The sequence below is a fragment of the Micromonospora sp. LOL_025 genome, assembly GCF_048060285.1.
GTDB lineage: Bacteria > Actinomycetota > Actinomycetes > Mycobacteriales > Micromonosporaceae > Micromonospora.
Map to the genome: position 1 here is coordinate 168010 of NZ_JBHMIR010000008.1, position 55825 is coordinate 223834.

Here is a 55825-nt window from a genome sequence, read left to right on the forward strand (position 1 = left end):
GGTTGCCGCCCGCCTTCAGCAGCCCGCCGGGCTCCCGACTGGCCCGACCGGCCGCGACCGCGGCGGCCAGGGTGAGGGCGGTACGCAGCTTCCGCCGGCGGCCCAGCAGGTAGCCGAAGCCGACCGCAAGCCCGATTCGTGCTCCGCTCTTCATCAGTTCTCCTCCGCTCCCCGGAGCGCCGGACACCTGACGGCAATGGTCGAAAGAATGGCCGCCGGGGATCAGCACGCGCCGGACCGCACATCAGGTGTCCCGTTTAATCGGACCCGACGGGCAGTACCCGTTGACCTATCGGCGAAACACGTCGCCGCTTTGTCGACATCATTTACACGGACTGGAGCAGGCATCTCCCAGGCCGGGCGAACCGGACAGCAAGGCAGCGCCGAACAGGAAGAACGTCAGAGAGGAAAGAATCGTGGAATGGGCGTCACAGGGCCGGCAGCGTCGAATCGAGGCATATCTCTGCTTGCACCTTGCCGCCACTCTCGTGCAATTTGGCGCCGCACTTCTTCAGCACGGAAACGGCGCCATGGTTGTCGGCGGTGGTCTCCGCGACCACCAGTCGCATTCCGGCCGCCGCCGCCTCGTTCAACAGTTCACGCAGAGCGACCGCGCCGATTCCCTGACCCCGGGCGGAGCGGCCCAGCCACATCCCGGTCTCGACCGTGCCCGGCTCGTCGCGGCGGGTCATCCGGATCATGCCGACCACCTCGCCGCCGGCCAGGATCGCGTACATGCAGGTGCCGGTCGGGCCGTCCAGACCCCCGAAGCTCGCCCGGTGGAACTCCCGGAACGCCTCCCGCCGGGCGCACGACCACCCCGCAGGGGCCTCCACCGGCGGCATCACGTCGCCGGGCTCCGCTTCCGCAGCCGCTACGGAGAGCAGTGGTTCCAGATTCTGCTCGTCCACCGGCTCCAGCCGCACCGTTCCCGCCACGTGCCGCAGTCTGCCGGCCCCACCGGCCCAAGTCCACCCCATCGGGCCCCGACTGGCGGTCCGGCGGAAGGTACCGGCCGGTCGGCCCGCATCGTGTTCCGCCTCACGCTCCGCTGTCGACCGCCCGTCCGGCCGGGGCGACGGGCGGGCGGGAGGTGGGCGGGTGCAGCTCGTCGGTGGCCTCGACCCGGCGACCCCCCGCCGAGGCCGAGCAGCCGGCCTCGTACGGCGGACCGTCTGCCGGGGGGCGGTCAGGGCTCCTCGGCGTCGAACTCGCAGAGCACCACGGAGGCGTCGTCGGCCGCCTTGTGCCGGCGCAACCGGTCCGGATGGTCACGCTCGGCGGCGCGTACCCGGTCGATCAGCGCGCCCGGGCCCTCGACGGTCGCCACGTCCAGCAGCCCCGCCCAGTCGAGGACGCCGAACTGCTCCACCAGGGCCGACGCGCCGTCGCTGAGCAGCGCCGCCCGGCGTACCGCGCCCGGCCCCCGCAGCGGCAGGGTCCCGGTCACCGCGTGGAACGCCGCGTCCGGGTCGGCCGCCGCCACCCAGTAACCGTGGGTGCGGTTCATCCGCGCCCGCTGCATGTCGACCGCCTGCCGGAACCGGGCGACCCGGTCGACGCCTCCGGCCGGCAGGGCCGCGACCATGGCCCGCAGCTCCGCCGTCGCGGCGTCCAGCCGGTCGTCGGTGACCACGGCGACCCGGCCGCCGACGTCGAGCACCAGCGGGCTGTCGCAGAGCACCAGGTGGTCGACGTGGTCGCCGCCGTCGCGGAGCAGGCAGACCGTGCTCGACGGGGTGCCCGGATGGTCCAGGTCGCACTCGTCGCCGTGGTCGGCCCGCACCGCGAGGATCGCCGCCGCCAGGTTGCTCATCAGGGTCGCCGTCGGGCGGGCCGCCTCCGCCAGCCCGAGCCGGGCCGCGAGGTGCCGGACGTACCAGGCGGTGCCGTGCACGCAGCCCGTGTCGAAGCCCTCCGGCACGGTGGCGCCGTCCAGTACGCCGACCAGCGGCCCGAACCGGAAGACCAGGTCCTCGTTGACCGCCCGGCCGGGGGGCGGCGCGGACGCGGAGCGTACCCGCATCGTCCGCGCCGCCCCGACCACCCGGGTCGCCTCAGCGGCGACGGAGGTCGTCGGCGGCCTCATGCGCCTGCCCCTGCATCTGATGGCCGGCCGACCGGCCCTCATCCCGGACGGCGGAGGCGCCACTGACGGCCGTGGAACCGACCGCCCGGGCCGCCTCCTGCGCCGGCTCGCGCAGGTTGTGGCCCACCTCGCGGCCCATCTCGCGACCGACCTGGCCGGCCTGCTCCCGCAGGTGTCCGGCCTGCGCCCGCAGCTGGTCCGAGTGCTCGCCGACCATCTCCCTGGCCTGCCCGGCCCACTGCCGTTCGGGGCGGCTGGGCGGAATGAGCGACGAGACCAGCAGCCCGGCGCCGAAGGCGATCAGGCCGGCCGCGAGGGGGTTGCCCTGCGCCTGCTGGCGGGACTGCTGCCCGAGCGAGCGGGCCTCCTCCCGCACCGACCCGGCCATGTGCGACACCTGGTCCCGGGACTGCTCCCCGAACCCCCGCACCGACCCGGCCATGTGCGACATCTGGTCCCGGGACTGTTCCCCGAGCCCCCGCGCCGAATCGGCCGCGTGCGAGATCCGCTGACCTGTCGCGTGCGACATCCGCTGTGCGGTGCCGTGCCCGTCCGACTGCACGCCCATCACCTTCTCCCTGGCCCGGGTGAACGCGCCGCGGGCCTGCCCGACGCGCTCACCGGCGATCCGCCGCGGATTGACCCTGTCGGCCAGCGCGTCGACGTCGCTGCTCAGTTCGTTCCGGGTGTTCTCGATCTCCGACCGGATCCGGTCCGGATCGTTGGACATGATCTGCTCCCTCCCGGCTGGTTCACCGGCCTCGCATCGCGTCCGGTATCTCCCGCGCGGTCTGTTGCGTGCGGGGCAGCACCGAGCCGAGCTGCGCCATCTCCTTGCGCGCCCTGCTGAGCAGGCCACCCGTGACGGCGGCCCAGATGACGGCCACGATCAGCGCCGCCCAGCCCTGGTCCATCACGTTGGACAGCCCCCACCACAGCGCGTACGACACGAACAGCACCGTCAGGAAGCCGGCCAGCGCCGCCCCGCCGAACATGCCGCCGACCTTGCCGGCCCGGCCCGCCTCCTCGCGCAGCTCCGCCTTGGCCAGTTCGACCTCCTTGCGGACCAGCGTGGAGAAGTCCCGGGTCACCTCGACCAGCAGGTCGCCGACCGACTGCGTCCGTTCCTTCTCGGGGGCGCTCACGGCGCCACCCCGCCGGGGATGTCCGGCCCCTGCCGGTTGGGCGGTGAGGCGTTGCGCACCCGGGCCGTCCCGGTGTACGCCTCCTCCGGCAGGTACGGCGCCTCGACCGTCCGTTCGTACGGCTGCGGCCCGGCCGTGGTGGCCGCGGCGGCCGGCCCGGTGGGCGCGGTGCCCGGCCCGGTGGGCGCGGCGGTCGGCGGGGTCGACGGCCGGTCGGCGCCCCGCGCCCCGTCGCCGGAGGCGGTCAGGTTCCGGGTGAGCCGCCCGACCAGCATGCCGGCCAGGGCCGCGCCGGCCAGGAAGGTGCCCGGGTGCCGGCGCGCGTACGACCGCACGTCGTCGAGCATCGCCCCGGGTTCGCGCTCGTCGATCCAGCCGGCCGCCTGCTGGGCGGCGTCCGCCGCACGGCGGACCGCCTGGCCGGCCATCCCGGAGTCCTCGCTCCGCTCCGCCATCGAGCTGAGTTCGCGCCCGATGCCGCGCAGCCCTTCGGCGGCCCGGTGCTTCTGCGCCCGGGCCTGGTCACGCAACTGCGTGCCTGCCTCGCCGGTCAGGTGGTGCGCCTGCCGCCGGGCTTCCGACGCCACCTGTCCGCCCTGTTCGGCGGCCGTGTGCGCGACGTGTCCGCCCACCTGGGCCGTCTGGTGCCCGACCCGGGACGCCTCCTGCCGGGCCTGCTGTGCGGTGCCGGTCGCACCGTCCGGTGGCCGGCTCGGGTTGATCTGCGTCATCGCCCGCTCCCTCCGTCGGCCCCGGGCCGCAGGGTCACGGCCCGGAACGTGAACCGGCCGCGAGACGCGGCCCGGAACGACACCCGCGTACCCGCACGGATCGCCGACATTCCGTGCCGGTGGCGGGGGTAGGAGCGGTGGTCCGTCCGGGCGCAACGGCGCGCTGACGGCACCGGACCGGGCGGTCGTAACGGGGCCTGGGGGCCGGGACCGGTCGCGGGGTGCGACAGCGGTCAGCGGCGGCGGTTGCGGGCCCGGGAGGATCGCAACCGGCGCAGCCGCCCCACCAGCACCGGTTCGGCGGCGAGGGCGGCCGGGTTGTCGAGCAGCGCGTTGAGCAGCTGGTAGTAGCGGGTGGCCGAGAGGCCGAAGGTGTCCCGGATGGCCTGTTCCTTGGCGCCGGCGTGCCGCCACCACTGCTGCTCGAAGGCGAGGATGCCGCGCTCACGCTCGGTGAGGCCATCCTCCGGCCGGGCGTCCGCCGGGGCGGGGCGGGTGACCGGGTCCGGCTGGGCGTCGGCGCCGGCCTCGCGGGGCGCCGCCACGGCGACGTCCGGCGCCGGCGCCGAGCGGGGCTGCGGGACCGTCGGCGTCCCGGCGCCCGGACCGGTACGCGGCTGGGGAACGACGCTGCCGGCGTCCCGCGCCTCCCCGGTGGGGTCCGCCCCGACGGTCGCGCCGGTTTCGCCGGGCCGACCCGTCACGGACGGCTCGGTGGCGGCCGGGGCGGCGTCGGCGGGCTGCATGGCGCTCCTCGTGGGGCTGGCGGGCGGCACACCACGACGCCGACCGGTGGGGGACACCAGCCTAACCAGGGCCGACCCGGTTCGCATCGGACGACAGTGCCGGAACGTGACCGCTCCGGTTCACGTCGTGTCCGTCGCGCGGATCCACCGGATCCGCCCGGAGTGCGCCGGTTCGTCATCCCCACGAAGGTTTGCGCGGTGCGACCGGGGCCGGGGAGAGCCGCCGGTCGCACCGCCCGCGGTCAGGAGATGTCCCGCCGGCGCATCGCCCAGAGGGCCGCGCCGAGGATCACCACGAAGCCGACCGCCATCATCACCGAGGACTGCTGCCAGGTGATGTCGAGCGTGTCCGGTTTGCACTCACCGAAGTAGGTCGCCTGGCAGGTGTTCCAGTCCTCCAGCGTCACCTTCTTCTGCATCCACGCCACGGCGTAGGTGGGCAGCAGCCAGGCCTCGGCGAAGCGCACGCCGGCCATCGCCAGCAGGATGCCGAGGCCGAACTGGCCGACCACCATCAGGGCGATCACCCCGCCCAGGGCCATCGCGGTGTGCCGCCCCAACGAGGCGAGCGCGAAGCCGATGGTCGCGGTGACCAGGGCGAGGATCAGCCCGCGCAGCCCGGTCAGGGCGAAGGACTGCCACGCCCCGGAGGTCATCTTCGCCGTGCTGCCACGGAAGGTGGCGACCAGCCAGAAGCTGCCGAACCAGAGCGCCGTCGTGGGCACCGCCAGGGCGACCAGCCCGGTGAGCAGCGCCGCCAGCTTCGTCAGCAGTACGGTCAGCCGCTTCGGCCGCCACAGCAGCAGGTTCATCATGCCGCCGGTGTTCCACTCCGCCCCGACGAAGGAGGCGCCGACGACGAACCCGACCAGCGCCAGGATCGCCGCGAGCGGCAGCAGCGTGTCACCGAAGTTCTCCCGGAAGTCGAACGTGGAGGGCAGGAACCACTGCGTCTCGATCGCCTCCCGGGGCGGCGGCTGGATGCTCGCGCAGTCCTCCGGGAAGTCCTCGGCCCGGGCCGTTCCGGCGGCCTTCTCCTTCTCGCACTCCGCGCGGTACTGCGCGTTGTGGCGGACGTCCTGCTGCCACTGCTGTTCGGCGGCGCGCTCGGCCTTCGCCAGCGCGGCGGCGTCGATCTTCTCGTTGGTGAAGAAGACCCCGATCACCACCAACGCGAGCACCAGCAGGCCCAGCAGGCTCATCCAGCGGGTGAAGCGCCGCTTGGTGAGCCGGCGCAGCTCCGTACGGTAGAGGCTCACGCGCCCCACCCTCCTCCGGCGGCGCCGGGCTGCCCCGCGCCACCGACCTTCGTGGACTGGTCGACCTGCCGGTGCTGGCCGGGTACCGGCGCGGTGGCGGTCAGTTCGAGGAAGACGCTCTCCAGGTCGACGGCGACCGGCGCCAGCTCGCTGACGTAGAGGCCCTGGTCGGCGAGGAGCCGGGTCACCGTGGCCGGCTTGTCGACCCCGGCGAGCATCAGGTGGTCGGGCTGACCGGTCACCCGGATCCCGGCGCGGGTCAGCGCCTCGGCGGCGATCGGCAGGTCGGTGACCGCCTCCAACCGCACCCGGACCGCCCCCGAGGAGTGCTGGGCGAGCACCTGCTCCACCGGCCCGAAGGCCACCCGCCGGCCCAGCGAGATGATGGTGACGGAGTCGCAGATCAGCTGGATCTCGCCGAGGATGTGGCTGGACAGCACCACGGTCATCCCCGATTCGGCGAGGCTGCGCGTCAGGGTGCGCATCTCCCGGATGCCGCCCGGGTCGAGGCCGTTGGCCGGCTCGTCGAGGATCAGCAGCTTCGGGTTCTTCAGCAGGGCCGAGGCGACGGCGAGCCGCTGCTTCATGCCGAGCGAGTAGGTCTTGACCCGCTCGCCGGCACGGTCGCGTAGCCCGACCAGCTCCAGCACCTCGTCCACGCGCTGCTGCGGCACGTCGCCCGCGCCGGCGAGCAGGGACAGGGTGTCGCGCGCGGTGAAGTGCGGGAAGAACTGCGGGCTCTCGACGATCGCGCCGACCTGACCGGCGACGGCGGGCAGCGCCGCGGGCACCTCGTGGCCGAGGACCGTCATCCGGCCGCCGTCGGGCCGGATGAGGCCGAGCAGCGTACGCAGCGTGGTGGTCTTGCCCGACCCGTTGGGGCCGAGGAAGCCGTGCACCTGCCCTTCTTCGACCCGCATGTCGAAACCGTCGAGCGCGTTGCGGGTGCCGCGCCGACGGCTCTTGTACGTCTTGCGGAGACCGTCGATCTCCAGGACAGCTGGCAAGCTGCACCTCCCCCGATGGGTGTATGACAGGCGACACCATACGCGGTATGCAGCGGCCCGCAATACCCGGTATGCATCCGACGCGCCGAACGGGTGACCGGAACGGCCACTGCCGCGCCGGCCGCCGGAAGAGGCGTCCCCGGCCAGAAGGCGTCCCCGGCCCTTACCTCAGGCGCAGATGACCGTCACCCCGGCGGCGCGGAACGCCTCCACCACCTCCGGGTTGGCCCCGGAGTCGGTGACCAGCGTCTCCACCCGGTCCACCGGGCAGATCCGGGCGAAGGCGTGACCACCCAACTTGGACGAGTCGGCGATGATCACGACCCGCTTGGCCCGGGCCACCATCAGATTGTTCATCGCCGCCTCGCCCTCGTGGTGGGCGGCGGCGCCGAGCTGCGGGTCGATCGCGTCCACGCCGAGCAGGGCGACGTCCAGGGTCACCTCGCGCAGCAGCGCCCCACCCAGCGGGCCGACCAGCTCGAACGACTTCGGGCGCACCACGCCGCCGGCCACCACGACCTTCATCCGGGAACGGACCAGCAGCTCGTTGGCGATGTTCAGCGCGTTGGTGACCACGGTGAGCTGGGCACCCTCGGCGCTGGTGTTCAGGTCGGGCCGGACGGCGAGGGCCCGGGCGACCTCCGTGCTGGTCGTGCCGCCGTTGAGGCCCACCACGGTGCCCGGCGAGACCAGCGCCGCGGCGGCAGCGCCGATCCGCTGCTTCTCCGCCGAGTGCTTGGCGGTCTTGTAGCGCAGCGGCAGGTCGTACGAGACGCCGTTGGCGACCGCGCCGCCCCGGGTCCGGGTGATCATCTGCTGCTGGGCGAGCTGGTCGAAGTCGCGCCGGATGGTGGCCTGGGAGACGTCCAGCCGCTCGGCCGCCTCCTCGACGCTGACCCGGCCGTTGTCGGTCAGCATCTCGAGCAGGGCGTTCCATCTGGCGTACCGGTCCACCCGGGCCCTCCAGTTACTGCGCGGTCGGTGATTGATTGCGTGCACAGTAGTGCGCGAAACTACGAGGGCGCAAAACCCTGGCTTGCGCGATGCCGGGGCTGGTTGCCACAGCCAGCCGCTTTCGCGCAGAATAACGCGCGAAAGGCGGCTCTAACGAGCCGTATTGCGCACCGCTCCCCTGCGTAGGAGTTCTCATGTCGTACGTCGACGCCGAGATCGCGAGCCAGCCCGACTGCTGGCGGGAGGCGGCGCGACTCGCCGCCACCGCGACGGACCACCTCCCCCGCCCCGGGGAGCGGGTCGCCGTCGTGGGCTGCGGCACGTCGTGGTTCATGGCGATGGCGTACGCGGCCCGCCGCGAGCACCTCGGCCAGGGCGAGACCGACGCCTTCCAGGCCTCCGAGTTCCCCGCCGGCCGGCGCTACGACCGGATCGTCGCGATCACCCGCTCCGGCACCACCACCGAGGTCACCGAGCTGATCGCCGCCCTGCGCGGGCGGGTGCCGACCACCGTCCTGGTCGGCGACCCCGGCGCCCCCGCCGTCGCGCTGGCCGACGCGGCGGTCACCATGCCCTTCGCCGACGAGCGCTCGGTGGTGCAGACCCGCTTCGCGACCACCGCCCTGGCCCTGCTCCGCGCCCACCTCGGCGACAACATCGACGCGCTCGCCGCCGACGCGGAGGTGGCCGTACGCGCCCCGCTGCCGATCGACCCGACCCGCATCGAGCAGGCCACCTTCCTCGGTCGCGGCTGGACGGTCGGGCTGGCCCAGGAGGCCGCCCTGAAGTGCCGCGAGGCGGCCACCTTCTGGGCCGAGGCGTACCCGGCGATGGACTACCGGCACGGGCCGATCTCGATCGCCGCGCCGGGCCGGCTGGTCTGGGCGTTCGGCGAGCTGCCCGAGGGACTGCCGGCGGACGTGGCGGCGACGGGGGCCGCCTTCGTGCACAGCCGCACCCACGGCTGCCGCACGGTCCTGGGCAGTTGGGCCGCCGGCCGTACGCCGGTCGACCCGATGGCCGACCTGATCCTGGCGCAGCGGTTCGCCGTCGCGCTCGCCACCAGCCGGGGCCTCGACCCCGACGCGCCCCGGCACCTGACCCGTTCCGTGGTCCTCGCGTGAGCTCAGCCGACGTCGTCGTCGCGCTGGACGTCGGCGGCACCGGGATGAAGTGCGCCCTGGTCCGGGCGGACGGTGCCGTGCTGCACGCCGAGCGGCACCCCACCGACGCCGGGCGCGGCCCGGAGGCCGTGGTGGACACCGTCCTGGGGGTCGCCGAGGGGCTGGCCGGCAAGGCCCGCGCCGACGGGCTCGACCCGGTCGCGGTCGGCGTCGCGGTGCCCGGGGTGATCGACGAGGAGCGTGGGATCGCCGTCTGGTCGGCGAACGTGGGCTTCCGGGACGTACCGCTGCGGGACCTCGCCCACGAGCGGCTCGGGCTGCCCACGGCGCTCGGGCACGACGTGCGCGCCGGCGGCCTGGCCGAGGCGCGGCTCGGCGCGGGCCGCGACGCCGGGCACGTCCTCTTCGTCGCGATCGGCACGGGCATCGCCGCCGCCCACGTGGTCGACGGCACGGCCGCCACCGGCGCGCACGGCGCCGCCGGCGAGATCGGCCACATCCTCGTACGCCCCGGCGGGCCGCGCTGCGGCTGCGGCCGACCCGGCTGCCTCGAGGCGGTGTCCTCCGCCGCCGCGATCGGGCGGCGCTACTCGGAGTTGGCGGGCGTAGCGGCGACCGCCGCCGAGGTCGCCGACCGGGCGGCGGCCGGCGAGCCGCTGGCGGCGGACGTCTGGCGGGAGGCCGTCGAGGCGCTCGCCGACGGTCTCGCCACCGGTCAGGCCCTCTACGACGTGGAGACCGTCGTGCTCGGCGGCGGCCTGACGCGGGCCGGCGCGCGGCTGCTCGACCCGCTCCGGGCCGCGCTGCACGAGCGGATGACGTTCCATCGGGAGCCGCGCCTGGTCGCGGCGGCCCTCGGCGACGAGGCCGGCTGCCTCGGCGCCGCCCTGCTCGCCCTCGACAGTCTGGAGAAGTGATGGCTCTTCGGGTGAACGGCAAGGTGGTGACCCCGACCGGCGTGATCCGGCAGGGGTGCGTGGAGGTGGACGAGGGCCGGATCCGGGCGGTGGCCGAGTACCCGTCCGTGCGCGACGGGCACTGGATCGTGCCCGGCTTCGTCGACATGCACACGCACGGCGGCGGCGGGCACACCTTCACCACCGGCGACGCCGAGCAGGCCCGGCAGGCCGCCGACTTCCACCTGCGGCACGGCACCACCACGCTGCTGGCCAGCCTCGTCAGCTCGCCCTTCGTGCTCATGCGCTCGGCCACCGAGGCGTTCGCCCCACTGGTCGCCGAGGGGGTGCTGGCCGGGATCCACTTCGAGGGGCCGTACCTCGCCTCCGCCCGCTGCGGCGCGCAGAACCCCGAGTACCTGCGCGACCCCTCCACCGACGAGCTGGCCGAGCTGATCGAGCTGGGCGGCGGGGCGGTCCGGATGGTCACCCTCGCCCCCGAGCGGGACGGCGCGCTGGAGGCGATCAAGCTGCTCACGGCGCACCGGGTGGTCGCCGCGGTCGGCCACACCGACGCCACGTACGACGAGACCCGCGCCGCCGTCGCGGCGGGCGCGAGCGTCGGCACCCACCTGTTCAACGGGATGCGGCCGGTGCACCACCGCGAACCCGGTCCGGTGGTGGCCCTGCTGGACGCCCCGAACGTGGTCTGCGAACTGGTCGCCGACGGAGTGCACCTGCACGACGGGATGCTGGCCTTCGCCACGTCGACGGCGGGCCCCGAGCGGGCCGCCCTGATCACCGACGCGATGGCCGCCGCCGGCATGGCCGACGGCGAGTACGACCTGGGCGGCCAGACGGTCACGGTGGCCGACGGCGTGGCCCGGCTGACCCGCGACGGCGCGATCGCGGGCAGCACCCTGACCATGGACGCCGCGCTGCGGCACGCGGTGGGCGCCGGCATCCCGATCGCGGACGCCGTGCGGATGGCGTCCACCACGCCGGCCCGCGCGATCGGCCTCGGCGACCAGCTGGGGGCGCTCCAGGTCGGGTTCCGGGCCGATCTGGTGGTGCTCGACGACGACCTCGACGTGGTCCGGGTGATGCGCGGCGGCTCCTGGGTGGAGTGACACCGCCGCAGGGCGGGCGAGGCCAGGCCGGCGGCAGCGGCGGCGGTGGCGGCGGTGGCGGCGGCGGCGGCGGCGGAACCTCTGTTGCCGGTTGCGGGCTCCCGGACGGACCGTCGGAGCCGAGGCCGCCGAGCCACCCGCCCTGTGGCCGCCTCGCCGCTGTCGAGCTGCCCCATCTGTGAGACCACGCCGTCTGGGCGCCCTGGCTAAGGGCGATGGTCTGATGACGTCGGCCGGCGATGCCGGCTGTCCCGGCCATCCCACGTACCCCCGTCGTCGGGTCTGCCCCGGCGCCGGGTCTACCGGCGCCGGATCCGCCCGACATCGGTCCGCCCGACATCGGTCCGCCCGACATCGGTCCGCCCGACATCGGGTCTAAGGCGTGTTTCATAAGCCCGGTCAGAGCCACTCGCAGATGATGGTGATGGTCAGGACGGCCTGGAACCGGACGGCCAACTTGTCGTAGCGGGTGGCCACGGCGCGCTGGCGCTTGAGCCTGTTGATGCCGTTCTCGACGGCGTGTCGCATCCGGTAGAGATCTCGGTCGAACTTGGGCGGGCGTCCGCCGCGGCTGCCCTTGGCTTTGCGGTGGGCGTCCTGGTCGATCTTGCTCGGAATGCAGGTCTTGATCCCACGCCTTCGCAGGTAGGCGCGGTTACCGCGGCTGGTGTAGGCCTTATCCGCCAGGACCAGGTCGGGACAGGTGCGGGGCCGCCCACTCCGAGACGGGTCACCCTGATCCGGCGCAGGACCGGGATGAACTGCGGGCTGTCACCACGGTGCCCGGCGGTCACGACCATCGACAGGACCTTCTGGCCTTGCTCACAGGCCAGGTGCGTCTTGGTGGTCAGACCGCCGCGAGATCGTCCAAGGGCGTGATCGGCGGGTTCGTCGTGCACGCCGCCGGGTGGTTCTTTCTGCTGGTGGCCATGTCTGCGGGCGCCGGCGGCGTGTTGGTGGGCGCGGCTGGTCATCGAGTCCACGCTCACCGTCCACGTGATCCGGCCTTCCGCGTCGCCGGCGGCCTGGGACGCGGCCAGGATTCTGTCCCAGGTGCCATCGCGCTGCCAGCGGCGGAACAGGCCGTAGAGCGTCTGCCAGGGCCCGTACTCGGTCGGGACGTCACGCCAGGGCGACCCGATCCGGATCCGCCACCTGATCCCGTCGATGAGCTGCCGTTTCTCCCACTTCGGCGGCCGCCCCTTCGTCGACGCGGCAGGCAGCAGTACGGCGAGCCGCTGCCACTGAGCGTCGGTGAGGTCGTGCCGCCTCGTCACCGCTACGCTGGCCACGAGGTCTCCGGTATGAAGTTCTTGCTTGGTCGCAGAACCAGATACCGGAGACCTCTTCAGTTGTCGATCACCGCCACGCCGTGACCTTCACCGGCCACCACGACTTCTGAAACACGCCTTACTGGGGTCGGTGTGCCCGGCCAGCGGGGCCAGCAGCGTCGGGACGCCCGGCCGGCGGGCTGCCCCATCTGTGAGGGCAGCTCGACAGTGCCTCAGCCACCATGCCTCCCGCCGAGGGCCCGGCATCGAGGCCATTCGTTTTCAGGCCCGCGTGAAGCCGAACGGGACCGCCAGCTCGCGCCGACCGGACCGGGGCGCCACGACAGACCGAACGCCACCCAAACCAGGCCAGGCCAAACCAGGCCAGGCCAGGCCAGGCCAGGCCAGGCTGGGCTGGGCTGGGCTGGGCTGGGCTGGGCTCTGGGGAGGTCAGGCGGTGGTCGGGACCTCGACGCCGAGCACCGCCTGCTCGTCGGGGCGGTGCACCAGCACGTCGGAGAGGAACGACTGCACGGCCGGGGCCATCCCGACGTCCCGGCCGGCCCGCTCGGAGAGCAGCCACTTGTGTTCGATGATCTGCGCGAAGAGCTCCTGCGGCTCCAGCTTGCGGCGCAGGTGCGCGGGCACGGCCCGGACCACCGGCTCGAAGACCTCGGTCAGCCAGCGGTGCGCGGCCTGCTGCTCGTCGGTCAGGTAGCTCTCGGCCCGGTACGCGTCGAGGTCGTTGAGCAGCCGGCGGGCCTGGTTCTCCTCGGCGTCCAGGCCGGTCAGGCGGAGCAGCCGCCGGGTGTGGTAGCCGGCGTCGACCACCTTCGGCCGGATCAGGTACCGCCCGTTGTCGATCGTGGACATGGCCACCTCGGCGACGTCGAAGCCCAGCTCGTTGAGGCGGCGGATCCGCCCCTCGATGTCGTGCCGGGCCTCCCGCTCGATCTGCTGCTCGTAGGTGATCTCGTGCCACAGCCGCTCGTAGCGCTGCACGACCTCCTCGCAGACCACCTCCGGGTCGATCGACTCGTGCAGCAGCCCGGCGGCCTGGAGGTCGAGCGCCTCGCCGAAGATGTTGACCCGGGCGATCTCCAGGTCCTCGCCGCGCTGGCCGTTGGAGAGGGAGTGGTGCAGCGCCCCGGTCTCGGCGTCCACCAGGTACGCGGCGAACGCTCCCGCGTCCCGCCGGAACAGCGTGTTCGACAGCGAGCAGTCGCCCCAGAAGAAGCCCGTCAGGTGCATCCGGACGATCAGGGCGGCCAACGCGTCGAGCAGCCGGCCCATCGTCTCCGGGCGCAGGGTGTGCGAGAAGAGCGCCCGGTAGGGCAGCGAGAACTGGAGGTGCCGGGTGATCAGCACCGGGTCGAGCGGCTCGCCGTCGTCGGTCTGCCGGTCGGCGACGATCGCCACCGCCTCCACCGACGGGAAGTCGATCCGCTCCAGGGCGCGCAGCAGGTCGTACTCCCGCTCGGCCACCCGCTCGCCGGTCTCCTTGACCGCGTAGACGTAGCCGCCGAGGCGGACGAAGCGCACGACGTGCCGGGAGATGCCCTGCGGCAACGCCACCAGGTGTTGCGCAGGCCACTCCTCCAGCGGGGTCGACCAGGGCAGGTCGAGCAGCGCCGGGTCCACGAGGGCCGAGGTGATCCGCACGGGGACAAGTCTGACGGGTACCCCCCGCCGAGCGCCTCCCTTCGTGGTTCGGCACACAGGCGGCCCCGGCCCGTCCCGGTCCGGCGCCGACCGGGGCCGGTAGCGTGGTCGGGGTGCGGGAGACCACGGCGGTACGGGGGAAGGCGCAGCTCCGGCCGGTCCGGCCGGCCGGCTGGTGGTTCGACGCGCTGCTGCTCACCGCCCTCGTCGGATTGACCGTGGCCCTCGCCGACGAGCGGCTCTTCGGGATCGACCGGGCGATCGCCGACTGGTCGCAGGCGCACCGGCCGACGGCCGCCCACTGGACGGCGGTGGTCCTCAACTACCTCGGCCAGGGCACCCCGTTGACATTGATCGCGCTGGGGCTCGGGCTGCTGCTCGCGGTGCGGCTGAGATCCGTCCGCCCGGTGCTGCCACCGGTGCTCGCCTTCGCCCTCAGCTACCTGACCATCGGCCCGCTCAAGGTGTGGACCGCCCGACCCGCACCCAGCGCGAGCGTCAAGGAACCCTTCCTGCCCGCCGAGCAGACCCTCCCGTTGTTCCAGGACGAGCTGCCGCTGCGGTTCGCCCAGTCCTACCCCTCCGGCCACGTCGCGAACGCGATCCTCTGGTACGGCGTCATCGCGCTGCTGCTCGCCCCGCTGCTGCGCACGTACGGCCGGACCGTGCCGCCCCGGCTGGTCACCGTAATCCGGGTCGTGCCGCCGGTGGTGGTGCTCTCCACCACCACCTACCTCGGCTGGCACTGGCTGACCGACTCGGTCGCCGGGCTGCTGCTGGGGCTTCTCCTCGACCGGCTGGTGCACCGGGCGCCCTGGGACGACCTGCCGTTGCCGGAAGCGCTGCGCGACTGGAACCGTCCGTTCATCTCCGCCCCCTAGGGTCCCGTCGTGGATCGACTGGCGCGCCGGCTGGGCGTAGGAGACGCGGTGGTCATCGGCCTGGGGTCGATGCTCGGCGCGGGCGTCTTCGTGGTCTTCGCGCCCGCCGCGGCGGCGGCCGGCGGGGCCGGCCTGTTGGCGGCGCTCGTGCTGGCCGGCTTCGTCGCCTTCTGCAACGCGACCAGCTCGGCCCGGCTCGCGGCCCGCTATCCGGAGTCCGGCGGCACCTACGTGTACGGGCGGGAGCGGCTCGGCCCGTTCGCCGGGTTCCTGGCCGGCTGGGGGTTCGTGGCCGGCAAGACGGCGAGTTGCGCGGCGATGGCGCTGGCCGTCGGGGCGTACCTCTGGCCGGGGCAGGCCCGGCTCGTCGCCGTCGGCGCGGTGCTGGCGGTGACCGCCGTGAACCTGCGCGGCATCGGCAGGACGGCGACCGCGACGAAGGTGCTGGTCGGCGTGGTGCTGGCGGTGCTGGCCCTGGTCGCGGTGGCCGGCACGGCCGGCGGCGAGGTCTCGCTCGACCGTCTCGGCGACCTCGACGGCTCCGGGCGGGGCGTGCTCACCGCCGCCGGGCTGCTCTTCTTCGCCTTCGCCGGGTACGCCCGGATCGCCACCCTCGGCGAGGAGGTGCGCGAGCCGGCGCGGACCATCCCCCGGGCGGTCCCGCTGGCCCTCGGCGTGGTGCTGGCGGTCTACCTGGTGCTCGCCGTGGTGGCGGTCGGCGTGCTCGGGGCCGACCGGCTGGCCGCATCCGCCGCTCCCCTGGCCGACGTGGTGACCGCCGCCGGGCTGCCCGGCCTGGCGTGGCTGGTGCGGGCCGGGGCGACGGTGGCGGTGACCGGGGTCCTGTTCTCCCTGCTCGCCGGGGTGGGGCGCACCGCGCTGGCGATGGCCCGCCGCCGCGACCTGCCGGGGGCCCTCGCCGCCGTGCACCCGGTGCACCGGGTGCCGCACCGGGCGGAGCTGGCCGTGGCCGCCGTGGTGGTGGCGATCGTGCTGCTGGGCGACGTCCGCGGCGCGATCGGCTTCTCCAGTTGCACGGTGCTGGTCTACTACGCGATCACCAACGCCGCCGCGCTGACGCTGGGCCGGGACCCGGGCCGGCGGCTGCCGGTGCGGGCGCTGGCCGTGCTGGGGCTGGCCGGCTGCCTGCTGCTCGCGGTCAACCTGCCGCCGGCCAGCGTGCTCGCCGGCGCCGCCGTGCTGGCCGTCGGCGCCCTCTGGTACGCCCTGCGCCCCCACCGGGCCTGACGCCGTTCCCGGGACGCGCAGCCCGGCGGACCGGGCGCCGTCACTCCTCCGGCTGGCGGGGCGTGGGCGCGATCGGTTCCTCCGGCGGGGGCGCGGCCTCACGGAGCAGGGCGTTCAGGCCGGCGCGGCGGGCCACCACCGTCAGCCGGTCGCCCGCGACGATCACCAGCCGCGCGTCGGGCGCCCAGTCGAGGCGCTGGCCGGCCCGGGCGTGCGCCAGCAGGCGTACGCTCTCGGCCCGTCCGACGGCGGCGAGCGGCCTGCCGTCCAGCGACGACCCGGCGGCGACCGAGACCTCGGTGACCAGCAACGCGTGCCGGCCGACCGGGATGGTGGCGATCACCGCGCGGTCCAGCAGCGCGGCGGCGAACGACGGCGCCGCGAGGTAGGACACGCTGCGCGAGACGCCGATGCCGAACGCCTGCTGGATACGTTCGGCGAAGTGGCCGTCGAAGAGCCGCAGCACCACCTGGAGTTCCGGGTTGACGGCCCGGCCGATGAGCGCCGCCTGGAGGTTGGTCTCGTCGTCGGTGGAAACCACCACCAGCGCCTGGCAGCCGCCCACCGACGCCGACTGGAGGGTCTCCTCCAGCGCGGCGTCGCCCACGATCAGCGGCACGCCCAGCCGCCGGGCCAGCGCCCCACCGCGCGGCTCGGCCAGCTTGTCGATCGCCACCACCTCGACGCCGAAGTCGCAGAGCTGCGCCATCACCCGGGTGCCGACGTTGCCCAGCCCGACCACCACCACGTGCCCGGAGCGCTCGGGCTGGATGCGGCCGGAGTGCAGGGCCAGCCGGGCGTTGACGATGCCGTCGACCACCACTGCGGTGATCAGCGGGATCAGCGCCAGCCCGGCCAGGTTGAGCACCACCTGCATGACCTGCTCGGCGGCGGACTTGTCCGGGTTGGGGTCCTGCCCGGTCAGCGTGGTCACCAGCGTGAGATAGAGCGAGTCGGCCCAGTCCTCGTGCGCGGCGTAGCCGTTGAGCGAGCCGAGCACCCCGATCACCGCCAGCAGCACGATCACCGCCACGCCGATCTTGCGGGTGGCGAAGCTGCGCACCGCGCGCAGCAGCACCGTCAGCGGGCGGCGGCGCCGGCGGGCCCGCCTCAGCCGGCGGGCGGCCAGCTCCGTCCCGGGTGGCGTCCCGGTCGCCTCGGCGATCACCAGGTCGGCGGCGCGCTCGTCGGCGGGCAGCAGCCGGACCTGCTGCGGGTCGCGGGTGTCGGCCACCCCGCAGACCACGTCGGTCGGGCGTACGTCGTCGCGGCGGGCCACGTAGAGGGTGCGCCCGCCGTGCCGGAAGTGGGTGGGGGCGACCTCGCCGAGCGCGGCGGCCACGAAGGCGGGGGCGGCCATGGAGGCGTCGGAGAGCACCGCCGAGTCGGGGAAGATCTGCCGCACCCCGTTGGCGAGGCCGGTGTTGAACATCCGCACCACCAGGCGCAGCCGGGGCTCGACCTCCTGCGCGCACAGCGCGGCGTGCATGTTGCCGACGTCGTCCTGGTGCAGCAGGGCCAGCCCGTCGGCGCCGGCCAGCCCGGCCCGGCGGAAGGTGACCTCGTCCAGCCGGTCGGCGCGGACGACCTCGACGCCCTGGAGGTCCCGCCCGTCGGGCTCGTCCGAGCGCGGTCGTTCGGGCACGACCAGGGTGATCCGGACGCGGCCGGCCTGGAGTTCGGTGGCGAGCAGCGCCCGCACCACCCAGTAGGCGAGGGCGTCGCGACCACAGATCACGTAGTGCGCCCGCGCGTCGCCGTTGGCCCGGAGCCGCCGGCCGGCACGCCGCGCACGATCCAGCAGGGGCTCCGCCATGCGCCGCATCGTAGTCAGCCGGTCGCGCCGCGCGCAGCCCTCTGATCATGAACGCTGGTCGCGCCGGCATGTCCCCTCCGGTGACGGGTAGAGCACCGGCATGCAGACGTTCCTGCCGTACCCGGACTTCCTGGCCAGCGCCCGGACGCTGGACCAGAAGCGGCTGGGCAAGCAGCGGGTGGAGACCATCCAGGTGCTGCGCGGGCTGACCTGGCCCACGTACGGCTGGCGCAACCACCCGGCGGTGAGGATGTGGGCCGGGTACGAGGAGGCCCTCACCCGGTACGGGCTGGACGTCTGCGCGGTCTGGTGCGAGCCCGGTCGGGCCGACACCTGCGCGACCACGATGACCACCGACCTCGCCGCCGCCTGCGGCCTGACCCGGGTGCGCACCCAGGCCGAGCTGGCCGAGGCCGGGGAGCTGCCGCCCTGGCTGGGCCGCGACGACCTGCACCTGAGCCACCGCTCGTCGCTGCTGCGCAAGGACCCCGGGCACTACGGGCCGATCTTCGGCGACGACGTCCCGCCCGACCTGGAGTACGTCTGGCCCGCCTCGGACCGGCAACGGCGCTGCCTGCCGCCGCCGACGTGAGCCGGGGCGCGTGAGCCGCCTGCGGTCGGGGAACGTTCCTCCTGGCTGGTCACCGGGCAGACTGGAGACCCATCCGGCGGAAAGGTGCACATGGCGCTGTCGAAGGTGGTCGGTCGGCTCATCGGCGTACGCGAGCACGAGGTGGACCCGGGCGGTGGCGGCGCCCCGCGCGTGCCGGGCCCGGTCGAGGCGGTGGTGGTCGGCGGCGGGATCGCCGGCATGTCGGCGGCGGTCGTGCTGGCGGAGCGCGGGGTCGCGGTGACCGTGCTGGAGGCCGCGCCGACGCTCGGCGGCCGGCTCGGGGCCTGGCCGGAGACGCTCGCCGACGGCACCCGGCAGACGAACGAGCACGGCTTCCACGCGTTCTTCCGGCAGTACTACAACTGGCGGTCGATCCTGCGCCGCGCCGACCCGGGCCTCGGCTTCCTCAAGCCGGTTCCGGGCTATCCGATCCTGAGCGAGCGGTGGCCCACCGAGGAGTTCGGCAGGCTGCCGCCCGCGCCGCCGATGAACCTGCTGGCGCTGCTGCTGCGCAGCCCCAGCCTGCGCCTGGGTGACCTGCGGGGAATGGACCGGGACGCGGCGCTGCCGCTGCTCACCTACGACCCGGGGCGCACCTACGCCGAGTTCGACGACACGACCGCCGACGCGCTGCTCACCTCGCTGCGGCTGCCGGACCGGGCCCGCGCGATGCTCTTCGAGGTCTTCTCCCACTCGTTCTTCAACCACGAGGCGGAGATGTCGGCGGCGGAGATGATCGCCCAGTTCCACTTCTACCTGCTGGGCAACCCGGAGGGGCTGGCCTTCGACTGCCCGGACGAGGACTACGCGACGGCGATCTGGGAGCCGCTGACGCGGCACGTGGAGAAGCACGGCGGCCGGGTGGTGACGCACGCCGCCGCCACCGTCGTGACCCGCGACGGCGCCGGCTGGCGGGTGGCGACCGCCGACGGCACGTCGTACCCGGCCCGGCACGTGGTGCTCGCCGTCGACCCGCCCGCCCTCGCCGCGCTGATCGCGGCCTCGCCCGGCCTGGCCGACCACGCGCCCCGGCTGGCGGCGCGGATGCCCGCGTTCGGCCGGCCAGGACCGCCGTACGCGGTGGCGCGCTACTGGTGCGACGGGGACGTCTCCGCCGACCGGGCGGTGTTCAGCGGGGTGTCCCGGCAGCCCACCCTGGACTCGGTGACCCTCTACCACCGGCTGGAGAACGAGTCCCGCCGCTGGGCGGAACGCACCGGGGGCTCGATCGTGGAGCTGCACGCGTACGCCTGCGAGGCGGGCGTGCCCGCCGAGGAGCTGGCCGAACGGATGCGGGTCGAGCTGACCGCGCTCTGGCCGGAGGCGGCCCGGCTGCGGGTCCGCGAGCTGCGTGCCCGGGTGGAGGCGCAGGCGCCGGCGTTCACGCCCGGCAGCCACGCCTGGCGGCCGGGGGTACGCACCGACGCCGACGGGCTCTACCTGGCCGGCGACGGCATCCGGACGGAGTTCCCGAGCGCGCTGATGGAGCGCTCGGCGGCGACCGGGATCATCGCGGCCAACCACGTCCTGCGGGCCGAGGGCGGCGCGGCCGAGCCGGTCCGCTCGATCCGGCCGCGGGGCCTGCTCGCCGGTCGGGGATGAGCAAAACGGACAAATAGGCCGCTCGGCTGGCCTAGGCTGACCGTCTGGGATGAGCCGGGAGGTCAGCGGGATGTCGCCGCGTACGGACGACGGCCCACTCGTCGCCGACGTCCCGCGGGACGACGCGTACCCGCTGGTCCGGGACGAGCGGGCCTGCGTCGTGACCGCCCTGCGGCTCGGCTGGTGGATGGCGGACGCCTACCACCACGCGCGGACCGCCGAGCTGCTCGACCCCGGGGCCGACCGGCCGGCGGGCGCACCGGCGAAGCTGTCCAACCTGACCGAGATGTCGGGGCGGCGGCGGATGCACATGTACCTGGACGGCGTGGAGGTCGCGCTCACCCAGATCGCCGAGCTGACCCGGCGCGTCGGCCCCCTGCCCGCCACCGCGGACGCGCGGGGCCGGGTGGCCGACGGATCCGCCGACCCCCTGCTGCTCGCCCTCGACGACCTGAACGTGGAGCTGCTGCGCTGGACGATGGCCACCAACCAGCGGGTGGGGCTGGCGTACCGGCTGGGGCGCTCGCTGGCCGACACCGTCCGGTACGGCGAGGCCGTGCGCAACGGCGACGCCGGGCAGGTGGCCCAGCGCTTCGGCGGGCGGCAGTTCGAGATCGGCCGTTGGCTGGGCGAGCTGGCCAGCGTGCTGCCCCCGTACTCGGCCGCGGTGGTCCGCCGCTCGCTGTCGGCGTGGGCGTCGGCGGTCACCAGGGCGGGCATGGGCGACCCGGCCGAGGCGGGGCTGCCCGAGCTGGCCCGCGAGCTGCGCAACCAGGGCGAGCTGTGGCAGGGCGTGCTCACCGGTGGGCTGCACCCGAGGGACCTGCTCGACGAGGAGGACTACGCCATCGTCGCCCGGAACCTGATCGTCCGGGACCGGAAGCTGGTGGTGCAGGCCGTCCGGGGGATCTTCTGGCCGGTGCTCGTCCCGCTGCTCGCGGTGCTGTTCGCCGTGGTGGGGGTGAGCGCGCTCGCCGCCGCCGGGTCGCCGGTCACGCGGGCCGCCGTGGCCCTGCTCGGGTTGGGCGCCGGGCTGGCCGCGATCTGGCGCACCGTCTCGGGGCCGGCGCTCGCGGTCGCCGGGGAGGTCAACCGGCCCCTGCTGGAGAGCGAGCTGTCCGCGCGGATGGCCGTACGCATCGACCGGCCGCTGGCCGCCGCGCGGGCCGCCGGCCGGGCCCGCCGGCAGCGCCGCCCCGACGAGCCGGGGCCTCGATCGAAATCCGTTGCCCCTCTCTCCCCCGCCGACCTACCGTGATCGCGCAAGGTCAACCACCGCCGCGGGAGCTGGTCATGTCGATGTCGCACGTCACCTGTGTGCCGTCGTGCCTGCCCACGCCTCCGGCGAACGGCGGTCACCGCGCCGAAGACCCCGGGGGCGGCCGGCCCGACTGACGCGTGCCCGCACGACGTCGAGCCGCCCGTCCGCACCCGGACCGGGCGGCTCTTTCGCTGTCCGGCCCGCCCAGCTCGTCACCGCCACGAAGGGAGACACCGGTGGACGCCGTCCTCGTCGTCAACGCCGACCTCGGCCCGCTGCACCGGGTCACCGTCCAGCACGCGATCCGGATGCTCTGCCGGCGGGTCGCCGAGATCCACGAGGCCGAGCCGGACCGGGTGATCGGGGTGTTCCCGGTGCCCCGGGTGGTGCGCCTGGTCCGCTACGTGGTGACCCGGTGGCGGTTCAGCGCCGGACCGGCCTGGTCCCGGGCGGGCGTGCTGCGCCGCGACGGGCGCTGCTGCGCGTACTGCGGCGGACCGGCCGGCACCATCGACCACGTCCTGCCCCGCTCGCGCGGCGGCCGGAACACCTGGCGGAACACGACCGCCGCCTGCTACGGCTGCAACCAGCGCAAGGGCGACCGGACGCCGGCCGAGGCGGGCATGCCGCTGCGGCGCGAGCCGGCGACCCCGACCTGGGCGGCGCTGGCGGGGCGGTGACGGACCGGCCGGCGGGAACGGGGGGCCGCGTCGGGGGTACGGCCCCCGGCGCGGCGCCCGCCGGCCCCGGGGGGTCAGTGCCGGGCGGGCGGGGTCCAGCCGAAGCGGGCCGGGCGGCGTTCGTGGAAGGCGGCGACGCCCTCGCGGGCCTCGCCGCTGGCCCGGACCTGCCCGTGCCACCAGGCGATCCGGTCCTCGTCCGCCCGCCCGTCGACGATCTCCTTGGCGGCGGCGACGCTGAGCTGGGACCGGGCGACCACGGCGGCGGTCAGTTCGTCCACCCGGGCGGCGAGCCCGTCGCCCGGGTGGACCTCGTCGACCAGGCCCACCCGCAGCGCCCGCTCGGCGTCGACCAGCTCGGCGGTGAAGAGCAGGTGCTTGGCCGCGGCCGGACCGACCAGCCGGGCCAGCCGGCGGGTGGTCGGCGCCGGGTACACCAGGCCCAGCCGCGCCGGCGGCACGCCGAACCGCGCGTCGACGGCGGCGATCCGCAGGTCGCAGGCGACGGCGAGCTGACAGCCGCCGCCCACGCACGCGCCCCGGACGGCGGCGACGGTCGGCTTGGCGAAGGCGGCGAGCCGCTCCTCGGCAGCCACCGCGATGCTGGCGTCGCCGGCGTCCAGCAGCTCGTCCAGGTCGCTGAGGTCCGCGCCGGCGCAGAAGGTGTCCCCCGCGCCGGTGAGCACCAGCGCCCGGACGGCCGGGTCGGCCTCCAGCCCGTCGAGCAGCTCCGGCAGCCGCCGCCACATCGCGGTGGTCATCGCGTTGCGCCGCGCCGGGTTCCGGATCACCACCGTCGCCACCGGCCCGGCCACCTCGACGAGGAGTTCCGCGTCCGCCACCGTCACCACCCCTTCGACGTCCCGCCCGGCCGCCGGAACCGGCGACGCGTGCGGCGACCATAACGGCGCCGGCCCGACGGCCACCCTGGCGGGGTGGTCACCGGGCCGGCGACGGTACGGCTACGTCAGGAGACGTTGAGGGCGGTGTCGTCCACGACGAAGGACGTCTGGAGCGACGCGTCCTCGACGCCGGTGAACCGCAGGGTCACGGTCTGCCCCTTGTACGCGGCCAGCGAGAACGACTTCTGGCTGTACCCGGCGGCCTTGTTCAGGTTCGAGTACGTGGCGAGGGTCGCCAGCACCGTGCCGGAGGAGTTGAGCACCTGCACCCGCAGCGTGTCGTACGCGGTGCCGGTGGTGGTCTCCGCCGTGTCGATGTGCAGCCAGAAGCTGAAGTTGTACGACGTGCAGCCGGCCGGCAGGCTCACCGACTGGGAGAGCGTCTCGGTGCGGGTGCTCCCGTACCCGTTCATCCACGCGTTCCACGTGCCGGTGCGGGCCGGCTGCGAGGTGCCGTGCTGGCCGATGACGCCCGAGGTCTGCGTCCAGGTGGTGACCCCGGACTCGAAGCCCGGGTTGCCGAGCTTCTGACCCGGGCTGGTGCAGCCGCCGCCGGTGCCGTTCACCGTCAGCGTGTAGGTGGCGCTGCGGGTGACCGAGCCGGCGCCGTTCACGGTGACCGTGTAGGTGCCCGGCGGCGTGGCGGCCGTGGTGGCGACGGTGAGGGTCGAGGAGCCGCCCGAGGTCACCGAGGCCGGGCTGAACGAGGCGGTCGCCCCGCTCGGCAGGCCGGCGGCCGACAGCGTCACGGTCTGCGCCGAGCCGCTGGTGGTGGCCGTGGCCACGGTGGTGGAGACCGAGCCGCCCGGGTTCACCGCGCCGGAGGTCGGCGAGAGCGAGACCGAGAAGTCGTTGCCGGTCGAGCACGGCGCGTCGTTGCCGGCCACGTTCACCGCCGTCCAGGCCGCCTGCACGGTCCGGTACTCGGTGGAGCAGCTGCCGTACAGGTCGGTCGCGGCGCGCAGGCTGTACGCCCGGGCGGTGTTGGCCGGGTTGCTGGTGTTGACGTACGAGGTGTTGGAGGTGAAGTACGTGTCCAGCGCCCGCCACCAGATCTTCTCGGCCTTGGCGCGGCCGATGCCCGTCACCGCCGGGGCGGAGCCGCAGATCGGCGAGGTGCCGTACGGGGTGGCCCCGGTGCCCTCGGCGAGGTTGAAGAAGAAGTGGTTGGCCACGCCGGACGAGTAGTGCACGTCCTTGTTCTTCGTGGAGGTCGACCAGCAGCTGTCGCCCGAGCCGTCCAGGGCCGGGTTGTACATGTAGCGCAGCGGCGTACCGTTGCCGTTGATGTTGATCTTCTCGCCGACCTGGTAGTCGCCCGGGTCGGCGGGGCTGTTGGCGTAGAACTCGACCATGTTGCCGAAGATGTCGCTGGTGGCCTCGTTGAGGCCGCCGGACTCGCCGGAGTAGGTCAGGCCGCCGGGGACCACGTTCTCGGTGACGCCGTGGCTCATCTCGTGGGCGGCCACGTCGATGGAGACCAGCGGCCGGGAGTTGCCACTGCCGTCGCCGTACGTCATCCGGGAGCCGTCCCAGAAGGCGTTGACGTAGTTGTTGCCGTAGTGCACCCGGCTGGGCACGCCCCGGCCGTCGCCGAAGATGCCGTTGCGGCCGTGCACGTTCTTGAAGTAGTCGAAGGTCCTGGCGGCGCCGTAGTGCGCGTCCACGGCGGCGGACTGCCGGTTGGAAGCGGTGCCGGTGCCCCAGGTGTTGTCGGCGTCGGTGATCGTGGTGCAGGTCGACGTGCCGTTGTTCATGTCGCACGTGGAGCCGTTGCCGCGCAGCGGGTCGACCATCTGGTACGTGCTGCCGGAGAGCGTGGTGTCCACGGTGACGGTGCCCGAGTAGACGCTGTTGCCCGTGCCGGCCACGGCCTCGATCTCGTCGTACGAGCCGACGACCTTGCCCGTGGTGGCGTCGGTGATGACGTGGAACCGCGACGGCGTCTGCCCGTCCGGGTGCCAGCCGGTGACGACGGTCTCCCAGGCGAGCCGGCCCTTGCCGGAGCTGGCGTCGACGAAGAGCTCCGGGGTGCCCACGGCGGTGAGCGTGCCGGAGAACTCGGCGCGGGCGGCCTTCCGCGCCGCCGCGGCGGGGACCTTCGCCGAGGTGGGCAGGGCCAGCGGGGCGTCCAGACCGACCGAGGAGCCGGCGTAGCCGCCGTTCGGGGTCGTGTGGATGACGAAGTCACCGCCGTACACCCGCAGGCCCTGGTAGGTCCGGGTGTAGCGGGTGTGCGCGGCGCCGTCGGCGTCCACCTTGGTGCTGTGCACCTGGTAGGACTCGGCACCGGTGCCCTGGACGGCGCCGGGGTTGGTCCGCAGGACGCTCGCCGCGGCGGCGACGGGCCCGCCCGGGGCGGGGGCGGTGGGGGGTGCCGCAAGCGCCGGGGTGGCGACGACGGTCAGCAGGCCGCTGGTGAGCAGGGCCGTACCGACGGCGGCGAGGGGTCTTTTCACGTGCCCTCCTGAACGGGGGTATGCGCGACAGGGATAGTCACGCATGTAGATATAACGATGCAACGACCCAAAAGAGAAGGGGTGATCGGAATTCCGCCCGGGACACTGACCGTTCGGTGGAACCGGGGCCGGCGGGAACCGCGCCGCCGCGCCGCGCGTCCGAGCGGCATGAGATCAGCTTCGATGGCCGGCGTCAAGATCGCGCTGGTGGCGACGGTCCTGTCCGGCTGCGCGACGACCCAACCGCCGCACCGGGTGCCGCCGCCGAAGAGCCTCCCGGCGGGCCCGTCCGCACCGGCCACCGCGCCACCCGCCTCCGCACCGACGGCCGCGGCGGCGCGCGTCGTGCTGACCCGGTCGGGCGGGATCGCCGGGCGCGGCGACACCGTGACGGTGGAGCCCGACGGCCGGTGGACCGTCGTCGACCGCGCCGGGTCGCGGCGTACCGGCCGGCTCGCCGGCGCGGACCTGGACCGGCTGCGCCGGCTCGTCGCCGACCCGGACCTCGCCGCCGAGGCCGGCCGCCCGGCGGCCCCCACCGCCTGCCGGGACGCCTTCAGCTACCGGCTGACGGTCGGGGCGGTGGAGACCGGCTACGTGGACTGCCCGTCCGACGGTGGCCCGCCGGCGACGACCCGCGCGGTGGTGGAACTGCTGGTCGCGGCCACCGGCTGAGCCGAGCCACCGCCGAGCGGGCGGGCCCTCAGAACCGGTGGTCCGCCGGCAGGCCGGTGCCGCGCAGGCCGGGCGGCAGGTGGGCGGTGTCGTTGACGGCGACCAGGGTGGGCGGCCCGCCCGAGCCGTAGCGGATCACCGTCAGCCCGCAGTGGTGCGCGTTGAACCCCAGCCAGCGCCGCTCCGGCGCGTCGAGCGCAGGCCGGACGAACCAGGCGATCAGGAACGTGTGCGTGACGACCAGGTCCCGCCGGTCCCCGTCCACCGGCGCGGGGGCGAAGCGCCGCACGGCCGCCGCCGTCAGTCGCGGCCCGTCGGCCCGCTCCGCCGGGGAGAAACGGGTCCCCACGTCGTCCCCCTCGTACGCGATCGACAGGCGTGCCACCGGCGGCACACCTGTCGATCATGGCTCCCCGCCGCCAGGTCAGCCCCGGGGGAACATCTGGCCGATGCGGATCTTGTTGCCGAACGGGTCGCGGATGCCGAAGTCGATCCCGTACGGGCGCTCCATCGGCTCGTCGGTGATCTCGACGCCCTTGGCGACGAGGTCCTCGTACGTCTTGTGCGCGTCGTCGGTGGTCATGAAGAGGTACCCGCCCAGCGCCCCCTTGGTGAGCAGCTCACGGACCTGCTCGGCGGTGGCCGGGTCCAGCGCCGGCGGGCCCGGCTTCTCCAGCAGGATCTCGCGCTCCGGGTCGCCGGGCAGGTTCACCGTCAGCCAGCGCATGAAGCCGAGGTCCTGGTCGGTGTTGACCTCCAGGCCGAGCTTGCCGACGTAGGAGTCGAGGGCCTCGTCCTGGTCGAGCACGTAGATCTGGGAGCGGCTGATCGCGTTCATCGTCATGCCGGAAACGCTACGGGGCGGGCCTGACCTGCTGCTTATCCAAAACTGACCTCTGCTGCCCGAAGCTGCTGGGCCGGGTCCATGCCTTGGTGAAGCACACCGGCACGGCGGCGGTCGGCGCCTTGCGGCGGCGGTACTCCGACGGCGGCTCCCCGACGATCTGCCGGAACGTGCGGCTGAACGTGCCCAGGCTGGAGAAGCCGACCGCGTAGCAGACGCCGGTGACGTCCCGGTCGGTGTGCAGCAGCAGGTACATGGCCCGCTCCACCCGCCGCCGCTCAAGGTAGCGGTGCGGGGTCTCGCCGAAGGTCGCCCGGAAGGTGCGGATGAAGTGCGCCTCGGAGACGTACGCGATCCGGGCCAGGGCGGGGATGTCCAACGGCTGGTCGTACGCGCGGTCCATGGCGTCCCGGGCGCGCAGCATGGCCCGGTTCGACTCCTCCGTGGCCCTGCTCACGCCGCCCAGCATAGGGCGCCGCCACGCCGGGCCCGCTACCTCGGCGCGGTCGCCAGGATCGCGTCGAGGCCCTGGTCGAACAGCTCGTCGTCGCTCCACCGGGCATCGTCGAGATGACCGGAGGCGGTGAGGGTCGGATAGGCGGCGGGATTCGCCGTGATGTGTCGCCGGGCCTCGCTGCGCGCGTGCGGATCCGCGGTCCGCCGCCAGGTGGCCTCGGTGAGCGCGGCGCCGACGACGTAGTTGGCGAGCAGGCGGGTGGCCACCGCCAGCCGGCGGCCCGAGAAGCCGCCGCGGACCAGTGCCGACTGGAGGAACTCGGTGCGCGCGAGCACGTTGGGGCCGAGCATGGGACGCCCGATCAGGCTCGCCGCCCAGGGGTGCCGGAGGATTGCCGCCCGCCAGTCCCGGGCCAGCGCGCGGACGTCATCCCGCCAGTCGCCCACCTCGTGCGGGAGCCGTACCTCGCCGAAGATCTGGTCGACGGCCAGGTCGAGCACGTCGTCCTTCGTCTTCACGTGCCAGTACAGCGCGGTGGAGGTGACGTCGAGCTGCTGGGCGAGGCGACGCATCGTCAGGCCGTCCATACCGTGCCCGTCGAGCAGGGTCACCGCGGCGTCGACGATGCGTTGCCGGCTCAGCGGCGGCGTACGGCGCGGGCGGGCCGACTCCGCGCGGAGCCACACCGAGCTGACGGCGTCGGGCCGGCCGGCCGGCTCTTCGCGGGGCGCCCGGCCGGATCGGTTGATGGTCACCCGAGCACTCTAGTACGGTGCTCGGGTGACTTAACGCTGGTAAGTTCCTCGACGCGCGTTAGGTTCGTCGGCCGCCACGTTCCAGAGGAGGCCCGGACATGCCCCTGATGCGGATCCATCTCGACACCGACCCGACCACCGCCCGCCGGGTCCTGGCCCTGCACCGAGCGGGGAAACACCACCACGAGTCCCGGGACGCCGCCCGGAGCGAGGTCTGGCGCCACGGCCGCACCCCGGCCGCCGAGCCGGTCTTCGTCGGCGTCACCAACGGCAAGCCCCTCCGCCTGATCTACGACGTGGAGGTCCACTTCGACACGACGCCCTGACACCGGCCGGCCCGGCGGTGCGCGTTCGACAGTGGGCGTCCTGGCGTTCGGCGACACCCACAGCACGGCCGGCTGCCGTGCACCCGGCTGCTGTATCGACGCTGCGGTCGACCGGCCGGCACACGACAGCACCCGGCGTGGAATGCCTGATGAAATTTGGAGCCCCCGGCCGGGATCGAACCGGCGACATCTCGCTTACAAGGCGAGTGCTCTGGCCAGCTGAGCTACAGGGGCGTGCGGTGCCGACGTCAGCATAGCGACTGACGTCCGGATTTCCGCCTCGGCAGGCCCCCCGACCACGGGAAACGTCGCCGATGCAACGACGTCCACCGACATCGACGGTCGATTGATGTCCGCCCGTGCCCGAGTGACCGGAATGTCTATGCGGTCCGTCCCATCCCGTGCGCCCCGCCTTGGCAGGTGACGTAAAGCCGTTTACCGTGCAGTGACACGGACGACATCTCGATCATCGAGAGGCTGCCCGTGGGTCGGCGCGTACCCGTGCCGGCCGCTCCTTCACTCGGATCGTCCGGCACGTTCCTGCCGGTGAAAGGAAGCACCCCACCATGGCTACGGTCACCTACTCCAAGGCGTCCCGGATCTACCCGGGCACGGAGCGTCCCGCCGTCAACCAGCTCGACCTGGAGATCGGCGACGGCGAGTTCCTCGTCCTGGTCGGCCCCTCCGGTTGCGGCAAGTCCACCAGCCTGCGCATGCTCGCCGGCCTGGAGGACGTCGACCAGGGCTCAATCCACATCGACGACCGGGACGTCACCCACCTGCCGCCGAAGGCCCGCGACATCGCGATGGTCTTCCAGAACTACGCCCTCTACCCGCACATGACGGTGTACGAGAACATGGCGTTCGCGCTCAAGCTGCGCAAGACCTCGAAGGCCGAGATCGACCGGCGGGTCAAGGAGGCGGCGGCGCTGCTCCAGCTGGAGGAGTACCTGGGCCGCAAGCCGAAGGCCCTCTCCGGCGGTCAGCGCCAGCGGGTGGCCATGGGCCGGGCGATCGTCCGCGAGCCGCAGGTCTTCCTCATGGACGAGCCGCTGTCGAACCTCGACGCGAAGCTGCGTGTGCAGACCCGTACCCAGATCGCGTCGCTGCAGTCGAAGCTGGGCGTCACCACCGTCTACGTCACCCACGACCAGGTCGAGGCCATGACCATGGGCCACCGGGTGGCGGTCATGCTCGACGGCGTGCTCCAGCAGGTGGACACCCCGCGGGCGCTCTACGACACCCCGGCCAACGTCTTCGTCGCCGGCTTCATGGGCTCCCCCGCCATGAACATCAAGACCGTGCCGCTGAGCGAGCGGGGCGCCGCCTTCGCCGACCTGCAGATCCCGCTCACCCGTGAGCAGGTCGAGGCGGCCCGCGCCGACGGCGGCGACAACAAGGTGACCGTCGGCTTCCGCCCCGAGGACTGCGACCTGGTCAGCCCGACCGAGGGCGGCATGCCCGTCGTCGTCGAGCTGGTCGAGGACCTCGGCTCGGACGCCAACATCTACGGCCACGCCGCGCTCGAGGGCAGCAACGAGCGCTTCGTGGTCCGCACCGACCGGCGCACCATGCCGAACATGGGCGACACCGTGTTCGTCAAGCCGCGCGAGGGCCGCAGCCACGTCTTCAACGCGAGCACCGGCAACCGCATCTGACGTACGACGAGATGGGGGTGCCCGCCGATCGGCGGGCACCCCCATCGTCTTGTCCGGCCGTATGCCTCCGAAGGCGAAGGGGTGGTCCGCCGTCGGCGGACCACCCCTTGCCGTGTCTGCGGATCAGCCCTCGGCGGCCCGGCGGCGCGCCACCTCGGCGAGGGTGACGGCCGCCGCGACGCTGGCGTTGAGCGACTCGACGTCGGAGACCATCGGGATGCTGACCGTCAGGTCGCAGGTCTCGCCGACCAGCCGGGAGAGCCCCCGCCCCTCCGAGCCGACCACCACGACCAGCGGGCCGACGGCGGCCTCCAGGTCGTAGAGGTCGGTCTCGCCGTCGGCGTCCAGGCCCACGACGAGGAAGCCGGCGTCCTGGCAGGCCTTCAGCGACCGGGTCAGGTTGGTCACCTGGGCGACCGGCACCCGCGCCGCCGCGCCGGCGCTGGTCCGCCAGGCGGTCGCGGTGATCCCGGCCGCCCGCCGCTCCGGTACGAAGACACCCTGCGCGCCGAAGGCGGCGGCGGACCGGATCACCGCGCCGAGGTTGCGCGGGTCGGTCACCCCGTCCAGCGCCACCAGCAGCGGGGCGGCCTGCTCCAGCGCCGCCGCGACGAGGTCCTCGAAGGGCTCGTACGCGAACGCCGGCACCTGGAGCCCGATGCCCTGGTGCAGCACCCCGCCGGTCATCCGGTCCAGCTCGGCCCGGCTGACCTCCAGGATCGCGATGCCCCGGTCGGCGGCCGTCCGGACGATCTCGTTGACCCGGTCGTCGGCGTCGATGCCCTGGGCGGTGTAGAGCGCGGTCGCCGGCACCTGGGCGCGCAGCGACTCCAGCACCGGGTTGCGCCCGACCAGCAGCTCCGGCGTGTCCTTCGACGGGTTGGACTTGCGGCCCGGTGCGACCCGGGGGCCGCCACGACCGGTGGGCCTGGCGCCCCGACCGCCCGTGCCGCGACCGCCGCCGGTCGGCGTGCCCCGGCCACCGCCCCTGCCCCAGGTGGTGTCCTTGCTGCCCGGCTGACCGATCTTGGGGGCGCGCCCCTCCTCGGCCGCCGCCCGGCGCTCCTTGTCCTGCTTCCAGGCGGTGCGCTGGGGCAGCTTCTCGGTGCCCGAGTAGGCCTTGTGCCAGGGCCGCTCGTCGGCGGGCAGGGTCCTGCCCCGCCCGGCGAGGGCGTCCTTGTTCTTGCCACCGGAGCCCTTCGGGGCTCCCGCCTTCGGCGTCAGACGCCGGCCACGGCGCTGCGAGTTGCCGGCCATCAGTCCTGCTCTCCAATAGTCCAACGGGGGCCCTGGGGGGTGTCCTCGACCACCACGCCGGCCTGCTTGAGCTGGTCGCGTACGGCGTCTGCGGCGGCCCAGTCCTTGCGGCCGCGGGCCTGTGCGCGCTGCTCCAGGGCCAGCGCGACCAGCGAGTCCACCACGCCGCGCAGGTCGTCCGCGCGGCCGCCACCGGTCCACGCCGGGTCGAGGGGGTCGACCCCGAGGATATCCAGCATGGCGCGCGCCGAGGCCAGCGCCGTGCGGACGGTCACATCGTCGCCGCCGGTCAGCGCGGTGTTGCCGTCGCGGACCACCTCGTGCAGGACGGCGAACGCGGCGGAGGTGTTCAGGTCGTCGTCCATGGCCGCCGCGAACGCACCCGGCAGCTCACCGAGCTGACCGGCGCCGACGCGCTCGACGGCCCGCTGCACGAACCCCTCGATCCGGCGGTACGCGACGGCGGCCTCGCGCAGCGCGTCCTCCGAGTAGTCGATCCGGGAGCGGTAGTGCGCGGCGGCGTAGTAGTAGCGCAGCTCCACCGGGCGCACCCCGAGCGAGTCGACGTACGTCAGGTCGAGGGCGTTGCCGAGCGACTTGCCCATCTTGGCGCCGCCGATGCTGAGCAGCCCGTGGTGCACCCAGTAGCGGGCGAACGGCAGCCCGGCGGCCTGCGACTGGGCGATCTCGTTCTCGTGGTGGGGGAAGGTCAGGTCCAGCCCTCCGCCGTGGATGTCGAACTCGGCGCCGAGGTAGCGCCGGCACATCGCCGAGCACTCGATGTGCCAGCCCGGCCGGCCCCGCCCCCACGGCGACGGCCAGTAGGCGTCCGCCGGCTCGTCGGGCTTGGCGCCCTTCCAGAGCGCGAAGTCGCGCGGGTCGCGCTTGCCCCGGTCGGGCGCGTCCCCGGCCGACTGCATCGCGTCCGGCGACTGCCCCGACAGGGAGCCGTACGCCGGCCACGAGCAGACGTCGAAGTAGACGTCGCCGGAGTCGTCGGTGGCCGGGTAGGCGTGCCCGTCGGCGATCAGCTTGGCGATCAGCTCGTGCATCTCCGGGATGTGCCCGGTGGCCCGCGGCTCGTACGTCGGGGGCAGCACGTTGAGCGCCCGGTAGGAATCGGCGAGGATCAGCTCGTTGGCGTACGCGATCGACCAGAACGGCCGGCCCTGCTCCATCGCCTTGACCAGGATCTTGTCGTCGATGTCGGTCACGTTGCGGATGAAGGTGACCTCGTAGCCTGCGGCGAGCAGCCAGCGGCGCAGCACGTCGTAGTTGACGCCGGAGCGAAGGTGACCGATGTGCGGCGGGGCCTGGAGGGTGAGACCACACAGGTAGACCCCCACCTTGCCGGCTTCCCGCGGGACGAAGTCCCGCACCGATCGGGTGGCGGTGTCATACAGGCGTAGCGTCACCGTACAAGGGTAGCCGTCCCACGCGTTCCGGGGTTGTCCGGAGCCGGGTCGTACGCTGCTGGGCGTGGAGACGACGGCGCGGGGCGGGGAGACGGCGCAGACGCTGGACCGCGGGCTGCGGCTGCTGCACCTGGTCGCCGACGCGCCGGGCGGACTGACCATCACCGAGGCGGCGAACCGGTTGGGCGTCGGCCGGGCGGCGGTGTACCGGCTGGTCGGCGCGCTCGCCGCGCACGGCATGTTGCGCCGCGACGGCGAGGGCCGCCTGCGCCTCGGCGCCGGGGTGCTGCACCTGGCCCGGCGGGCCCAGCCGTTGCTCGCCGAGGGGGCGCTGCCCGCGCTGCGCCGCCTCGCCGAGCAGGCCGGCGCGACCGCCCATCTGACGGTGGTCGAGGGCGGCGAGGGGGTCGCGCTCGCCGTGGTCGAGCCGAGCTGGACGTCGTTCCACGTCGCGTACCGGACGGGGGCACGCCACCCGCTGGAGCGCGGGGCGGCCGGGCGGGCCATCCTCGCCGGCCGGGCGGGTGCCGCCGGCCCGGTGAGCACCGCCGGGGAACTCCAGTCCGGCGCGTACGGGGTGGCCGCCCCGGTGCTCGGCGTGCCGGGGCTGGAGGCGAGCGTCGGGGTGGTGGCGCTGGCCCCGCTGGACGCCGAGGTGGTCGGCGCGCAGGTCCTCGCCGCCGCCACCGCCATCGCCACCGCCCTCTCCTGAGCCACCGCCCTCCTTTCCCGAGCCGCCGCCCCGAGCCGCCGCCCCCATGTCCGGGGCGGCCCTCTACCACATCAGGCGGCCGTCGTGCCGGTTGTCCACAGTCGGCATTCGTCGGGGCGGCCCCGGTTGTCCACAGGGCTGTCGGGCGGGGCCGGGCGGCGGGCACGCTGCCCACATGCCACCTCCACCGCACCGGCCCGGCGTACTGGCCTGGCAGGTCTTCCGCGGCTCAGACGCGATCCGACAGGGGCTGGTCACCGAGCACCAGCTGCGCAGCTCGGCCTGGCTGCGCCTGCGCCACGACGTCTACGCCGACGCCCGGCTGGACCGGGACCACGCCCTGGCCTGCCGGGCCGCGGTCCTGCGGCTGCCGCCCGAGGCGGTCGTCGCCGGTCCCTCGGCGGCCTACCTGCACGGCGTCGAGCACGCCGCCTCCTTCACCGACGACGTGCACGTCCTCGTCCCCAGGACGATGCGCCTCGGCCCACAGCGGGGCCTGCGCGTGCACTCCACGGGCCCGGCCACGCCGCCGTCGTGCGCGTCCGCACGATTCCGAGGGGGCGACGGTCCGGGCGTGCCGGGCCGACCGACCGCCGACCGCCGGCACGTCACGGTCCGCCCGCCCGGCGAGGGCCCGAGCACGGCGGCCCGCCCGTCCGCCGAGCGCCGGCACGTCGCGGTCCGCCCGCCCGGCGGAAGCCGGAGCACGGCGGCCCGCCCGTCCGCCACCGGCCGGACCAGCGCGGTCCTTCCGCCCCCGGGCGGCCTGCTGGTGGCGGATCTGCGGACCGCCGGCGTGCCGGCCGGCACGGATCCGACCTCGGCGGCGTGGGAGACGGCGGTCTGGTTGGAGCCGCTCCGTGCGGTCGGCATCGTCGACTCGCTGCTCCGGCAGGGGCTGACCAGCCGCGAGGCTCTCGTCGACGTCGCCGACCGCAACGCCGAGCGGCCCGGCGGTCGCCGGGCGCGCTGGGTGTTCGAGTTGGCGGATCCGGGCGCCCGGTCGCCGGTCGAGTCCGAGTTGCGGGTGCGGCTGGTGCTGGCCGGGCTGCCGCGCCCCGCCGCCCGGCACCCGGTCCGGGTCGCCTCCGGGCTGGTCCTGCACGCCGACCTGGCGTGGCCGGCGTACCGCGTCGCCGTCGCCCAGGACGGGCGGCACGCCGAGGCCGGCAACGGGCACCTCGACCGGATCGCCGGGCTGGTCGGCGCCGGCTGGCTCGTGCTGCCCGTGACCGGCAGGCGACTCCGCCAGGACTTCCCCGGTGTCCTGCGCGAGGTTCGCGCCGCGCTCGGGGCCCGGGGCTGGCGTCAGTGACCGGGACGCTTCCGCCACCGTCCGACGGGTCGGTCGCCCACCGCCGGACATGCGAGGGGCCCGGCCGAACGAGTCGGCCGGGCCCCTGCCGTCCGCCGTTACGGGCGGGCGTTGGGCTTGAGCGGGGTCTTCACCGCCGCGTACGCGTCGACGATGCCGTAACCGTAGAAGCCGTTGAAGTTCAGCCCTCCGGCGCAGTAGGCGTCGAACTCGGCGTCCCGGCCCTCGTTGGCGTACGACTGCAGGCGCGGCTCGGGGCAGGCGTGCTCGGCCGCCGTCCGGTAGAGGTGCTGCTCCACCAGCTTCGGCGCCATCCCGAAGCCGCCGTGACGCTCCTTCTTGCCGTGCTTGCTGACGATCAGCGCGGCGACGCCGGAGGCGTGCGGGGCGGCCATCGAGGTGCCCTGCAGGTAGGTGTAGTACCCGCACTCACCGTTGGCCTTGCACTCCTTGAAGACCGTCTCCTCGAACCCGGCGACGATGTTGCCGTTGGCGTCGACCGAGCCCTCCTCCTGGAGCACCTTCTTCGGGTACGTCGAGAGGATCATGTTGGCGTCGGTGCGGTAGGTGTCCGTGCCGAAGCCGTCACGGAACCAGCCGCCGGGCGCCGCCACGGAGATCTGCTCGGTGCCGTAGTTCGAGAAGTCCGACTTCTTCCCCGACGGCCCGACCGACGACACGCCGATCACGTTGGGGCCCTCGGCGGGCAGGTCCCAGCAGCTGTCGTTGTCGATCTCGCGCGGGTAGGGCGCGGTGTCGCCGTAGTCCGGGCTCGACACGTCGGTGCGCGGGTCGCCCAGGTCCTCGTGGTTGTTGCCCAGCGCGCCGACCAGGGTGACGCCCCGGTCGTGGGCGAAGTTCAACGCCCGCTTCATGGCCTTGATGATGGCCCGCTGCTCGGCCTGGTGCTCCGGGGAGTCGGCCGGGTTGGCGGTGCAGTTGTAGAGCCACGGGTCGACGTAGAAGGACATGTTGACCACGTCCAGGCCGACCTTGCCGGCGTGCAGCAGGCTGTTGACCACCGGCTCCAGGAAGAAGTAGCCGGAGTCCTGGCCGCCCTTCAGCTCGACCAGGGAGATGTTCGGGGCGACGCCGGAGAGGCCGAAGCCGTTGGCGGCGGCGCCGATCGTGCCGGCCACGTGGGTGCCGTGCCCGCCGTCGTCGGTGCCGACCGGGTCGAGGCAGCTCGCCACCTCGCACGGGCCGTCGACGTCCACCATGTCGGGGGCGAAGTTGCGGGACAGCGCCCAGTTGAAGTTCGGCGCGATGTCGGGGTTGCTGGCGTCGACGCCGGTGTCCAGCACGCCGACGGTGACCCGGCGGTCGCCCGGCTCGACCTTGCGCGCCTGGTCCGCCCGGACCATCTCCAGGCCCCAGAGCTTCTCGTCCAGCGGGTCCATCTTCTTGCCCCGCTTGGCGCCCGCGCCCTTGGCCGCGGCGGCGGCCAGCAGGTGCTCCTGCTCGACCCGGTCCAGCTTGGGCTTGCGGCCGATCGCCTTCTGCTCGGTGGCGCCGATCAGCGCGGTCGCGGCGGTGGCCTTGGCCGCGAAGTCCGCCCGGTCGCTGGTCACCCGGAACATGCCGACGTCGTCGGAGCGGGAGACCACCGTGCCGCCGGCCGACCGGATGGCGGCGATCGCGGCGTCCGCCGAGACGCCGTCCTCGGCGACGACGGTGAAGGTACGGGCACTGCTCGGCTCGGCACTGGCCGGCACGCTCATGCCTGTCACCGCAAGTGCCAGTGCGGTCGCGGACGCGACAGCACCGGCGGTGAAGCGCTTGCTCACCACATCGGATCCTCTCGTTGAGGGACGTGGCAGCCATCAGACATCACCGGTGCGCATTCCGCCAGGGCAACGTCGGCTATGGCGGGAATCTCGTTTTCATCCGCAGTGCGGGCGGCAGGCCGGACCGTTCAGGTCGTCACGGCAGGGCGGGCTCGGTGGCGCGTGGCTCCGGGCGGTCCTCGGCACGGGGAGCGCGCAGCTCGTCGACGCGTACCAACGCGACGCCGGCGACGATCAGGGCACCGCCGAGCAGCTGCACCACGGTGGGCAGTTCGCTCAGCACCAGCCAGGCGATGAGCACGGCGAACATCACCTCGGTCAGCCCGACGAACGACGACAGCCGGGCGCCGAGGATCCGGGTGCCGGCGATCCCGGCGAGGTACGCGACGACGGCGGCGACCAGCGACAGGCCGACCACCGGCACCAGCCAGCTGGTGCGCTGCCCGGCGAAGGTGACCTCGCCGAGGGACACGCGCAGCGGCAGCGCGCCGACCGCACCGAGCAGCAGCAGGACGGCGGCCCCGACGGCCATGCCGCCGCTGGCCATGGCCACCGAGGGCAGTTCCTCGTCGACCCGCCCCGCGAGCACGAAGTAGCCGGCGAGGCCGACCGCCGCCCCGAGCCCCCAGAGCACGCCCACCGGGTCGAGCCCGCCGGCACCGGTCAGGTCCAGGACGAAGAACAGGCCGGCGAGCGCCGCCACCGAGCCGGCGACGGTCAGCCGGCGGGGACGCTGCCCGTGGACCAGCCACATCCAGCCCACCACCAGGACGATGCCGAGGTACTCCAGCAGCAGCGCGACGCCGACCGGCAGGTAACGGACCGCGTTGAAGAAGCAGACCTGGGCCGTGGCGACCCCGAGCAGCCCGAACACGCCGATCGCGGCGAGGTTGCGGCGCAGCACGCCCCACCTGCCGCGCAGGGACAGCACGGCCGGGACCGCCACGACCAGCGCGGCGACGCCGACGCGGGCGACCACGGCCGCTTCGGCCGACCAGCCGGCGTCGATGAGCGACCGGGCGAACGTGCCGGACGTGGCGAAGGTGACGGCGGAGAGCAGGGCGAGGCCGAGACCGAGCCCGGCGGCGGGTGGTTGACGCATCGATCCACTCCCACTGTCATGAGTAAACTGCCACTACGCTCGTGACGCTATGCGGGCACCCCGACAGGAGTCAAGTTGCTCTTCACCCATGACACGGAATGCTCCCTGACTGCCATGGCCGCGCTGGTCAACACCGAGGGCCGCGCCGGTGAGGGCCTGCCCGACGTCGCCGCCCTGGACGCGTTCTTCGTCGCCCACACCTACAGCGGACGGCACGAGCACACCGAGGACGAACTGCGGGCGGTACGCGACCTGCGACCCCGGCTGCGCCGCGTCTGGTACGCCGACACCGAGGGGATCGTCGCCATCGTCAACGGGCTGCTGCGCGAGAACGCCGCGTTGCCGCAGCTCATCACGCACGACGACGAGCCGTACCACATCCACGCCGTGCCGCGCGACGCGCCGCTGGCGACCCGGATGGCCGTCGAGGCGGCGATGGCGCTGGCGGATCTCGTCCGCACCGGGGAGCTGCGCCGGCTGCGGATCTGCGACCACCCGGACTGCGAGAACGTGCTCGTCGACCTGTCGAAGAACCGCTCCCGCCGGTTCTGTGACGCGGGCTGCGGCAACCGCGCCGCCGTCACCGCCTACCGCGCCCGCAGGTCCGCCGCGCGCGGTTGACGGCGACGATCCAGCGGGCCCGCCCGGCTATCAGCCACGGGTCATCGCGACCCGCAGCAGCACGCAGGGCGACCGTCACCACCGTCGACGCCGCCAATGGAAACGTGTCACCGGTCCGCCCGTCGGCACACCTGCCGTCCGCCCTGTCGAGCTGCCCCGTCCATTGGACCACTCCGGGCGCACGGCCCTCGCCGTTGCTCCACGCCGGATGGTCCAACCTGCCGGCGTTGGTCACCGGCCCGTCGGCGCCTCGGTCCCACCGATGGGGCAACTCGACAGCGCGCACACCGCCCTCCGCGAGCGGGACCGGGCACACGGGCACGGACACCCGACGACAGCGCTCACCCACGGCCCTCTCCGGACGCCTGACAAGGCTGACCGGTGCGGGCAGACTCGACAGCGCCTCCCCTCGCCGCCTTCCGGGAAGGGCGAGCCACGGACCGGACCAAGGCCCGGACGGCCCGGGCGCGGCGGGACGGGGCGGGACGACTCAGGGCGGGACGACTCAGGGGTGGGTCATCCGGAGCAGGTCGAGCGCCTCGTCGAGCTGGGTCTCGGTCAGCTTGCCCGAGTCGACGTGGCCCCGGGAGACGACCACCTCGCGGATCGAGACCTGCTTGGCCAGCGCCTCCTTGGCGATCGAGGCGGCCTCGTCGTACCCGAGGTGACGGTTGAGGGGGGTGACGATCGACGGCGAGCCCTCCGCGTACGCCAGGCAGACCTCGGCGTCCGCGACCAGGCCGACCACCAGGCGGTCCGCGAAGAGCCGGCTCGACGCGGCGAGCAGGCGGACCGACTCCAGCAGGTTGCGGCCCATGACCGGAAGCATGACGTTCAACTCGAAGTCGCCCTGGGAGCCGGCGAACCCGACGGCGGCGTCGTTGCCGATCACCTGGGCGCAGACCTGCCGCACCGCCTCGGCGACCACCGGGTTGACCTTGCCCGGCATGATCGACGAGCCGGGCTGGAGGTCGGGGATGCGCAGCTCGCGCAGGCCGGCGCGGGGGCCCGAACCCATCCAGCGGATGTCGTTGGCGATCTTGTAGAGACCGACGGCGACCGTGCGCAGCTGCCCGGAGGTCTCCACCAGCGCGTCCCGGGCGCCCTGCGCCTCGAAGTGGTTGCGCGCCTCGGTCAGCGGCAGTCCGGTCGAGTTACGCAGCCTCTCGATGACCTTCGCGGCGAAGCCGAGCGGGGTGTTGATGCCGGTGCCCACCGCTGTGCCGCCCAGCGGCAGCTCGGCCAGCCGGGGCAGCGCCCCCTCCAGCCGCTCGATGCCGTAGCGGACCTGGGCGGCGTACCCCCCGAACTCCTGCCCGAGGGTGACCGGGGTGGCGTCCATCAGGTGGGTACGCCCGGCCTTCACCACGGTCTCGAACTCCGCCGCCTTGCCCTCCAGCGCCTCCGCCAGGTGGGCCAGTGCGGGTAGCAGGTCCCGCGCGACCGCCTCGGTGGCGGCCAGGTGGATCGAGGACGGGAAGACGTCGTTGCTGGACTGCGACGCGTTCACGTCGTCGTTCGGGTGCACGTCCCGGCCCAGTTCCCGGCTCGCCAGAGTCGCGATGACCTCGTTGGTGTTCATGTTCGACGACGTGCCGGAACCGGTCTGGAACACGTCGATCGGGAACTGGTCGTCGTAGCCGCCGTCGGCCACGTGCGCGGCGGCGGCGGCGATCGCCGCGGCCACGTTCGCGTCGATCACGCCCAGCTCGCCGTTGACCTCGGCCGCCGCCCCCTTGATCTGGGCCAGCGCCCGGATCTGGGCCGGCTCGATGCCCCGGCCGGAGATCGGGAAGTTCTGTACTGCGCGCTGGGTCTGCGCCCGCCACAGCGCCTCGGCGGGCACCTCCACCTCGCCCATCGAGTCGCGTTCGATCCGGTAACCCGTCGCCTCTGGAGTCGTCACGCGTACCATCCTGCCGCGCCGCGCGCCGACGTGCAGATGATCGCGGCGAGCCGGATCGTCAGCCCGGCCGGCATCCGGCGGTACGGGCCGGCCGGCGCACCGGGGTCGGTCGAAAGTCGGGCGCCGGCACCGGGACCAGGCACTTAAGATCGTGGAAGTATTCACACTCCATCGGAGGGTCTTCCACCTTGCACGAAAAACGGGGTTCCACCGGCGTGCCCGCCGTACGCCGTCGGCGCGCTCCGCGCCGGCTCCTCACCACCGGGCTCACCGCACTACTCATCGCCACCGGGGCGGTCGCCGTCACCGCCCAGCCCGCCGTCGCCGCACCGGCCCGCTGGGTCCTGCCGACGAGCGTGAGCTACACGGACGCGGTGCAGCCGACCACGGCCTTCCCCACCACGGAGGCGGACGTCCCGGTCGGCACTCTGGAGACCGCCGGGGTCAAGCACACGACCAGGGCCTACCTCACGTTCGACCTGACGCCCTACCGGGGCAAGGAGATCATCGACGCCACGTTGCGTACCGGGGAGTCGGCGGTCGCGGACTGCGACCGGCCGCGCGAGTTGGAGCTGTGGCGCACGGACTCGCCGGCGACCGCGCCGACGTGGGACGACGCGCCGACCGTACGGGAGAAGGTCGGCGACCTCGGTCCCACCGCCCCCTGCCCGGCGGCCCACCTCGAACTGCTGCTCACGCAGACCGTGCGGCAGGCGGTCAACGACGGGCAGGACTCGCTCACCCTGATGATCCGGGTCCCCCGGGACCACGAGGAGAACAAGCACCACGGTCGGCGGCTGCGGACGCCGGGCATCTCGCTGACCGCGAACGCCGCGCCCGACGTGCCGGGCGCCCTCACCGTCGCCGGGCGGGACTGCGCCGGCGATCACGTGATCGACACCGCCACGCCGACCCTCACCGCCGAGGTCACCGACACGGACGCGAACTGGACCGGCCTCGTTGAGCGGGTGACGGCGACCTTCGCGTGGTGGCCGGTCGACCGGCCCGACGAGCGGACGGAGTGGACCTCGGGGGCGTTCTCCGCGCCGCGCCGCTTCCACTACACCGTGCCGGCCGGCGCGATGGTCGACGGCGGCAGCTACGCCTTCGCGGTCCGCGCGGCCGACCAGAACGCCACCTCCGCGTGGTCGGCGGAGTGCCGGTTCGCGGTCGACGCCACCAGCCCCGCGCAGCCGACGGTCAGCTCCACGGACTACCCGGCCGACGACGGGTGGTACGGCGGTCCCGGCATCCCGGGCCAGTTCACCTTCTCCGCCGGCGGCGGCACCGACACGGTGCGATTCCGCTACAGCATGATGGGGCAGCCGTCGACCGACGTGGCGGCCGACGTCCCGGGCGGCTCGGCGACCGTCACCCTCACCCCCGACCGGGACGGGCCGAGGACGCTCACCGTCGAGGCGGTGGACCGCGCGGGCAACCGCTCCACGCCCACGAGCCACGTGTTCCGGGTGCGCACCACCAGCCCGACGATCACCGACGCCAACCCGACGGCCGGGTACGGCCAGCCGCGCACCCTGACGTTCGCGCCCCGGATGGAAGGCGTCGTCGAGTACACGTACCGGCTCGACGACGGGCCGGAGCAGACCGTGCCGGCGACCGCCGACGGCACGGCCACGGTCACGGTCACGCCGACGAAGCCGGGCTACAACACCGTGTACGTCCGCAGTCGCACGGCCGGTGACCTGCCGTCCGGCGAGGGCAGCTACCGGTTCCACCTGGCGACCAGGCCCACGGTCAGCTCCGTCGAGTACCCGATCAACAAGTTCCAGGGTGCGGTCGCCGGCACGCCGGGGACGTTCGTCCTCCAGGCCGGCATGCCCGGGGTGACGGAGTTCGTCTACTCCTTCGACGGCCGTCCGGCGCAGACGGTCGCGGCGGGCGCAGACGGGTCGGCGTCGGTGGGGTACACCCCGACGACCGCCGGGATCCACCGGATCACCGTCCACACGCGGACCGGCGACGGGATCGTGTCGGAGACCTTCAGCGGCACCTTCTACGCCAGCCGGGCCAGCTGACGTAGGGCAACGACGAGGGGCGCCGGGCCACTGCCCGGCGCCCCTTCGCGTACGCGTGGATCAGCGCCGACCGACCGTCAGCACCGGCTTGGTGACCTCGGCGAAGAAGTCGTTGCCCTTGTCGTCGACCACGATGAAGGCCGGGAAGTCCTCCACCTGGATCTTCCAGACCGCCTCCATGCCCAGCTCCGGGTATTCCAGGACCTCGACGTGCTTGATGCAGTCCTGCGCGAGCCGGGCGGCCGGGCCGCCGATCGAGCCGAGGTAGAAGCCGCCGTGCTGCTGGCAGGAGCGGGTGACCTGGGCGGAGCGGTTGCCCTTGGCGAGCATGACCTGCGAGCCGCCCGCGGCCTGGAACTTCTCCACGTACGCGTCCATCCGGCCGGCGGTGGTCGGGCCGAACGAGCCGGACGCGTAGCCCTCCGGCGTCTTGGCCGGGCCGGCGTAGTAGACGGCGTGGTCGCGTAGGTACTGCGGCATCGGCTCACCGGCGTCCAGCCGCTCCGCGATCTTGGCGTGCGCGATGTCGCGGGCCACGACGAGCGGGCCGGTCAGCGACAGCCGGGTCTTCACCGGGTACTTCGACAGCTCCGCGCGGATCTCGTCCATCGGCCGGTTGAGGTCGACGCGGACCACCTCGGACGCGTCGAGCGTCTCGTCGGTGACGTCGGGCAGGTAGCGCACCGGGTCGGTCTCGAGCCGCTCCAGCCACACGCCCGACGGGGTGATCTTGGCGACCGCCTGCCGGTCGGCCGAGCAGGAGACGGCGATCGCCACCGGGCAGGACGCGCCGTGCCGGGGCAGCCGGACCACCCGCACGTCGTGGCAGAAGTAGCGCCCGCCGAACTGCGCGCCGATGCCGAAGTTGCGGGTCAGCTCCAGCACCTCCGCCTCCAGCTCCAGGTCCCGGAAGCCGTGCGCGGTCATCGCGCCGGCGGTGGGCAGCGCGTCGAGGTACTTGGCGCTGGCGTACTTGGCGGTCTTCAGGGCGTACTCGGCGGAGGTGCCGCCGATGACGACGGCGAGGTGGTACGGCGGGCAGGCGGCGGTGCCGATCAGCCGCAGCTTCTCCTCCAGGAACTGCATCATCCGCGTGGGGTTCAGCAGCGCCTTGGTCTCCTGGTAGAGGTACGACTTGTTGGCCGAGCCGCCGCCCTTGGCCATGAAGAGGAACTTGTACGCGTCGGGCTGCCCGTCCGGGTCCTCCGCGTAGAGCTCGACCTGGGCCGGCAGGTTGCTGCCGGTGTTGCGCTCCTCCCACATGGTCAGCGGGGCGAGCTGCGAGTAGCGCAGGTTGAGCCGGGTGTAGGCCTGGTAGACGCCGCGCGAGACGGCCTCGGCGTCGCTGCCGTCGGTGAGCACGTGCCGGCCGCGCTTGCCCATCACGATCGCGGTGCCGGTGTCCTGGCACATCGGCAGCACGCCGCCGGCCGCGATGTTGGCGTTGCGCAGCAGGTCGAGCGCGACGAACCGGTCGTTCGGCGAGGCCGCCGGATCGTCGATGATCGACCGCAGCTGGGCCAGGTGCGCGGGGCGCAGGAAGTGCGCGATGTCGTGCATCGCCTCGGCGGTGAGCGCGGTGAGCGCGGTCGGCTCCACGGTGAGGAACCGGCGACTCCCCGGCCCGTTGACGACGTCGACGCCCTCGTCGGTGACCAGGCGGTATTCCGTCTGGTCCGGGCCGGTCGGCAGCAAGGGAGCGTACGAGAACGCGGCGGCACTGCTCATGAGCGGAAAGCCTAGGGCAGAAGAGTCGATCAGTCGCACCCGCCGGGTGGGTCCTGGGACAACGCTCTCACCCGGGGCAGAGCTCCCGCTTCGGGCCGCAGCTGTCCTCCGGCCCCGGGACGCCCGCCGTGCCGCCGGGGCCGGGTACGCCGCCGTCACGCGGCGGGGCGGGGGCGCCCGGCACCCCGCCGAAGCGGACGTAGCCGATCTCCCGCCCCTCACCGATGACCATGCCCCTCGGGCCGACGGCGAGGGCGTTCGCGGAGGTGCGCAGGCTCGCCAGTTCCCGCCCGGTACGCGGGTCCAGCGCCACCAGCCGGGACGGCTTCTCGTCGGCGATCACGGCCGCGTACGGGGTGAGCGCGGCGCCGGCCTTCGTCCCGGTCGGACGGGTCCACCGGACGCGCCCGGCGCCCAGCTCCCGGCCGACCACCGCGCGCTTGTCGGCCGACCGGACCAGGGCGTACCGGTCGTCGACCGCGAGCAGCTTCTCCCCGGCGGAGGTGACCAGCAGAAGCCGCCCGTCGTAGCCGTCGAGGACCGCCTCGCGGGCGTCCGGGGCCACCCCTATCAGCACGTTGCGCGCGCCGTGCGGGTCCTCCCGCTGCACGCAGCCGGCGTTGTCGGCGGTCCGCAGGTTGATCCCGGCCCGCTGCCACGTCTCCTGGCCGGTCGCCGGGTCGCGGCCGGAGATGGCGAAGTAGCAGGTGCCGTCCTGGGAGCGGGCGGTGATCCGCAGCAGCCGGCCACCGACCACCGACAGCCGCTCGTCGCGGCCGGGCTCGACGTCCTGGAGCACCCGCCCGGTGGCGGTGTCGAGGACGTGCACCCGGCCGTCGATGGGGAAGCCGAGCAGCGGCGGCACGGGCTCCGGGCCGGCCACCTCGTCGTCGATCCGGACGGCGTCGAGCCGGCGGGTGTCGAGCAGCCCCGGGTTGTCGCCGAGCAGCCCGCTGCGCACCCCGGGCACGAAGACCGTCCAGAGCGGGGCGGTGCCGCGCGCGTCCCAGGCGCTCACCGTGCAGTCGGTGGCCTCGACGCAGCGGGCGTCGAGCAGCATGTTGCGGTAGGTCCAGACGGCCACCGCGTCGCCGTTGCGCCGCCGCGTGGCGCCGGTCGTCGGGTCCAGCACCTCGTACCCCTTGACCAGCAGCTTGCCCACGACGACGACCGGGTCCCGGTCGCCGCCGGCCACCGCGGACCAGTCGGCCTTGCGCTCCCACAGCTGGGCGCCGGTGGCCAGGCTGCGCGCCTCCACGCGGGTGCGCTGCTCGACCACCACGGTGTCGCCGGCGATGGTCACGCTGCGCGGGGTGCCGCCGACGCGCTGCTGCCAGACCACGTCCGGCTCGGAGATCGGCTCGCTGCGGTCGACCCACTCCCACACCCCGGGGAACGGATTCCACACTCCGGTGGCGGCGAGCGCGACGACCACGACGAGCGCGAGCAGCAGCCCGCCACGCCACCCCCCGAGGCCGCCCGCCTTCGCCACACGCACACGGTAGCGACGACCGCCGCGCCGCCGCTCTCCCGCGCCCCCGTGTCGCCGCCCTTTCTCGCACGCCCGAGGGCGTACGGGAGGGGCCCGGGCCCGCTGCTCACCGCTGGGCGGCGGAGCGGATCAGGGGGAGGGTGCGGTAGGGGATCTGTTCGGCCAGGGCGATGATCGTCGAGGCGCGGCGGATGCCCTCGTACGAGACGATCTGGTCGATCACCCGCTGGAGGTCGGTGTTCGAGCGGGCCACGATCCGGCAGAGCAGGTCGCTGGAGCCGGTGATGGTGTGCGCCTCCAGCACCTCCGGGATCGCGGCCAGGTGCGCGGCGACCTTGTCGTGCCCGTGCCGCTGGCTGATCTCCAGGGTGACGAAGCTGGTGACCCCGAACCCGATCGCCGCCGGGGTGATCTCCGGCCCGAACCCCGAGATGACGCGCCGCTCGACGAGCTTGTCCAGCCGGGCCTGCACGGTGCCCCGGGCGACCCCGAGGCGTCGGGAGCACTCCAGCACCCCGATGCGCGGCTCCTCGGCGAGCAGTTCGATCAACCGCGCGTCGAGGGCATCGAGCTGTACACCTTGACCATCACTCATGGCGTATCACCCTACTTAATGCGCAACCTGACCAGGCGTTGGCGCGACAGTTGCCCAGTACGGCACTCCACCGCGATCCTCGCCACAGGAACCCTGCACACGACCAACGGCGGCGGCCACGGGGCCGACCGGAACTTGAGGGAGACCGCGATGACCCAGGCGATCGACCGACCCCAGGCGACCGACGACGTCGACGTCGACGTGCTCGTCGGCGCCGTGGACCACGACATCAACCGCGACCCGTTCCCGGTCAAGGGCCTCGACCACGTGCACTTCCTGGTGGGCAACGCCAAGCAGGCGGCGCACTACTACTCCACCGCGTTCGGCATGACCTGCGTGGCGTACCGGGGCCCCGAGCAGGGCTACCGGGACCACGCCCAGTACGTGCTGACCAGCGGCTCGGCCCGGTTCGTGCTGACCGGCGCGGTCCGCCCCGACGCCGAGGGCGCCGAGCACGTCGCGAGGCACAGCGACGGTGTCTCCGACATCGCGCTGGAGGTGCCGGACGTCGACGCCGCGTACGCGCACGCCACCGCGCAGGGCGCCACCGGCCTGCTCGAACCGCACGACGTCAGCGACGAGCACGGCACCGTACGGCTGGCCGCCATCGCGGCGTACGGCGACACCCGGCACACCCTCGTCGACCGGTCCCGCTACACGGGCCCGTTCCTGCCCGGCTTCGTGGCCCGCAAGCCGATCGTGGACCGGCAGCCGATGATCGACGCCGGCCTCCAGCCGAAGCGCTTCTTCCAGGCCGTCGACCACGTGGTCGGCAACGTCGAGCTCGGCCGGATGGACGAGTGGGTCGAGTTCTACAAGCGCGTCATGGGCTTCTCGAACATGGCCGAGTTCATCGGCGACGACATCGCCACCGACTACTCGGCGCTGATGAGCAAGGTCGTCGCGAACGGCACCCGCAAGGTGAAGTTCCCGCTCAACGAGCCGGCGGTCGCCCGCAAGAAGTCGCAGATCGACGAGTACCTGGAGTTCTACCAGGGCCCGGGCGCCCAGCACATCGCCGTGGCCACCAACGACATCCTGGCCAGCGTCGACGCGATGCGCGCCGCCGGCGTCGAGTTCCTGGACACCCCGGACTCGTACTACGACGACCCGGAGCTGCGCGCCCGGATCGGCCAGGTGCGGGTGCCGATCGAGGAGCTGAAGGCCCGCAAGATCCTGGTGGACCGGGACGAGGACGGCTACCTGCTCCAGATCTTCACCAAGCCGGTGCAGGACCGCCCGACGGTCTTCTTCGAGCTGATCGAGCGGCACGGCTCGCTCGGCTTCGGCAAGGGCAACTTCAAGGCGCTCTTCGAGGCCATCGAGCGGGAGCAGGAAGCGCGCGGCAACCTGTAACACTGACGAGCGTGACGCAGCCTCCGACGTACCCGACGCCGCCGGCCGGTGGGCCCCCGCCCGCCGCCGGCGGCTTCGCGCCGCCCTCCGGTCCCGCCAGTCAGGGGTACGCGGTGCCAACGCAGCACGCCCCGCCCGGTCAGGTCCCGCCCCCGGGCTGGGCGCCGCCGCCCCCGGGCTGGGCCGGGCCGCCCCGCCCGGCCCCGGCGCTCGGACCGGGTGGCCGACCGCTCGCCAGCTTCGGCGACCGGCTGCTCGCCGCGCTGATCGACGTCGCGCTGAGCACGGCGGTGGCGATGGTCCTCTTCCTGCCGCCGTTCCTGATCCTGTTCTGGAACATGATGGACGACCTGACCCGGACCAACCCGGACGGCACCCTCGCCGATCCCGACCCCGCGTCGTTCCTGACCGACTTCATGCTGCCGATCCTGCTGCTCGAACTGGGCCTGCTGGTGGTGATGCTCGGGCTCTACTGGCTCTACCACGTGGAGTACATGAAGCGCACCGGGCAGACGTTCGGCAAGCGGATGATGAAGCTGCGGATCGTGCCGCTCGACCCGGCCGCCACGCTCGACCGGCGGATGGCCGGCAGGCGGTACGCCGTGCAGTACGTGGCCGCCATGTTCCTGCCCGGCCTCAGCTACCTCGACGGGCTCTGGCAGTTGTGGGACAAGCCCTGGCAGCAGTGCCTCCACGACAAGTTCGCCGGCACCGTCGTCGTTAAGGTGTCTGCGTGAGCGAGCGCAGCGAGGCCAGGCCATGAGCGTCGGACCGGGGTGGTACGTCGACCCGGCCGATCCGGAGACCCGACGCTACTGGGACGGCGAGGGCTGGATCGGCGCGCCGATCCCCGTCGACGCCACCCCGCCCGAGGGGCCGCCGCCGGCCGAGCCGCCACCCGCACCCGCTCCGGCGTCGCCCGCGGCCCCGGTCCCCGCGCCGGGCGCCCCCGCGGGCGGTCCACCCCTGCCCGGGCAGCCGCAGCCGGGCCAGCCCTACCCCTGGCAGCCGCCGCAGGGACACGGCCAACCGCAGGGCCCGCCGCCCGGCTGGCCGCCCGGTGGCGCTCCGCCGCCCGGCTGGCCGCCCGGCGGCTGGCCCGGACGACCGCCGGAGCCGCGCCCGCACGGGCTCCCGCTGGCCGGGTTCGGCGCCCGGCTGGTCGCCCGGCTGATCGACTTCACGATCGTCTTCGCGCTGAACGCCGTGGTGAACGGCTGGTTCGTCTGGCGGCTGGTCGAGGAGGTCACGCCGTACTGGCGGGAGGTGTTCCGGCGGGCGATGGCGGGCGACAGCTCCACCGACAACCTGCCGCAGCCCAGCGAGCAGGCCGGCGGCCTCCAGGTCGTCATCCTGCTGATCGCCACCGCGCTCTGGCTCGCGTACGAGGTGCCGACGACGGCCTCGGGCGGGCAGACGTTCGGCAAGCGGCTGGTGGGCGTCAAGGTGGTACCGATGAGCGCGAACGAGCCGCTCGGCTTCGGCCGGGCGCTGCGCCGGTGGAACACCCTCGGCCTGCCCACCCTGCTCTGGTACTGCTGCGGCCTCGGCCTGCTGCTCCAACTCGTCGACGCGCTCTCCCCGCTCTTCGACCACCCGCTGCGTCAGGCGCTGCACGACAAGCGGGCGCAGACCGTGGTGGTCCAGCTCCCCCGCGGCAACCGCACCACCACGGGCGGGCGCGCCACGCCGGACGACCGCACCACCACGCGCGAGCCCACCACCACGGGCGAGCGCACCCCCGACGACCGCACCGACCCCTCGGGAGACACCCCATGACCGACCCTGGACGTCACCAGCCGGCGCTGCGGCTGACCCGACCCGACCTGGACGCGCTGCCCAACTACGTGCCCGGCCGCAGCCCGGCCGACCTGGCCCGCGAGCTGGGCCTCCCCGAGGCGATCAAGCTGGCCAGCAACGAGGTGCCGTACGGGCCGGTGCCCGGCGTGGTGGAGGCCGTCGCCCGGGCCGTCGCCGGGGTGCACCGCTACCCGGACATGGGCGCGCTCGCGCTGCGCGAGGCGCTGTCCGAGCGGTACGGCGTGGACGTCGACCGGATCGCCACCGGCTGCGGGTCGGTGGCGCTGGCCGAGCACCTCGTCCGGGCCACCTGCCTGCCCGGCGACGAGTTCCTCTACGCGTGGCGCTCCTTCGAGGCGTACCCGATCATCGCGGCGACCAGCGGTGCGACCAGCGTGCGGGTGCCCAACGACGCCGGGCACGGGCACGACCTGGCGGCGATGGCGGCGGCGGTCACCGACCGGACCCGGCTGATCGTGGTCTGCAACCCGAACAACCCCACCGGAACGTCGGTGCGCCGGGCCGAACTGGACCGGTTCCTGGACACGGTCGGCGAGGACGTGCTGGTCGTGATCGACGAGGCGTACCGCGAGTTCGTCACCGACCCGCAGGTGCCGGACGGCCTCACCTACCTCGACCGACCGAACGTGGTCGTGCTGCGCACGCTCTCCAAGGCCTGGGGCCTGGCCGGCCTGCGGATCGGCTTCCTGGTCGCCCACCCGGCGGTGGCGGCGGCCGTGCGCAAGGTCGTGACGCCGTTCTCCAGCAACATGGCCGCGCAGGCGGGCGCGCTCGCCGCGCTGGCGCAGGAGGACGAGGTGCGGCGGCGGTGCGCCCTCGTGGTGGCCGAGCGCGACCGCGTGACGGAGGCGCTGCGCAAGCTCGTCGGCGACGTGCCGGACAGCCAGGCGAACTTCGTCTGGCTGCCGCTGGGCGACCGGGCCGTGGACTTCGGCAAGGCGTGTGAGACGCGGGGCGTGATCGTCCGGCCGTTCCCTGGCGACGGGGTCCGGGTCACCATCGGCACCCCGGCCGAGAACGACGCCTTCCTGGCGGCGGCGGAGGCCGCGCTGGCCTGAGGCAGGTGCCGGTCCGGTCCGCCATCCCCTCGCGGACCGGACCGGACTCTCAGGCCGCCGCCACGGGCTGCCTGACCCGGGCCCGGCGCCGGTACGCGTAGACCGCGAACAGCACCAGGACCAGCCCCGAGGTGGCCAGCCCGCCGGTGAGCACCTGGCCGGAGCGGTCGACGGCGCTGGTGGCCGCCACCGGGACCGGCCCGAAGCCGACCCTGCCGGTGGCGGAGCGCTTCGTCCAGCCGCTGGCCAGGTCGAGCTTCGCCGTCCATGGTCCGTCCGGCAGGCGGTGGTCCAGGGCGACCCGGACGGTGGTCGTGCCGTCCAGCGCGAGGGTGCCCGCCTCCACCTTCACCGGCCCGGCCGAGAGCCCGCCGGGCCCCTCGGTGAGTCGCAGCTCGCCGGCCAGGTCCAGCGCCCGCCTGCCGGTGTTGCGCACCTGCGCGGTGAGCACGGGCGTGCCGTCCTTCTCCCGCCCGCCGGTCAGCGGGCCGATCTCGAAGCCCGAGGGCGGCTCGCCGCCCGGCCCGACGGAGAGGTAGACCCGGATCCCGGCCCGGCCGACGTTGCGCACGTTCTGCCCGTCCACGCCGGCGACCTCGGCCCAGACGACCGCGTACCGCTCGCCGGCCTCGGCCCTGGGCGGCACGGCGATGGTGACCAGGGCCTCCACCTCCTCGTCGGGGGCCAGCACCTCCTCCGCCGGCTCGACGTCGATCCAACTGCTCAGCTCGTTCTCGGTGCGGCCGGGGGCGAGGACGAACCCCTTCTTCGTGACGTCGGCCGCGGCGGCGTAGAGGGCCACCGTACGGCGGATCTCCGAGCTGTTCTGCACCACGACGCGCCGCTTGATCGTCGTGCCGGGGCGGACGTGGTCGACGACGTACCTGTGCGCCCGGGTGTCGTCGCGTCGCTCGACCGGTGCGTCGAGCAGGCGTATCCCGACCGTGGTCGACGGGGCGCCCGGGCTCGGCTGCGCCGAGGGTCCGGGCGAGCCCTTGCGCCCGTGCGGCTCCACGGCCGGCACGTCCGCCTCCGGGACCTCCGGTTCGGCGAGCACCGGCGGGCGGCCGGCGAACGCCGGCCCGGGCTGCGCGGCCGACGCCGGCGCCCCGGCCGTGATCAGGAAGGTCACGGCCAGGGCGAGGGCGTGGGCCCGGTCATGCCACCGAATGGGTGATCACCCCCGTGTAGGTGCCGCCGACGGCGGTGTCCGGGACGGCGATGCGGATGTCCGGCGCCCAGCTGGCGGTGTTGTTGCCGCTGCCCGAGGTCTTCGAGAAGGCGATGCGGGGCACGCTCAGACTGACCGCGTCGGCCTGGGTGGGTTGGCCGGGCACGAACACGCCGGCGCCGGTGGTGTTGGTCGCTGCGCCCGACCAGTACTCCACCAGGGCCGGCGAGATGGTCTCCTCGGGCGTGCCGCTGCCGGTGGAGAAGGAGCTGGCCGACACCGTGACGGTCCAGGTGGCGTTGAGCGCGGCCCGGCTGTCGGTGACCGTCACGGTGCCGAGCTCGCCGGTGATGACGCCGCCGGAGAAGACGGAGCCGAGGTTCACGGACGCCGGCACGGTGATGTTCAGGTCGGCGGTCGCGACGGTGAAGGTGACGATGGTGTCGCCGGTCGGCGCGGCCGCGGCGGGCGCCGCCATGGCCACCACGGCGGCCGCGGCGGCGGTCAGGGCAAGAAGTGGCTTCTTCATGAGACGCACGCTAAGGGTCAGAGCAGGGACAAGGGAGGATGTTTCCGACAAATCACTCATCAGGCGACGGAGTGGGTGATCGTGCCACGGTAGGTTCCCCCGACGATGCCGGCCGGGATGGCGATCCGGATGGTCGGCACCCAGGCCACCGTGTTGTTGCCGTTGCCGGCGGTCTTGCGGAACGCCTCGCGGACGACGTCCAGGGTCACGGCCTGCGCGGCGGTCGGCTGGCCGGGCACCAGCGTGCCGCCGCCGGTGCTCCGCGTCGCCGGCCCGGACCAGTACGAGACCCGGCCGTTCGCGATCGTCCGCTGCGCTCCGCCGGCGCCGGTGACGAAGACGGTGGCGGAGACCGTGGCGACCCAGGTGTTGGGATTGACCTGGCCACGCGAGTCACGCACCTCGACCGTGCCCAACTGGCGGGTGATGGTGCCGCCGGTGAGGCCGCTGCCGAGATTGACGGAGGCGGGGACGGTGATGTCCACCCCCACCGTCCGGGCCAGCCGTACCGACCCGCCCGACGGCGCGGCGTCGGCCGGCGAGGCGGTGACGAGGATCAGGATCGCGCCCAACAGGGCTGCCAGGAGACGCACAGTGGGACTATAAATAACTTATGTCCGTTTTGTCGAGCAGCCGGGCTGGTCCGGCGTTTCACGGCGCGGCCCGGATCGCCGCTCACGTCGCCGCGAGGATCAGCGCCTCCGAGGTCAGGTAGTAGCGCCGGTCGTCCGCCGTCGGGTCGACCGGCTTGCGGAGCCGTTCCACGGCCACGAACCCGCCGGCCGCGTACGCCGCACCGGGCGCCCAGCCGATCCCGTCCGAGCCCACGTTGAGCGCGAAGAAGGACCGTTGCGCCCCTGTCGCCGGGTCCAGCGTCACGAGGTCGTTCGTCTCCGTCAGCAGGTGCACCCGGTCGGGCTGGACGGCGAGCAGCCGCGTCTGCGGCAGGTCGGGACGGCGCCACAGCTCCGCGCCCGTACGCGCCGAGCGCCCGACCGGCACCCCGTCCACGACCGCCACGGCCGTCCCGCCGACGAGTTCGGCGTCCGGCCGGTCCAGGGCCGGGGCGGCGACCGGCTCACCGGCGCCGAGCAGCCAGCCCCGGCCCGCGTCGTCGCCCGGCCTCGCCGTCCGCAACCCGGTGCACCCCGTGCGGCCGGCACCGCAGCCCGCCGGTGTCGCCACCAGCTCGTCGCCGGCGTCCGGCGGTCGCCAGCGCAGGCCCACCACTCCGGTCGCGGCGTCGCGGAACTCCACCGTCGTCGGCCCCGCGCAGGAGTCGACGATGATCAGTTGCCCCGACGCGGTCGTGCCGAGCGCGTCCCGGCACCCGGCGGCCGTGTCGCCCGGTGGCACCGTGACGGTGACGTGCGACCGCCACAGTTCGCGGCCGTCGGCCAGGTCCACGGCACGCACCCACTCCGCCCCGGCCGCCAGCACCACCTGCCGGCCGTCGGACGCCCGGGTCACGAAGATCCCCCGGGGATCCCAGACCGTCGCCGCTCCGGTGCGCCGGACCGTCCGCTCCCCCGCCGGCGCCGGCCCGTCCGTCCGCCAGGCGACCCGGCCGCTCCGCGCGTCCAGCGCCACCAGGCGCCCGTCCGACCAGCGGGTGACCACGGTCGTCCCGCTCGCCACGACCCCGTCGAGCGCCGCCGGCCAGCGACGGTACGACCAGTACGGGGTCGTCCGGTGCCGGCCGTCGACCGGGCGGTCGGCGTAGACCTGGCGGTGGGCCGCGTAGACCCGCAGCCGGCCGTCCACGACGAGCGGCGCGACGGGGAGCCGGCCGATCACACCGGGGGCGGGGGACGCGGCCGGCGGATACCCGGCCCGGGCGGGCGTGACGACCTCGGCGGGGGCGAGCACCCGGTAGACCGTCGCCGCGACGGCGACGGTGCCGAGCAGCGCCGCGACCGCCACCGCGATCCGCCGCCGGCCGTTCGGGAACCCCATGCCGCACCTCCGCCCGGCACCCTACCCAGCGGAGCCGGTCAGGGCCCGGTCAGGTCACCGGCGGACGGGCGTGCCGGCGGCGGCCCCTGTCTGGCCACGCCCACGGCACGCCGCGTGCGTGTGCATGCGCCTCGGGCCGCGCCGACACGCGCCCGAGCCGCGTGCGCCTCAGGCCGCCTCGGTCGCGTTGGCGGCCGCCGCGGCGGCCAGGTCGGCGAGGTCGTGCCGCAGCGCGCGCTCGACCGCCCGGGCCGCCAGCCCGCCCAGCAGCAGCGCGACCACCCGGCCGTACGGGGCGGTCGGCACCGCCTCCTGCTCGACCGTGACGGCGGTGCAGCCCCGGCGACGCCGCTCGACCGGACGCAGCGTCCAGGTGATCCGGTAGTCCACGCCGGCGCCCCGCGAGCCGAGCACCAGCCGTCGGGGCGGCTCGGCCTCGATGACGACGAACTCCTCGACCAGCGCGGTGCCGTCGGGCTGGGAACGGGTCTCCCGCCACACGGTGCCCGGCCCGAACCGGCCGGGGGTGAGCACCTCCACCGGCCCGGTGAAGCGCCGGGTGCGGGTGGTCAGGTCGGTCAGCAGCCGCCAGAGGTCGACGTCGTGCGCCTCCACGAACTCCGTGACCGCCACCGTCGACATGCCACCTCCCGTGGCCTCGACGGTACGCCGGGTGAGCGCGGATCGGGGCCCCCGGAGCGGATTTTCCACCGCCGGGAGCCCCGATCCGGAGCGGTCGCCCCGTCAGCGACCGAACTGGCCGGCCCGGATCGCGCCGACGAAGGCCGCCCACCCCGGCGGGCTGACCGCCAGCGTGGGGCCCGCCTGGTCCTTGGAGTCGCGTACGCCCACCACGCCGAGGGCGTCGACCAGGTTGTCCGCCACCTCCACGCAGAGGCCCTGGTCGTTGGAGCGGCTGCTGGTACGCCAGACCGCGCCCGGGAGATCGTTCATCGTCGTCACCTTCCTGTCGTCGGTACGCCAGCCGGCGGCCGGGCCGGGACCGGAAGGGGCGTCCGGTCCGACCCGGCGCGGCATGGCGACGGAATCCGCGACGATCAACGCGGAAGCAACGGTCCCCGGTCGCACCAACTGTGCGACCGGGGACCGTCGATGATCGGAAGGTGGGTCAGCGGGCGGCGAGGACCTTCCCGGTCACCTCGCCCAGGGCGATGGTGGTGCCGTCCGGGCCGGGCGCGGTGGCGGTGATCGTCACCGTGTCGCCGTCCTCCAGGAACGTGCGGGTCTCGCCCCCGGCGAACTTCACCGGCTCGGTCCCGCCCCGGGTGAGTTCCAGGAACGAGCCGACCTGTCCCCGCTCCGGCCCGGAGACGGTGCCCGAGGCGTAGAGGTCGCCGGTGCGCAGCGAGGCGCCGTTGACCGTGAGGTGGGCCAGCTGCTGGGCCGGCGTCCAGTACATGGTGGCGAACGGCGGCTCACTGACCCGCTCGCCGTTCCACTCCACCGACAGGCGCAGGTCCAGCCCGAGGTGCGGCACGTCGCGCAGGTAGTCGGCGACCGGCGGGTCCTGGTCGGGGGCGGGGACGAAGGCGTCGCCCAGCGCGTCCAGCGGGGTCACCCAGGCCGCGACCGAGGTGGCGAAGGACTTGCCCAGGAACGGGCCGAGGGGCTGGTACTCCCAGGCCTGGATGTCGCGGGCCGACCAGTCGTTGACCAGCACGACGCCGAAGACGTGGTCGGCGAAGTCGTCGGTCGGCACCCGGCCGCCCAGCGGGCTGGGCACGCCGACCACGAAGCCGACCTCGGCCTCGATGTC

At 73.9% G+C, this 55825-nt stretch carries 54 protein-coding genes and 1 tRNA gene (2 of these 55 running past the window's edge); 20 read left to right on the forward strand and 35 right to left on the reverse strand.

Features of this window, described 5'->3' with window-relative positions; genetic code table 11:
- The 10 genes from ACFHW0_RS13735 to ACFHW0_RS13780 all read right to left on the reverse strand — a co-directional run.
- Positions 1–154, reverse strand: partial view of a hypothetical protein gene (locus ACFHW0_RS13735; RefSeq protein WP_416607652.1) — the start only. 338 nt of this gene lie to the left of the window's left edge; only the first 154 of its 492 coding nucleotides appear in the window; the start codon lies at positions 152–154; its stop codon lies off the left edge, out of view.
- A gap of 274 nt (positions 155–428) precedes the next feature.
- Positions 429–938 (reverse strand): GNAT family N-acetyltransferase, encoded by a 510-nt coding sequence (locus tag ACFHW0_RS13740; protein ID WP_416607653.1) that lies wholly within the window; start codon positions 936–938, stop codon positions 429–431.
- A 251-nt stretch (positions 939–1189) separates the two neighbouring features.
- Positions 1190–2089, reverse strand: a complete 900-nt coding sequence (locus ACFHW0_RS13745) for a hypothetical protein (RefSeq protein WP_416607654.1) — start codon at positions 2087–2089, stop codon at positions 1190–1192.
- Positions 2058–2819, reverse strand: coding sequence for a DUF3618 domain-containing protein (locus ACFHW0_RS13750; RefSeq protein ID WP_416607655.1), 762 nt, complete (start codon positions 2817–2819; stop codon positions 2058–2060). Before ACFHW0_RS13750 ends, ACFHW0_RS13745 begins: the two co-directional genes overlap by 32 nt.
- A 22-nt stretch (positions 2820–2841) precedes the next feature.
- Positions 2842–3234, reverse strand: coding sequence for a phage holin family protein (locus ACFHW0_RS13755; RefSeq protein ID WP_416607656.1), 393 nt, complete (start codon positions 3232–3234; stop codon positions 2842–2844).
- Entirely contained in the window at positions 3231–3965 is a 735-nt protein-coding gene (locus ACFHW0_RS13760) for a hypothetical protein (RefSeq protein ID WP_416607657.1), read from the reverse strand. Before ACFHW0_RS13760 ends, ACFHW0_RS13755 begins: the two co-directional genes overlap by 4 nt.
- 233 nt (positions 3966–4198) lie before the next feature.
- Positions 4199–4711 carry a DUF3263 domain-containing protein gene (locus ACFHW0_RS13765; RefSeq protein ID WP_416607658.1) on the reverse strand — a complete coding sequence of 171 codons (513 nt, stop codon included), beginning with the start codon at positions 4709–4711 and terminating at the stop codon, positions 4199–4201.
- 242 nt (positions 4712–4953) lie between these two features.
- Complete coding sequence (locus ACFHW0_RS13770; RefSeq protein WP_416607659.1) at positions 4954–5970, reverse strand: ABC transporter permease subunit; 1017 nt, start codon at positions 5968–5970, stop codon at positions 4954–4956.
- Positions 5967–6977 carry an ATP-binding cassette domain-containing protein gene (locus ACFHW0_RS13775; RefSeq protein WP_416607660.1) on the reverse strand — a complete coding sequence of 337 codons (1011 nt, stop codon included), beginning with the start codon at positions 6975–6977 and terminating at the stop codon, positions 5967–5969. The genes ACFHW0_RS13770 and ACFHW0_RS13775 overlap by 4 nt, the downstream gene beginning before the upstream one ends.
- A gap of 168 nt (positions 6978–7145) precedes the next feature.
- Positions 7146–7931 carry a DeoR/GlpR family DNA-binding transcription regulator gene (locus tag ACFHW0_RS13780; RefSeq protein ID WP_091626905.1) on the reverse strand — a complete coding sequence of 262 codons (786 nt, stop codon included), beginning with the start codon at positions 7929–7931 and terminating at the stop codon, positions 7146–7148.
- A 194-nt stretch (positions 7932–8125) separates the two neighbouring features.
- Between ACFHW0_RS13780 and ACFHW0_RS13785 the strand changes: the two genes are divergently transcribed.
- The 3 genes from ACFHW0_RS13785 to nagA are packed head-to-tail and all read left to right on the forward strand — an operon-like array spanning position 8126 to position 11081.
- A complete protein-coding gene (locus ACFHW0_RS13785) occupies positions 8126–9055 on the forward strand; it encodes an SIS domain-containing protein (RefSeq protein ID WP_416607661.1) in 930 nt (309 codons plus the stop codon).
- Positions 9052–9972, forward strand: a complete 921-nt coding sequence (locus ACFHW0_RS13790; RefSeq protein WP_416607662.1) for an ROK family protein — start codon at positions 9052–9054, stop codon at positions 9970–9972. Before ACFHW0_RS13785 ends, ACFHW0_RS13790 begins: the two co-directional genes overlap by 4 nt.
- Positions 9972–11081 carry an N-acetylglucosamine-6-phosphate deacetylase gene (nagA, locus tag ACFHW0_RS13795; RefSeq protein WP_416607663.1) on the forward strand — a complete coding sequence of 370 codons (1110 nt, stop codon included), beginning with the start codon at positions 9972–9974 and terminating at the stop codon, positions 11079–11081. The genes ACFHW0_RS13790 and nagA overlap by 1 nt, the downstream gene beginning before the upstream one ends.
- A 399-nt stretch (positions 11082–11480) precedes the next feature.
- Here the strand turns inward: nagA and ACFHW0_RS13800 are convergent.
- Both ACFHW0_RS13800 and ACFHW0_RS13805 read right to left on the reverse strand, forming a co-directional pair.
- A protein-coding gene (locus ACFHW0_RS13800) for an IS5 family transposase (protein ID WP_416607727.1) occupies positions 11481–12358 on the reverse strand; the annotation gives its coding sequence in 2 pieces (ribosomal slippage) (positions 11481–11800 and positions 11800–12358; 879 coding nt in all).
- A gap of 444 nt (positions 12359–12802) precedes the next feature.
- Positions 12803–14014, reverse strand: a complete 1212-nt coding sequence (locus ACFHW0_RS13805; RefSeq protein WP_416607664.1) for a DUF4032 domain-containing protein — start codon at positions 14012–14014, stop codon at positions 12803–12805.
- A 113-nt stretch (positions 14015–14127) separates the two neighbouring features.
- On the opposite strand from ACFHW0_RS13805, the gene ACFHW0_RS13810 reads away from it, so the two are divergent.
- The gene (locus tag ACFHW0_RS13810) at positions 14128–14895 is read left to right on the forward strand and encodes a phosphatase PAP2 family protein (protein WP_416607665.1); all 768 of its coding nucleotides are present in this window, start codon (positions 14128–14130) and stop codon (positions 14893–14895) included.
- 9 nt (positions 14896–14904) lie between these two features.
- On the forward strand, positions 14905–16143 hold the full coding sequence (locus ACFHW0_RS13815) for an APC family permease (protein ID WP_416607666.1): 1239 nt from the start codon (positions 14905–14907) through the stop codon (positions 16141–16143).
- Positions 16144–16183: 40 nt separating this feature from the next.
- Here the strand turns inward: ACFHW0_RS13815 and ACFHW0_RS13820 are convergent, their stop codons facing one another.
- Positions 16184–17959 carry an NAD-binding protein gene (locus tag ACFHW0_RS13820; protein ID WP_416607667.1) on the reverse strand — a complete coding sequence of 592 codons (1776 nt, stop codon included), beginning with the start codon at positions 17957–17959 and terminating at the stop codon, positions 16184–16186.
- 100 nt (positions 17960–18059) lie between these two features.
- Between ACFHW0_RS13820 and ACFHW0_RS13825 the strand changes: the two genes are divergently transcribed.
- From ACFHW0_RS13825 to ACFHW0_RS13840, 4 genes are all read left to right on the forward strand, one after another.
- A complete protein-coding gene (locus ACFHW0_RS13825) occupies positions 18060–18551 on the forward strand; it encodes an MSMEG_6728 family protein (RefSeq protein ID WP_416607668.1) in 492 nt (163 codons plus the stop codon).
- Between the two features lie 90 nt (positions 18552–18641).
- Entirely contained in the window at positions 18642–20174 is a 1533-nt protein-coding gene (locus tag ACFHW0_RS13830) for an FAD-dependent oxidoreductase (RefSeq protein WP_416607669.1), read from the forward strand.
- Positions 20175–20244: 70 nt separating this feature from the next.
- The gene (locus tag ACFHW0_RS13835) at positions 20245–21432 is read left to right on the forward strand and encodes a hypothetical protein (protein ID WP_416607670.1); all 1188 of its coding nucleotides are present in this window, start codon (positions 20245–20247) and stop codon (positions 21430–21432) included.
- A 239-nt stretch (positions 21433–21671) separates the two neighbouring features.
- Positions 21672–22115 carry an HNH endonuclease gene (locus tag ACFHW0_RS13840; protein WP_416607671.1) on the forward strand — a complete coding sequence of 148 codons (444 nt, stop codon included), beginning with the start codon at positions 21672–21674 and terminating at the stop codon, positions 22113–22115.
- Positions 22116–22189: 74 nt separating this feature from the next.
- Here ACFHW0_RS13840 and ACFHW0_RS13845 read toward each other — a convergent pair whose 3' ends face one another.
- Together ACFHW0_RS13845 and ACFHW0_RS13850 are read right to left on the reverse strand one after the other, a co-directional pair.
- Positions 22190–22963, reverse strand: coding sequence for an enoyl-CoA hydratase/isomerase family protein (locus ACFHW0_RS13845; protein ID WP_416607672.1), 774 nt, complete (start codon positions 22961–22963; stop codon positions 22190–22192).
- Positions 22964–23082: 119 nt separating this feature from the next.
- A complete protein-coding gene (locus ACFHW0_RS13850) occupies positions 23083–25476 on the reverse strand; it encodes a M4 family metallopeptidase (protein ID WP_416607673.1) in 2394 nt (797 codons plus the stop codon).
- A gap of 183 nt (positions 25477–25659) precedes the next feature.
- On the opposite strand from ACFHW0_RS13850, the gene ACFHW0_RS13855 reads away from it, so the two are divergent.
- Positions 25660–26151 (forward strand): hypothetical protein, encoded by a 492-nt coding sequence (locus ACFHW0_RS13855; RefSeq protein WP_416607674.1) that lies wholly within the window; start codon positions 25660–25662, stop codon positions 26149–26151.
- Between the two features lie 28 nt (positions 26152–26179).
- Here ACFHW0_RS13855 and ACFHW0_RS13860 read toward each other — a convergent pair whose 3' ends face one another.
- The 4 genes from ACFHW0_RS13860 to ACFHW0_RS13875 are packed head-to-tail and all read right to left on the reverse strand — an operon-like array spanning position 26180 to position 28207.
- Positions 26180–26536 carry a histidine phosphatase family protein gene (locus ACFHW0_RS13860; protein WP_416607675.1) on the reverse strand — a complete coding sequence of 119 codons (357 nt, stop codon included), beginning with the start codon at positions 26534–26536 and terminating at the stop codon, positions 26180–26182.
- Between the two features lie 39 nt (positions 26537–26575).
- Complete coding sequence (locus ACFHW0_RS13865) at positions 26576–26995, reverse strand: VOC family protein (protein WP_416607676.1); 420 nt, start codon at positions 26993–26995, stop codon at positions 26576–26578.
- A gap of 10 nt (positions 26996–27005) precedes the next feature.
- Positions 27006–27464: a helix-turn-helix domain-containing protein gene (locus ACFHW0_RS13870; RefSeq protein WP_416607677.1), complete on the reverse strand. Its 459-nt coding sequence runs from the start codon at positions 27462–27464 to the stop codon at positions 27006–27008.
- Between the two features lie 23 nt (positions 27465–27487).
- The gene (locus tag ACFHW0_RS13875; protein WP_416607678.1) at positions 27488–28207 is read right to left on the reverse strand and encodes a TetR/AcrR family transcriptional regulator C-terminal domain-containing protein; all 720 of its coding nucleotides are present in this window, start codon (positions 28205–28207) and stop codon (positions 27488–27490) included.
- 98 nt (positions 28208–28305) lie between these two features.
- Between ACFHW0_RS13875 and ACFHW0_RS13880 the strand changes: the two genes are divergently transcribed.
- Positions 28306–28533, forward strand: a complete 228-nt coding sequence (locus ACFHW0_RS13880) for a hypothetical protein (RefSeq protein WP_121401525.1) — start codon at positions 28306–28308, stop codon at positions 28531–28533.
- A gap of 157 nt (positions 28534–28690) precedes the next feature.
- On the opposite strand, the gene ACFHW0_RS13885 is transcribed toward ACFHW0_RS13880, so the two are convergent.
- Positions 28691–28767, reverse strand: a tRNA-Thr gene (locus ACFHW0_RS13885).
- A 332-nt stretch (positions 28768–29099) separates the two neighbouring features.
- Here ACFHW0_RS13885 and ACFHW0_RS13890 point away from each other — a divergent pair.
- Positions 29100–30191: an ABC transporter ATP-binding protein gene (locus tag ACFHW0_RS13890; RefSeq protein WP_416607679.1), complete on the forward strand. Its 1092-nt coding sequence runs from the start codon at positions 29100–29102 to the stop codon at positions 30189–30191.
- Between the two features lie 123 nt (positions 30192–30314).
- Here ACFHW0_RS13890 and rlmB read toward each other — a convergent pair whose 3' ends face one another.
- Together rlmB and cysS are read right to left on the reverse strand one after the other, a co-directional pair.
- A complete protein-coding gene (gene rlmB, locus ACFHW0_RS13895; RefSeq protein ID WP_121401529.1) occupies positions 30315–31448 on the reverse strand; it encodes a 23S rRNA (guanosine(2251)-2'-O)-methyltransferase RlmB in 1134 nt (377 codons plus the stop codon).
- The gene (gene cysS, locus ACFHW0_RS13900) at positions 31448–32863 is read right to left on the reverse strand and encodes a cysteine--tRNA ligase (protein ID WP_416607680.1); all 1416 of its coding nucleotides are present in this window, start codon (positions 32861–32863) and stop codon (positions 31448–31450) included. Before cysS ends, rlmB begins: the two co-directional genes overlap by 1 nt.
- A gap of 64 nt (positions 32864–32927) precedes the next feature.
- Between cysS and ACFHW0_RS13905 the strand changes: the two genes are divergently transcribed.
- Both ACFHW0_RS13905 and ACFHW0_RS13910 read left to right on the forward strand, forming a co-directional pair.
- Positions 32928–33575, forward strand: coding sequence for an IclR family transcriptional regulator (locus ACFHW0_RS13905; RefSeq protein WP_416607681.1), 648 nt, complete (start codon positions 32928–32930; stop codon positions 33573–33575).
- Between the two features lie 175 nt (positions 33576–33750).
- On the forward strand, positions 33751–34890 hold the full coding sequence (locus ACFHW0_RS13910; protein WP_416607682.1) for a hypothetical protein: 1140 nt from the start codon (positions 33751–33753) through the stop codon (positions 34888–34890).
- Positions 34891–34988: 98 nt separating this feature from the next.
- On the opposite strand, the gene ACFHW0_RS13915 is transcribed toward ACFHW0_RS13910, so the two are convergent.
- A complete protein-coding gene (locus ACFHW0_RS13915) occupies positions 34989–36677 on the reverse strand; it encodes a S8 family serine peptidase (protein WP_416607683.1) in 1689 nt (562 codons plus the stop codon).
- A 136-nt stretch (positions 36678–36813) separates the two neighbouring features.
- A complete protein-coding gene (locus tag ACFHW0_RS13920; protein ID WP_416607684.1) occupies positions 36814–37779 on the reverse strand; it encodes an EamA family transporter in 966 nt (321 codons plus the stop codon).
- Between the two features lie 75 nt (positions 37780–37854).
- On the opposite strand from ACFHW0_RS13920, the gene ACFHW0_RS13925 reads away from it, so the two are divergent.
- A complete protein-coding gene (locus ACFHW0_RS13925; protein ID WP_416607685.1) occupies positions 37855–38400 on the forward strand; it encodes a CGNR zinc finger domain-containing protein in 546 nt (181 codons plus the stop codon).
- Between the two features lie 505 nt (positions 38401–38905).
- Here ACFHW0_RS13925 and ACFHW0_RS13930 read toward each other — a convergent pair.
- Positions 38906–40315, reverse strand: coding sequence for a class II fumarate hydratase (locus ACFHW0_RS13930; RefSeq protein ID WP_416607686.1), 1410 nt, complete (start codon positions 40313–40315; stop codon positions 38906–38908).
- Positions 40316–40521: 206 nt separating this feature from the next.
- Between ACFHW0_RS13930 and ACFHW0_RS13935 the strand changes: the two genes are divergently transcribed.
- Positions 40522–42342 carry a DNRLRE domain-containing protein gene (locus tag ACFHW0_RS13935; RefSeq protein WP_416607687.1) on the forward strand — a complete coding sequence of 607 codons (1821 nt, stop codon included), beginning with the start codon at positions 40522–40524 and terminating at the stop codon, positions 42340–42342.
- Between the two features lie 60 nt (positions 42343–42402).
- Here ACFHW0_RS13935 and ACFHW0_RS13940 read toward each other — a convergent pair whose 3' ends face one another.
- From ACFHW0_RS13940 to ACFHW0_RS13950, 3 genes are all read right to left on the reverse strand, one after another.
- Positions 42403–44070, reverse strand: coding sequence for a fumarate hydratase (locus ACFHW0_RS13940; RefSeq protein WP_416607688.1), 1668 nt, complete (start codon positions 44068–44070; stop codon positions 42403–42405).
- A 67-nt stretch (positions 44071–44137) separates the two neighbouring features.
- Positions 44138–45562, reverse strand: a complete 1425-nt coding sequence (locus ACFHW0_RS13945; protein WP_416607689.1) for a PQQ-binding-like beta-propeller repeat protein — start codon at positions 45560–45562, stop codon at positions 44138–44140.
- Positions 45563–45668: 106 nt separating this feature from the next.
- Positions 45669–46157 (reverse strand): Lrp/AsnC family transcriptional regulator, encoded by a 489-nt coding sequence (locus ACFHW0_RS13950; protein WP_416607690.1) that lies wholly within the window; start codon positions 46155–46157, stop codon positions 45669–45671.
- A gap of 150 nt (positions 46158–46307) precedes the next feature.
- Between ACFHW0_RS13950 and hppD the strand changes: the two genes are divergently transcribed.
- From hppD to hisC, 4 genes are read left to right on the forward strand one after another with little or no spacing between them, the layout of a single operon-like run.
- Positions 46308–47513, forward strand: coding sequence for a 4-hydroxyphenylpyruvate dioxygenase (hppD, locus tag ACFHW0_RS13955; RefSeq protein WP_416607691.1), 1206 nt, complete (start codon positions 46308–46310; stop codon positions 47511–47513).
- A gap of 11 nt (positions 47514–47524) precedes the next feature.
- The gene (locus tag ACFHW0_RS13960; protein ID WP_416607692.1) at positions 47525–48250 is read left to right on the forward strand and encodes an RDD family protein; all 726 of its coding nucleotides are present in this window, start codon (positions 47525–47527) and stop codon (positions 48248–48250) included.
- 22 nt (positions 48251–48272) lie between these two features.
- Entirely contained in the window at positions 48273–49292 is a 1020-nt protein-coding gene (locus ACFHW0_RS13965; RefSeq protein WP_416607693.1) for an RDD family protein, read from the forward strand.
- Positions 49289–50392: a histidinol-phosphate transaminase gene (gene hisC, locus ACFHW0_RS13970; RefSeq protein ID WP_416607694.1), complete on the forward strand. Its 1104-nt coding sequence runs from the start codon at positions 49289–49291 to the stop codon at positions 50390–50392. Before ACFHW0_RS13965 ends, hisC begins: the two co-directional genes overlap by 4 nt.
- Positions 50393–50441: 49 nt before the next feature.
- On the opposite strand, the gene ACFHW0_RS13975 is transcribed toward hisC, so the two are convergent.
- The 7 genes from ACFHW0_RS13975 to fahA form a co-directional block, all read right to left on the reverse strand.
- Complete coding sequence (locus ACFHW0_RS13975; protein ID WP_416607695.1) at positions 50442–51524, reverse strand: hypothetical protein; 1083 nt, start codon at positions 51522–51524, stop codon at positions 50442–50444.
- Between the two features lie 25 nt (positions 51525–51549).
- Complete coding sequence (locus tag ACFHW0_RS13980) at positions 51550–52092, reverse strand: hypothetical protein (RefSeq protein WP_416607696.1); 543 nt, start codon at positions 52090–52092, stop codon at positions 51550–51552.
- A 59-nt stretch (positions 52093–52151) separates the two neighbouring features.
- Positions 52152–52685 (reverse strand): hypothetical protein, encoded by a 534-nt coding sequence (locus ACFHW0_RS13985; protein WP_416607697.1) that lies wholly within the window; start codon positions 52683–52685, stop codon positions 52152–52154.
- Between the two features lie 82 nt (positions 52686–52767).
- Positions 52768–54048, reverse strand: a complete 1281-nt coding sequence (locus ACFHW0_RS13990) for a PQQ-binding-like beta-propeller repeat protein (protein ID WP_416607698.1) — start codon at positions 54046–54048, stop codon at positions 52768–52770.
- A gap of 168 nt (positions 54049–54216) precedes the next feature.
- Complete coding sequence (locus tag ACFHW0_RS13995; RefSeq protein WP_416607699.1) at positions 54217–54690, reverse strand: SRPBCC family protein; 474 nt, start codon at positions 54688–54690, stop codon at positions 54217–54219.
- A gap of 102 nt (positions 54691–54792) precedes the next feature.
- On the reverse strand, positions 54793–55002 hold the full coding sequence (locus ACFHW0_RS14000; protein ID WP_132239904.1) for a DUF397 domain-containing protein: 210 nt from the start codon (positions 55000–55002) through the stop codon (positions 54793–54795).
- Positions 55003–55177: 175 nt separating this feature from the next.
- Positions 55178–55825, reverse strand: the 3' portion of a protein-coding gene (gene fahA / locus ACFHW0_RS14005) for a fumarylacetoacetase (protein WP_416607700.1). 552 nt of this gene lie beyond the right edge of the window; the window shows 648 of its 1200 coding nt (coding positions 553–1200); its start codon lies off the right edge, out of view — the gene reads right to left on this strand; it ends in the stop codon at positions 55178–55180.

Excerpts from the sequence above, each read along its gene's own strand:
- ACFHW0_RS13990 (WP_416607698.1), bottom strand. The coding sequence starts at position 54,048 with ATGGGGTTCCCGAACGGCCGGCGGCGGATCGCGGTGGCGGTCGCGGCG.
- ACFHW0_RS13870 (WP_416607677.1), bottom strand. The coding sequence starts at position 27,464 with ATGCTGGGCGGCGTGAGCAGGGCCACGGAGGAGTCGAACCGGGCCATG.
- hisC (WP_416607694.1), top strand. The coding sequence starts at position 49,289 with ATGACCGACCCTGGACGTCACCAGCCGGCGCTGCGGCTGACCCGACCC.
- hppD (WP_416607691.1), top strand. The coding sequence starts at position 46,308 with ATGACCCAGGCGATCGACCGACCCCAGGCGACCGACGACGTCGACGTC.
- ACFHW0_RS13920 (WP_416607684.1), bottom strand. The coding sequence starts at position 37,779 with ATGCGTCAACCACCCGCCGCCGGGCTCGGTCTCGGCCTCGCCCTGCTC.
- ACFHW0_RS13765 (WP_416607658.1), bottom strand. The coding sequence starts at position 4,711 with ATGCAGCCCGCCGACGCCGCCCCGGCCGCCACCGAGCCGTCCGTGACG.
- ACFHW0_RS13745 (WP_416607654.1), bottom strand. The coding sequence starts at position 2,089 with ATGAGGCCGCCGACGACCTCCGTCGCCGCTGAGGCGACCCGGGTGGTC.
- ACFHW0_RS13865 (WP_416607676.1), bottom strand. The coding sequence starts at position 26,995 with ATGACGATGAACGCGATCAGCCGCTCCCAGATCTACGTGCTCGACCAG.
- ACFHW0_RS13855 (WP_416607674.1), top strand. The coding sequence starts at position 25,660 with ATGGCCGGCGTCAAGATCGCGCTGGTGGCGACGGTCCTGTCCGGCTGC.
- ACFHW0_RS13750 (WP_416607655.1), bottom strand. The coding sequence starts at position 2,819 with ATGTCCAACGATCCGGACCGGATCCGGTCGGAGATCGAGAACACCCGG.
- ACFHW0_RS13830 (WP_416607669.1), top strand. The coding sequence starts at position 18,642 with ATGGCGCTGTCGAAGGTGGTCGGTCGGCTCATCGGCGTACGCGAGCAC.
- ACFHW0_RS13995 (WP_416607699.1), bottom strand. The coding sequence starts at position 54,690 with ATGTCGACGGTGGCGGTCACGGAGTTCGTGGAGGCGCACGACGTCGAC.
- ACFHW0_RS13965 (WP_416607693.1), top strand. The coding sequence starts at position 48,273 with ATGAGCGTCGGACCGGGGTGGTACGTCGACCCGGCCGATCCGGAGACC.
- ACFHW0_RS13940 (WP_416607688.1), bottom strand. The coding sequence starts at position 44,070 with ATGAGCAGTGCCGCCGCGTTCTCGTACGCTCCCTTGCTGCCGACCGGC.
- ACFHW0_RS13760 (WP_416607657.1), bottom strand. The coding sequence starts at position 3,965 with ATGACGCAGATCAACCCGAGCCGGCCACCGGACGGTGCGACCGGCACC.
- rlmB (WP_121401529.1), bottom strand. The coding sequence starts at position 31,448 with ATGGCCGGCAACTCGCAGCGCCGTGGCCGGCGTCTGACGCCGAAGGCG.
- ACFHW0_RS13820 (WP_416607667.1), bottom strand. The coding sequence starts at position 17,959 with ATGGCGGAGCCCCTGCTGGATCGTGCGCGGCGTGCCGGCCGGCGGCTC.
- ACFHW0_RS13880 (WP_121401525.1), top strand. The coding sequence starts at position 28,306 with ATGCCCCTGATGCGGATCCATCTCGACACCGACCCGACCACCGCCCGC.
- ACFHW0_RS13980 (WP_416607696.1), bottom strand. The coding sequence starts at position 52,092 with ATGAAGAAGCCACTTCTTGCCCTGACCGCCGCCGCGGCCGCCGTGGTG.
- ACFHW0_RS13825 (WP_416607668.1), top strand. The coding sequence starts at position 18,060 with ATGCAGACGTTCCTGCCGTACCCGGACTTCCTGGCCAGCGCCCGGACG.
- ACFHW0_RS14000 (WP_132239904.1), bottom strand. The coding sequence starts at position 55,002 with ATGAACGATCTCCCGGGCGCGGTCTGGCGTACCAGCAGCCGCTCCAAC.
- ACFHW0_RS13910 (WP_416607682.1), top strand. The coding sequence starts at position 33,751 with ATGCCACCTCCACCGCACCGGCCCGGCGTACTGGCCTGGCAGGTCTTC.
- ACFHW0_RS13835 (WP_416607670.1), top strand. The coding sequence starts at position 20,245 with ATGTCGCCGCGTACGGACGACGGCCCACTCGTCGCCGACGTCCCGCGG.
- nagA (WP_416607663.1), top strand. The coding sequence starts at position 9,972 with ATGGCTCTTCGGGTGAACGGCAAGGTGGTGACCCCGACCGGCGTGATC.
- ACFHW0_RS13890 (WP_416607679.1), top strand. The coding sequence starts at position 29,100 with ATGGCTACGGTCACCTACTCCAAGGCGTCCCGGATCTACCCGGGCACG.
- ACFHW0_RS13930 (WP_416607686.1), bottom strand. The coding sequence starts at position 40,315 with ATGGTACGCGTGACGACTCCAGAGGCGACGGGTTACCGGATCGAACGC.
- ACFHW0_RS13950 (WP_416607690.1), bottom strand. The coding sequence starts at position 46,157 with ATGAGTGATGGTCAAGGTGTACAGCTCGATGCCCTCGACGCGCGGTTG.
- ACFHW0_RS13785 (WP_416607661.1), top strand. The coding sequence starts at position 8,126 with ATGTCGTACGTCGACGCCGAGATCGCGAGCCAGCCCGACTGCTGGCGG.